This window comes from Flaviaestuariibacter terrae (assembly GCF_054777635.1).
This window is the reverse complement of the sequence record NZ_BAAHAL010000022.1, coordinates 1-57671: the sequence shown is the minus strand read 5'-3', so window position 1 is coordinate 57671 and position 57671 is coordinate 1. Positions and strand designations below refer to the sequence as shown.

51 protein-coding genes (1 of these 51 running past the window's edge) are annotated in these 57671 nt (G+C 59.7%); 23 read left to right on the top strand and 28 right to left on the bottom strand.

The window, feature by feature from the left end; genetic code table 11:
- The 6 genes from ACYU7Z_RS17215 to ACYU7Z_RS17190 form a co-directional block, all read left to right on the top strand.
- A protein-coding gene (locus ACYU7Z_RS17215) for a hypothetical protein (RefSeq protein WP_460572742.1) crosses the window boundary here: on the top strand, positions 1–41 show its end. 412 nt of this gene lie to the left of the window's left edge; 41 of the gene's 453 nt are visible here — the last part of the coding sequence; its start codon lies beyond the left edge, outside the window; it ends in the stop codon at positions 39–41.
- A 604-nt stretch (positions 42–645) separates the two neighbouring features.
- Positions 646–2466 (top strand): DNA polymerase III subunit gamma/tau, encoded by a 1821-nt coding sequence (locus ACYU7Z_RS17210; protein WP_460572740.1) that lies wholly within the window; start codon positions 646–648, stop codon positions 2464–2466.
- Between the two features lie 21 nt (positions 2467–2487).
- Complete coding sequence (locus ACYU7Z_RS17205; protein WP_460572738.1) at positions 2488–2844, top strand: hypothetical protein; 357 nt, start codon at positions 2488–2490, stop codon at positions 2842–2844.
- A gap of 50 nt (positions 2845–2894) precedes the next feature.
- On the top strand, positions 2895–3788 hold the full coding sequence (locus ACYU7Z_RS17200) for an alpha/beta fold hydrolase (protein WP_460572736.1): 894 nt from the start codon (positions 2895–2897) through the stop codon (positions 3786–3788).
- 107 nt (positions 3789–3895) lie between these two features.
- A complete protein-coding gene (locus ACYU7Z_RS17195; RefSeq protein WP_460572734.1) occupies positions 3896–7384 on the top strand; it encodes a polysaccharide deacetylase family protein in 3489 nt (1162 codons plus the stop codon).
- Between the two features lie 9 nt (positions 7385–7393).
- A complete protein-coding gene (locus tag ACYU7Z_RS17190; protein WP_460572732.1) occupies positions 7394–7768 on the top strand; it encodes a nuclease A inhibitor family protein in 375 nt (124 codons plus the stop codon).
- A 141-nt stretch (positions 7769–7909) separates the two neighbouring features.
- On the opposite strand, the gene ACYU7Z_RS17185 is transcribed toward ACYU7Z_RS17190, so the two are convergent.
- From ACYU7Z_RS17185 to ACYU7Z_RS17155, 7 genes are all read right to left on the bottom strand, one after another.
- Positions 7910–8827 carry a DNA/RNA non-specific endonuclease gene (locus ACYU7Z_RS17185; RefSeq protein ID WP_460572730.1) on the bottom strand — a complete coding sequence of 306 codons (918 nt, stop codon included), beginning with the start codon at positions 8825–8827 and terminating at the stop codon, positions 7910–7912.
- A 342-nt stretch (positions 8828–9169) separates the two neighbouring features.
- Positions 9170–11092, bottom strand: a complete 1923-nt coding sequence (locus ACYU7Z_RS17180) for a M1 family metallopeptidase (protein ID WP_460572728.1) — start codon at positions 11090–11092, stop codon at positions 9170–9172.
- 191 nt (positions 11093–11283) lie between these two features.
- The gene (locus ACYU7Z_RS17175; protein WP_460572726.1) at positions 11284–11739 is read right to left on the bottom strand and encodes a hypothetical protein; all 456 of its coding nucleotides are present in this window, start codon (positions 11737–11739) and stop codon (positions 11284–11286) included.
- A 32-nt stretch (positions 11740–11771) separates the two neighbouring features.
- On the bottom strand, positions 11772–12437 hold the full coding sequence (rsmI, locus tag ACYU7Z_RS17170) for a 16S rRNA (cytidine(1402)-2'-O)-methyltransferase (RefSeq protein ID WP_460572724.1): 666 nt from the start codon (positions 12435–12437) through the stop codon (positions 11772–11774).
- A 77-nt stretch (positions 12438–12514) separates the two neighbouring features.
- A complete protein-coding gene (gene purS, locus ACYU7Z_RS17165) occupies positions 12515–12754 on the bottom strand; it encodes a phosphoribosylformylglycinamidine synthase subunit PurS (protein WP_460572722.1) in 240 nt (79 codons plus the stop codon).
- A gap of 147 nt (positions 12755–12901) precedes the next feature.
- Positions 12902–13723, bottom strand: a complete 822-nt coding sequence (locus ACYU7Z_RS17160) for a CDP-alcohol phosphatidyltransferase family protein (RefSeq protein WP_460572720.1) — start codon at positions 13721–13723, stop codon at positions 12902–12904.
- Between the two features lie 272 nt (positions 13724–13995).
- Positions 13996–15285, bottom strand: a complete 1290-nt coding sequence (locus ACYU7Z_RS17155; RefSeq protein WP_460572718.1) for an aminopeptidase P family protein — start codon at positions 15283–15285, stop codon at positions 13996–13998.
- A gap of 277 nt (positions 15286–15562) precedes the next feature.
- Between ACYU7Z_RS17155 and pckA the strand changes: the two genes are divergently transcribed.
- Together pckA and ACYU7Z_RS17145 are read left to right on the top strand one after the other, a co-directional pair.
- Positions 15563–17167 carry a phosphoenolpyruvate carboxykinase (ATP) gene (gene pckA, locus ACYU7Z_RS17150; RefSeq protein WP_460572716.1) on the top strand — a complete coding sequence of 535 codons (1605 nt, stop codon included), beginning with the start codon at positions 15563–15565 and terminating at the stop codon, positions 17165–17167.
- 186 nt (positions 17168–17353) lie between these two features.
- On the top strand, positions 17354–18001 hold the full coding sequence (locus ACYU7Z_RS17145; RefSeq protein WP_460572714.1) for a DUF922 domain-containing protein: 648 nt from the start codon (positions 17354–17356) through the stop codon (positions 17999–18001).
- A 108-nt stretch (positions 18002–18109) separates the two neighbouring features.
- On the opposite strand, the gene ACYU7Z_RS17140 is transcribed toward ACYU7Z_RS17145, so the two are convergent.
- The 3 genes from ACYU7Z_RS17140 to trpS form a co-directional block, all read right to left on the bottom strand.
- The gene (locus tag ACYU7Z_RS17140; protein WP_460572712.1) at positions 18110–18565 is read right to left on the bottom strand and encodes an energy transducer TonB; all 456 of its coding nucleotides are present in this window, start codon (positions 18563–18565) and stop codon (positions 18110–18112) included.
- 291 nt (positions 18566–18856) lie between these two features.
- A complete protein-coding gene (locus tag ACYU7Z_RS17135; RefSeq protein WP_460572710.1) occupies positions 18857–19492 on the bottom strand; it encodes a deoxynucleoside kinase in 636 nt (211 codons plus the stop codon).
- Between the two features lie 63 nt (positions 19493–19555).
- A complete protein-coding gene (gene trpS, locus ACYU7Z_RS17130) occupies positions 19556–20557 on the bottom strand; it encodes a tryptophan--tRNA ligase (protein ID WP_460572708.1) in 1002 nt (333 codons plus the stop codon).
- 111 nt (positions 20558–20668) lie between these two features.
- On the opposite strand from trpS, the gene ACYU7Z_RS17125 reads away from it, so the two are divergent.
- From ACYU7Z_RS17125 to ACYU7Z_RS17115, 3 genes are all read left to right on the top strand, one after another.
- Positions 20669–22291, top strand: a complete 1623-nt coding sequence (locus ACYU7Z_RS17125) for an RHS repeat domain-containing protein (RefSeq protein WP_460572706.1) — start codon at positions 20669–20671, stop codon at positions 22289–22291.
- Positions 22292–22366: 75 nt separating this feature from the next.
- Complete coding sequence (locus tag ACYU7Z_RS17120; protein ID WP_460572704.1) at positions 22367–23089, top strand: ABC transporter ATP-binding protein; 723 nt, start codon at positions 22367–22369, stop codon at positions 23087–23089.
- A gap of 95 nt (positions 23090–23184) precedes the next feature.
- A complete protein-coding gene (locus ACYU7Z_RS17115) occupies positions 23185–23745 on the top strand; it encodes a cob(I)yrinic acid a,c-diamide adenosyltransferase (protein ID WP_460572703.1) in 561 nt (186 codons plus the stop codon).
- Positions 23746–23863: 118 nt separating this feature from the next.
- Here ACYU7Z_RS17115 and ACYU7Z_RS17110 read toward each other — a convergent pair whose 3' ends face one another.
- Positions 23864–24523 (bottom strand): ABC transporter ATP-binding protein, encoded by a 660-nt coding sequence (locus tag ACYU7Z_RS17110; protein WP_460572701.1) that lies wholly within the window; start codon positions 24521–24523, stop codon positions 23864–23866.
- Between the two features lie 257 nt (positions 24524–24780).
- Here ACYU7Z_RS17110 and ACYU7Z_RS17105 point away from each other — a divergent pair, with 257 nt between their 5' ends.
- Both ACYU7Z_RS17105 and ACYU7Z_RS17100 read left to right on the top strand, forming a co-directional pair.
- Positions 24781–25002, top strand: coding sequence for a DUF2795 domain-containing protein (locus ACYU7Z_RS17105; protein ID WP_073045655.1), 222 nt, complete (start codon positions 24781–24783; stop codon positions 25000–25002).
- 76 nt (positions 25003–25078) lie between these two features.
- Entirely contained in the window at positions 25079–25840 is a 762-nt protein-coding gene (locus tag ACYU7Z_RS17100) for a hypothetical protein (protein WP_460572698.1), read from the top strand.
- A 98-nt stretch (positions 25841–25938) separates the two neighbouring features.
- Here ACYU7Z_RS17100 and ACYU7Z_RS17095 read toward each other — a convergent pair whose 3' ends face one another.
- The 5 genes from ACYU7Z_RS17095 to ACYU7Z_RS17075 all read right to left on the bottom strand — a co-directional run bounded on the left by ACYU7Z_RS17095 (position 25939) and on the right by ACYU7Z_RS17075 (position 31492).
- On the bottom strand, positions 25939–26763 hold the full coding sequence (locus tag ACYU7Z_RS17095) for an enoyl-ACP reductase FabI (RefSeq protein WP_460572696.1): 825 nt from the start codon (positions 26761–26763) through the stop codon (positions 25939–25941).
- Between the two features lie 123 nt (positions 26764–26886).
- Entirely contained in the window at positions 26887–28548 is a 1662-nt protein-coding gene (gene recN / locus ACYU7Z_RS17090) for a DNA repair protein RecN (protein ID WP_460572694.1), read from the bottom strand.
- A 300-nt stretch (positions 28549–28848) separates the two neighbouring features.
- Complete coding sequence (locus tag ACYU7Z_RS17085) at positions 28849–29604, bottom strand: zinc ribbon domain-containing protein (RefSeq protein ID WP_460572692.1); 756 nt, start codon at positions 29602–29604, stop codon at positions 28849–28851.
- Between the two features lie 14 nt (positions 29605–29618).
- Positions 29619–30743: a Nif3-like dinuclear metal center hexameric protein gene (locus ACYU7Z_RS17080; RefSeq protein ID WP_460572690.1), complete on the bottom strand. Its 1125-nt coding sequence runs from the start codon at positions 30741–30743 to the stop codon at positions 29619–29621.
- A 14-nt stretch (positions 30744–30757) separates the two neighbouring features.
- Positions 30758–31492, bottom strand: coding sequence for a hypothetical protein (locus ACYU7Z_RS17075; RefSeq protein WP_460572688.1), 735 nt, complete (start codon positions 31490–31492; stop codon positions 30758–30760).
- A 70-nt stretch (positions 31493–31562) separates the two neighbouring features.
- Between ACYU7Z_RS17075 and ACYU7Z_RS17070 the strand changes: the two genes are divergently transcribed.
- Positions 31563–32540, top strand: a complete 978-nt coding sequence (locus tag ACYU7Z_RS17070) for a YitT family protein (RefSeq protein ID WP_460572686.1) — start codon at positions 31563–31565, stop codon at positions 32538–32540.
- Positions 32541–32670: 130 nt separating this feature from the next.
- On the opposite strand, the gene ACYU7Z_RS17065 is transcribed toward ACYU7Z_RS17070, so the two are convergent.
- The 3 genes from ACYU7Z_RS17065 to ACYU7Z_RS17055 form a co-directional block, all read right to left on the bottom strand.
- Positions 32671–33240: a Crp/Fnr family transcriptional regulator gene (locus ACYU7Z_RS17065; RefSeq protein ID WP_460572684.1), complete on the bottom strand. Its 570-nt coding sequence runs from the start codon at positions 33238–33240 to the stop codon at positions 32671–32673.
- A gap of 55 nt (positions 33241–33295) precedes the next feature.
- Positions 33296–33922: a hypothetical protein gene (locus tag ACYU7Z_RS17060; protein ID WP_460572682.1), complete on the bottom strand. Its 627-nt coding sequence runs from the start codon at positions 33920–33922 to the stop codon at positions 33296–33298.
- A gap of 146 nt (positions 33923–34068) precedes the next feature.
- Positions 34069–35472, bottom strand: coding sequence for a hypothetical protein (locus ACYU7Z_RS17055; RefSeq protein ID WP_460572680.1), 1404 nt, complete (start codon positions 35470–35472; stop codon positions 34069–34071).
- A gap of 748 nt (positions 35473–36220) precedes the next feature.
- Between ACYU7Z_RS17055 and ACYU7Z_RS17050 the strand changes: the two genes are divergently transcribed.
- From ACYU7Z_RS17050 to ACYU7Z_RS17025, 6 genes are all read left to right on the top strand, one after another.
- Positions 36221–37702, top strand: a complete 1482-nt coding sequence (locus ACYU7Z_RS17050; protein ID WP_460572678.1) for a carboxypeptidase M32 — start codon at positions 36221–36223, stop codon at positions 37700–37702.
- Between the two features lie 21 nt (positions 37703–37723).
- Entirely contained in the window at positions 37724–38140 is a 417-nt protein-coding gene (locus ACYU7Z_RS17045) for a hypothetical protein (RefSeq protein WP_460572676.1), read from the top strand.
- Between the two features lie 87 nt (positions 38141–38227).
- Complete coding sequence (locus ACYU7Z_RS17040; protein ID WP_460572674.1) at positions 38228–42571, top strand: PKD domain-containing protein; 4344 nt, start codon at positions 38228–38230, stop codon at positions 42569–42571.
- A 36-nt stretch (positions 42572–42607) separates the two neighbouring features.
- Positions 42608–43621: a PorP/SprF family type IX secretion system membrane protein gene (locus ACYU7Z_RS17035; protein ID WP_460572672.1), complete on the top strand. Its 1014-nt coding sequence runs from the start codon at positions 42608–42610 to the stop codon at positions 43619–43621.
- A 78-nt stretch (positions 43622–43699) separates the two neighbouring features.
- A complete protein-coding gene (locus ACYU7Z_RS17030) occupies positions 43700–44179 on the top strand; it encodes a peroxiredoxin (RefSeq protein WP_460572670.1) in 480 nt (159 codons plus the stop codon).
- Positions 44180–44260: 81 nt separating this feature from the next.
- Positions 44261–44599 carry a T9SS type A sorting domain-containing protein gene (locus ACYU7Z_RS17025; RefSeq protein WP_460572668.1) on the top strand — a complete coding sequence of 113 codons (339 nt, stop codon included), beginning with the start codon at positions 44261–44263 and terminating at the stop codon, positions 44597–44599.
- A 221-nt stretch (positions 44600–44820) separates the two neighbouring features.
- On the opposite strand, the gene ACYU7Z_RS17020 is transcribed toward ACYU7Z_RS17025, so the two are convergent.
- The gene (locus ACYU7Z_RS17020; protein WP_460572666.1) at positions 44821–45993 is read right to left on the bottom strand and encodes a class I SAM-dependent rRNA methyltransferase; all 1173 of its coding nucleotides are present in this window, start codon (positions 45991–45993) and stop codon (positions 44821–44823) included.
- 214 nt (positions 45994–46207) lie between these two features.
- Here ACYU7Z_RS17020 and ACYU7Z_RS17015 point away from each other — a divergent pair, with 214 nt between their 5' ends.
- Positions 46208–46780, top strand: coding sequence for a nucleotide exchange factor GrpE (locus tag ACYU7Z_RS17015; protein ID WP_460572664.1), 573 nt, complete (start codon positions 46208–46210; stop codon positions 46778–46780).
- Positions 46781–46823: 43 nt separating this feature from the next.
- Positions 46824–47996, top strand: a complete 1173-nt coding sequence (gene dnaJ / locus ACYU7Z_RS17010; RefSeq protein WP_460572662.1) for a molecular chaperone DnaJ — start codon at positions 46824–46826, stop codon at positions 47994–47996.
- 196 nt (positions 47997–48192) lie between these two features.
- On the opposite strand, the gene ACYU7Z_RS17005 is transcribed toward dnaJ, so the two are convergent.
- The 5 genes from ACYU7Z_RS17005 to ACYU7Z_RS16985 all read right to left on the bottom strand — a co-directional run bounded on the left by ACYU7Z_RS17005 (position 48193) and on the right by ACYU7Z_RS16985 (position 53971).
- Positions 48193–49932: a vWA domain-containing protein gene (locus tag ACYU7Z_RS17005; protein WP_460572660.1), complete on the bottom strand. Its 1740-nt coding sequence runs from the start codon at positions 49930–49932 to the stop codon at positions 48193–48195.
- Positions 49933–49982: 50 nt separating this feature from the next.
- Positions 49983–50525 (bottom strand): phosphoribosyltransferase, encoded by a 543-nt coding sequence (gene hpt, locus ACYU7Z_RS17000; RefSeq protein ID WP_460572658.1) that lies wholly within the window; start codon positions 50523–50525, stop codon positions 49983–49985.
- A gap of 2 nt (positions 50526–50527) precedes the next feature.
- The gene (locus ACYU7Z_RS16995) at positions 50528–51754 is read right to left on the bottom strand and encodes a glucosaminidase domain-containing protein (protein WP_460572656.1); all 1227 of its coding nucleotides are present in this window, start codon (positions 51752–51754) and stop codon (positions 50528–50530) included.
- A gap of 73 nt (positions 51755–51827) precedes the next feature.
- Entirely contained in the window at positions 51828–52475 is a 648-nt protein-coding gene (locus ACYU7Z_RS16990; protein WP_460572654.1) for an O-methyltransferase, read from the bottom strand.
- Positions 52472–53971, bottom strand: a complete 1500-nt coding sequence (locus ACYU7Z_RS16985; protein ID WP_460572652.1) for a sodium:solute symporter — start codon at positions 53969–53971, stop codon at positions 52472–52474. Before ACYU7Z_RS16985 ends, ACYU7Z_RS16990 begins: the two co-directional genes overlap by 4 nt.
- Positions 53972–54059: 88 nt before the next feature.
- Here ACYU7Z_RS16985 and ACYU7Z_RS16980 point away from each other — a divergent pair, with 88 nt between their 5' ends.
- A complete protein-coding gene (locus tag ACYU7Z_RS16980; RefSeq protein ID WP_460572650.1) occupies positions 54060–54596 on the top strand; it encodes an LOG family protein in 537 nt (178 codons plus the stop codon).
- A gap of 150 nt (positions 54597–54746) precedes the next feature.
- Here ACYU7Z_RS16980 and ACYU7Z_RS16975 read toward each other — a convergent pair whose 3' ends face one another.
- The 3 genes from ACYU7Z_RS16975 to ACYU7Z_RS16965 form a co-directional block, all read right to left on the bottom strand.
- The gene (locus ACYU7Z_RS16975) at positions 54747–55394 is read right to left on the bottom strand and encodes a hypothetical protein (protein WP_460572648.1); all 648 of its coding nucleotides are present in this window, start codon (positions 55392–55394) and stop codon (positions 54747–54749) included.
- A 1-nt stretch (position 55395) separates the two neighbouring features.
- Positions 55396–56808 carry an FAD-binding oxidoreductase gene (locus tag ACYU7Z_RS16970; RefSeq protein ID WP_460572646.1) on the bottom strand — a complete coding sequence of 471 codons (1413 nt, stop codon included), beginning with the start codon at positions 56806–56808 and terminating at the stop codon, positions 55396–55398.
- Positions 56809–56934: 126 nt separating this feature from the next.
- Positions 56935–57671, bottom strand: a 737-nt coding sequence (locus ACYU7Z_RS16965; RefSeq protein ID WP_460572644.1) for a PKD domain-containing protein, incomplete at its 5' end; no start/stop codon positions are given.

Genomic DNA, 57671 nt, shown 5'->3' with positions numbered 1-57671 from the left:
CAGGCGCACGGAGCTGGACTCACCAGGCCGCAGGCCGCTAAGATGAATTATGCAGGCACCTGATAACGGGGCGGCTGGTCCATAAACCTTCAGTAAGCCGCTCTGAAAGAGCGGTATGTCACTGGCCCCAGGCGCAAGCCCGGGGTAAACAGCTAGTAACGGGCCAGCGCGCCCCGACAGGGCGCCGTGATTCGCCCGAACGAGCCGACTGCCCCAGTTGCCGGCGCAGGAGCACGGCACCCCTTCGGGGTGCGAGTATATAAAACACTCTCTGTTACCCCGGGCTTGCGCCCGGGGCCATCAACACGGCAACGCTTCGCGGTGCATCGATGAAGCGTCAAAGGCCACAGACGCAGCAGCAAGTGATTCGCGGCGCGTCGGTTCAGCTTAATTTCTCACTTGTGGCTTCAGCGATTTGCGGTGCATCTTCTAGCGCCCGGGCCACAGACGTGCAACTGCGCGTGCTTCGCTACCCAAGGCTTCGCGAAAAATAGCCCGGGGCGCTCCCCAGCACTGCACCGCCCGCTCCGTCCGCCGAAGCTTGCCATCTTCGCATTGCTGCGACGACCGGAGAGCGACGGCGGGCCTGCCATTTCTTCACACTTCCCTGCCTCCCGAAATCACTATCTTGCAGGCTCGAACCGTATGGAAAAATTCATCGTCTCCGCCCGTAAGTACCGCCCCCAGACCTTCGACACGGTCGTGGGCCAGGAACACATTACCACCACGCTCCGCAACGCCATCAAAACCGGCCACCTGGCGCATGCCTTCCTGTTTTGCGGCCCCCGCGGCGTGGGCAAGACGACCTGCGCCCGCATCCTCGCCAAGACCATCAACTGCGAGAACCCGTCGGCCGACGGCGAAGCCTGCAACGAATGCCATTCCTGCGTTTCCTTTAACGAGGGCACCTCGCTCAATATCCACGAGCTCGATGCCGCCTCCAACAACTCGGTAGACGATATCCGCGCGCTGGTCGACCAGGTCCGCTTCGCCCCGCAGGCCGGCAAGTACAAGGTCTATATCGTGGATGAGGTGCACATGCTCTCCTCCTCGGCCTTCAACGCCTTCCTCAAAACCCTCGAGGAGCCGCCGCACCACGCCATCTTCATCCTCGCCACCACCGAGAAGCACAAGATCCTCCCGACGATCCTGAGCCGCTGCCAGATCTTCGACTTCAAGCGCATCACCCTGCAGGACACGGTAAATCACCTCGCCGGCATCGCCGCCAAGGAAGGCGTAACAGCCGAAGAGACAGGCCTGCAGCTGATCGCCCAGAAGAGCGAGGGCTGTATGCGCGACGCCCTGTCCATCCTCGACAAGATCGTATCGTTCACCAACGGCGAGCTCACTTATAATAACACGCTCGAGCACCTCAACATCCTCGACGCCGACTACTACTTCCGCCTCATGGACTCCATGCTCGACCAGGACCTGGCCGGCGCGCTGCTCCTCTTCGATGACATCAACAAGAAAGGCTTCGAGGGCGACTCGGTACTCAACGGCTTCGCCGAGTTCGGCCGCAACCTGCTGATCTGCAAAGACAGCCGCGTGGCGGGGCTCCTCGAAGTGGTGGAAAGCTTTCGCAAGCGCTACGCCGAGTACGCGCAGAAGGTCGATGCCGGCTACCTCGTGAGCCTCCTCAACGTGCTCAACGAGGCCGAAGCCGGCTTCCGCACGGCCCGCAACAAGCGCCTGCACGTGGAGCTTACGCTCATCAAGCTTTGCTACCTCAGGCAGGCCCTGCAGCTCACTGCCGAAGGCGGCGGCGTTTCTAAAAAAAAAGTAACGGATAACACGCGTGTGCTGGCCTTCCGGGCCATCCCGCCTTTTGTGCTCGAGCGGAATAGCGAACCCGCCGAAGCCTATACCCTGGCCGCCGAAGCCAAGCTGGTAATCGAGGAGCCAAAGCCGGCCCGGATCGCGCCCCCGCCCCCTGCCGCAACGGCCCAACCGGAAACCCGGAAACCGGAAACCGCACCCGTTCCGTCCGCAGTAGCTTTAGCGAAGACGGATGCACCCAAGGCGAAGTTCAACCTCGCCGCCATCCGCAACCAGGCTGCCGTACAGGCCGGCCAGGTGATGACGGACCACCCGCTGACGGACGAAAACCTGGCCACCGGCTGGAAGGCCTTCATCCAGGTGCTCAAAGACGAGAAGAACCCCGCCTGGAACCCCTTCGAGATGGCCAACGTGCAGATCCGCGGGGAGCACGTGTTTGAGGCGATCGTCAACGACAATATCGCCTACCGCTTCCTTGAAGCGGAGCGCGCCAAGGCCACTGAATTCCTGAAAGGACATATCCGCAACCGCCAGCTCCAGATGCTGCTGACGCTCGAGGAAAACGGCCAGGGACCGGATCTTTCCGACCTGCCCCTCAGCTCGCGCGAGCAGTTCCAGAAGCTTTCCGAGCAGTTCCCGCTCGTCAGGGAGCTCCGCGACCGCCTGCGGCTCGAGCTTGATTACTGATAAACAACCAAAACCAACGACATGCATATTGAGCAGGACCTGAGCGTTCCAACCCAACCCGCCTACCCCACCGATTACTGGACCGGCGAAGCCGCCCGGATGCTGATCCAGGACCAGCGCACCCAGGAAGATGTGATCGATCACCTAACCGCCGGCGGCGTTCCGCGCGAAGACGCCGAAGCCATCGTGGGGCAGCTCGCCATGGCCATCCGCGACGCGAAGATCAGCCGTGCAAAAAAAGACATGCTGTACGGCGCACTCTGGTGCGGCGGCGGCACCATCCTCACGCTGGCCCACATCAGCTTTATTTTCTGGGGCGCGATCGTATTCGGTGCCATCCAGTTCTTCAAGGGTGTGAGCCGGATGAACGGCGACTAAGCCGCCGCCGGGAGCGCTGCCACCCAACACTATTAACGTAACTTGACCGTATGCTATCCCGACTGCCTTTGCTGCTCGCCTGCCTCCTGCTGTCTGCCGCCGCGTGGTCGCAACCAGATATCCCCATGATCTTCCACGCCCGTAGCATTCCCTTCAATGGCGGAAGCATCTCCTATATCGAGACCGGACGGGGCCGCCCCCTGCTGTTGCTCCATGGCGGCTTCCAGGACCGCAGCATGTGGCGCGACCAGGTGCTGCATTTCAACAACGAGTTCCGCGTCATCGCCGTCGATATGCCGGGGCATGGCGCCACTGTCGACGGGCCGCAGCGCCCGGATGCAGCCGCGGTTGTACGGACCCTGCTCGACAGCCTGCACATCGACAAAGTATCGATCGTGGGCCTTTCATTCGGCAGCGCCGTCGCCCTCGAGTTTGCCAGCCGCTACCCGGCCCGCGTGGAGAAGCTGGTGATGGCCTCGCCCGGGATCGCCGGCTGGGACGAAGACCACGCGATCCTTCCCGAAACGCTGAAAGCCTTCGGCGACATGAACGCGGCACTCGAGCGCAGGGACACCGCCGGGGCCGCGCGGCAGTTCGTGGAAGCCTGGTACGTGGGCCCGGCGCGGCGCGAGCTGCACCTGCTGCCTTCCCTGTATAAATACGGCATCAGCACGACCCTCCGCAACATGCAGGAGCACCATGCCTCCGGCTGGCCCGACTTCGCCAAGCCAAGCACCATACACCGTGTAAAAGACGTGACCATGCCGGTGCTGATCATGACCGGCACCGCTGATATGCCCGAAGTAGCGCGTGTGGCCACCTGGCTGCAGGCCAACCTGCCGGCGGCGCGCAGCGTGCGGCTCCTCGATGCGGCCCACATGATCAACCTCGAGCTCCCCACCCGCTTTAACCGCGAGCTGCTCCGCTTCCTGCGCGAGCGCTGAGAAGTCAACGGCACGATGCGCTGTCCTGTCGCCGTTAACAAGCGATTCACGGGGATAAACAAGTCCATAACACAGGGCCGGTCTAACTTGCCCCTTTTTGAGAGTATATGCAGCAGCACCAACAGGTCTTCCAGACGCAATCCCCGTCCCGCTGGCACCGCTTCCAGTGGAGCACGCGGCTCCTGCTGTTGCTGCTCGTTCTCGGTATCGTGGCGGTGATCGTGACCCTTCTGACGGCCCACAACCCCGACATGCCGCAGCTCCGCGAGTTTCGCCAGGCGCTAACCGACAGCAGCACGCAGCCGGGAAAAAGCCCGCTCGCGCGCCGCTATAAAAGCTTCCGCCAATACATCAGCCAGCACGAGCTGAGCAACAAGGCGCCCTACCGCCCCCGCAACGGCGGGCCGGCCGCCAGTGAGCTCCGCGCCGGCTTCTACGTAAACTGGGACCCGGAGTCGTTTGCCTCGCTGCAGCGCAACGTGAACCAGATGAACCTCGTCATCCCCGAATGGTTCTTTCTCCGCCAGCCCGATACGACCATTACCCCGCAGGGCGGAATGCAGGTCCGCTATTACGACAGCATTATCACGCAAATCGACCCGAAGGCCCTTGCCATCCTCCGCGCCGCGCGCGTGCCGGTGATGCCCAGCCTCACCAATGCCTGGCGGCAGGTCTTCCACGGCGAGCTCGTGCACCGCATCCTGGGCGACCCCGCGCGGAAAGAACGGTTCATCAGCCAGCTGATCCGGCTGCTCCAGGCCAATGGCTTCGCCGGTGTCAACATCGACTTCGAGGAGCTGCAGGAAAGCAGCAGCGAGCCGCTGGTGGCCTTCGAGCGCGAGCTCTATACGCGGCTCCATGCCGCAGGGCTCCTCCTGAGCCAGGACGTGTCGCCCTTCAACAACGACTACGACTACGCTGCCCTCGGGGCGTATAACGATTACGTGTTCGTGATGGCCTACGACCAGTACAGCCAGGATACGAAGGCGGGCCCGGTGGCCCACCAGAAGTGGATCGAAGCGGCGGTGGAAGAGGCCCTGCGACATCTCCCCGCGCGCAAGGTGGTGCTTTGCCTCGCGGCCTATGGCTACGACTGGCCACGCGAGCAGAATGCGCCCGAAGACGTCGACGTGCTGTCGTACCGCAAGGCGATCTCGCTTGCCAAGGAAGCGCAGGCGAAGATTGAATTCGACAACGACTCCTACAACCTGTATTTCTCCTATTACGACGACAGCGACGTGCCGCACGATGTGTACTTCACCGACGCGGCCACGACCTTCAACGCGCTGCGCTTTGCGAGCGAGGCCCATCTCGCAGGCACCGCCCTCTGGCGCCTCGGCTCGGAAGACCAGCGGATCTGGAAATTCTACCGCGGCCCGCTCACGCGCGACGCCGCGCGCGGCCTCGACTTCAGCAGCATCGCCCAGGTGCTCAGCTCCGAGAACGTATCGTACAGCGGTTACGGCGAGGTGCTCGACGTACTCGCAACACCGGAGAAAGGAAACATCAACTTCGAGATCGACAGCACCGACATGCTCATCGCCGAAGAGACCTACACCAACCTCCCCACCTCGTTCATGGCGCGGAAGTACGGCTGGAACGGCGCCGACACCGCGCGCAACCGCAAAAAGATCGTCCTCACCTTCGACGACGGCCCCGACCCCACCTGGACGCCGCGTATCCTCGACATCCTCTCCGAAAAAGGGGTGCCGGCCACCTTCTTTGTCGTTGGCCTCAACTGCGAAGAGAACATACCGCTTGTAAAACGGATCTACCGCGAGGGCCATGAGCTCGGCAACCATACGTTCACGCATCCCAACATCGCCGATGTGAGCCACAAGCGCGCCGTGATTGAAATGGAGTCGACACGGCTCCTGCTCGAATGCATCACGGGCCACAGCACCGTACTGTTCCGTGCTCCCTATAACGCCGACTTCACACCGGAGAAGATCGAGGAACTGATGCCGGTGGCCATTGCCCGCACCCACAACTACCTCGACGTGGGCGAATCGATCGACCCGGAAGACTGGGAGCCCGGTGCCACGGCCGACACGATCTTCGGGCGCGTTGTGCGGCTCAAAGAAAAGATCGAGCGCGAAGGCCGCGACCTTACGGGCGGTAACATCATCCTCCTCCACGATGCGGGCGGCGACTCGCGCGAAGAAACGCTCAAGGCACTTCCGCGGATCATCGACTACTACCGCAGCCGCGGGTATACCTTCACAACCGTTGCCGATTACCTCGGTAAGAAGAAAGAAGACGTGATGCCAGCGGTACCCAGGGGCAGCGGCTACTGGCTTATTCAAACCAACTACGTGCTGGCGATGTCCGGCTATTGGCTCGGCAAGGTGCTTTTTACGCTGTTTGTCCTGTTCATCATATTCTCGGTAGCGCGTCTCCTGCTGATGGCCGTCCTGGCGCTGCTTGGCCAACGACGCGAAAAGGCACGTGCGCTCCTCCTGCCCACAGCGGCCAGTTGCCCGCGCGTGTCGATCATCGTGCCGGCGTACAACGAAGAAGTGAATGCCGTGTCCGCGCTCCGCAACCTGCTCAACACGACCTACCCCAACTTCGACGTTGTGTTTGTCGACGACGGCAGCAAGGACAGCACCTACGAGCGCGTAGCGGAAGCCTTTGCCGGCGACCCGCGCCTGCAGGTGCTCCGCAAGCCCAACGGCGGCAAGGCCTCTGCCCTCAACTACGGCATTGCGCGCACCGACGCGGAGTACGTTCTCTGTATCGATGCCGACACGAAGCTGCATCCCGATGCCCTCTCGCACCTGATGAAGCATTTCCTCGCCGCCCCCGGCCCGGATGAACTGCCCGTGGGCGCGGTGGCCGGCAATGTGAAAGTGGGCAACGAGGTGAACCTGCTTACACGCTGGCAGGCGATCGAATACATCACGGCACAGAACTTCGACCGCCGCGCGCTGGGCTATGTCAACGCCATCACGGTGGTGCCGGGCGCCATCGGTGCCTTCCGCCGCGAAGCGATCATCGAGGCGGGCGGCTTTACTACCGATACGCTGGCCGAAGACTGCGACCTGACCATCCGCATCCTGCGTGCCGGCTATGCGGTGCGCAACGAGAACGCCGCGCTGGCCTTCACCGAGGCACCGGAGCGCACGCGGCCCTTTATGAAGCAGCGCTTTCGCTGGAGCTTCGGTATCCTGCAAACATTCTGGAAGCACAAAGACCTGCTGTTCAACGGCCGCTACGGCTGGCTGGGCTGGCTGGCGATGCCCAACATTCTCCTGTTCCAGTACATCATCCCGGCCTTCATCCCCCTTGCCGACTTTTTCATGGTATTGGGTCTTGCCACGGGCAATGCGCACAAGATTCTCCCCTACTACCTGGCCTTTATGCTTGTCGATGCGGCCATATCGCTGCTGGCCTTCCGGATGGAGCGCGCCTCGGCGCTCCGGCTCATCTGGCTCTTCCCGCAGCGCCTTATTTACCGCTGGCTGATGTGGCTTGTGCTGTTCCGCTCGGTGCGCCGCGCGCTCAAGGGCGAGCTGCAGCAATGGGGCGTGCTGAAGCGGACGGGCAATGTCGGCGAAGTGGTCACAGTTGGTGCCCCTGTGCGAAAAGCCTAGCTTTAGTACATGCACCCACAACTACAATCCCTGCAGCAGGAGGCCGCGGGCCTGCTCGTGATCAGCGAATCGGAAGCCGCCCTCGAAGCCTTTGAGCTCGCTCCGGGCGAAGCTCCTGAAAACGGACTGCTCCGGCTCGCCGCGCTGCCCGCCGGAACACCCGTAGAAATACAGGATGCCGCACCCTTCTTCGAGAAACAGGAACGCATGTACAGCGACCAGCCGGAGGGCGCCCGCTTCCGCTCGCTCGGCGAGCACCTGTCAGCGCAGCTGACGGAGCTGCGTCTTTACCGCGCCGGCAATATCCGCATCGAAGCTTTCCTGCTCGGCACCCTCCCCGACGGCACGCGCGGCGGGCTCCGCACCCAGCTCATCGAAACGTAGCAATGGAGTAATGAGCAATGAGTAATCAGTAACGAGTTATGCATAATAAAGCGGCCCCATCTTTCGATGAGGCCGCCTTTCGTTAATTCAGCTATTCGAGATCCTCGATCCTCGATCCGAGATCTGAGATCTGACATCTTCTTATTGCGTCGGTCCGCTGTCCACGCGGCTTTCGATCGTGCTCTGGATGGTCGACGACACGTTCGACAGCAGGTTGTAACCCGTAGCCGCTTCGATGGCATCCACCGACGTGCGGTAGTAGCCCCAGCTTTGGGAGTTTACGGTTTGCGTGTTCGGCGTGTTGACGGCGATCACGCGCGTGCTGGTGGTGATACGCGACAGGTCGCTGGTTCCCTGCGGGAGCACCACGAGCACTTTCCAGATCCGGTTGGGTACGGTGATGCGGCCGGCATCGATGGTATTGGCCGTGCCCGCGCTCCCGGTACCGCCCGTGCCATAGGAGCCCATGATGATGTATACTTCATTGCCCTGGTTGACAAGCGTGCGCTCGTAGTTCTCCAGGTTGGCCCAAGTCTGCTGGTTGTTGTTCGGCGCCTGCGGGATCATGTTGGTCATCAGGAAGGTGGCGCTGTTGTCGGCCACGCTGTAGGTGCGGTCGGCAGAGGGGCAGTTGTGGCCGCGGTCGAAGCCGGAGCCGCTGTACGAGGTGGAGCCTACATGGTACCAGGTGCTCGGCAGGGTAGCGTCGGAGCTGAAGTTGTCCTGGCGCGCCGTGCTTCCCAGCCAGCTCGGATCGAGGTGCCAGCTTACCCAGTTGGGTGTGGCGCGATCGCGGTTGTAGCTGAGGGCGTACTGCATCTTGCTCATAAGATAGTTCGTGTAGTACGCTACGTCGGCTACGGCACCGCTTGGGTTGCCAAGGGCCATATTGTCGGATTGGGTTCGGAGCATGCTGCCCGACATGTCGGGGGCTGTCTGCCGGTCGTGCCAGGCTACGTTTTGCTCGCCGGCGGGCGCTGCGCCGGGATCCTTCTTACAACTGCTGAATACCAGTGTCAGGGCCAGTACGGCCGACAGGGTGCGAACGGTTTGCGTCATGTGTGTGCGGTTTGGGTTTGAGGTTATAAAAATCCGGTTCTTCCGCGTACGCGGGTATGCGAAGACGTTACGTTTTTATGAATTCAAATCGGGGGGTGTTTGACCAGGCAGGACGCGATCGGTCGGGGCGGCACAGGGCGGGTACACAGCAATCGGAATAAGAAAAGTAAGCAAAGGCTCAGATATCCTTCAACAGAATTTGTCCACATAAAGGGGAACACTTAGCAGCCGACCGATGATACCGCGGGAGACATGCCCGAGCAAGGCGCAACAACCAGCATTCCGTTTGGAGCATAAAAAAGCCCCCGCCGTCGGCGGGGGGCTTTCCGTATTTCTACAATTCTACCAGTTGATCTCGAGGCGGTTGTTCTTCCGCACAACATCGGCCATGCGGCGCGTCGGGTCGATCTCCACCGACTGGATATCCGTCAGCGGGTGGCCCGATACGATCTCGTAGGTGGGATGCGTCCACTTCCAGGCCTCGTACACCTTGCGGCCTTCCTGGCCGGGCTCGGCGGGCTTCTCGCCAAACTGCAGGTACTGCGGAATGTAGTGCCACTCGCTGCTGCCGTCGCGGAAGGTCACCTTCACATCGACTGGCATCGGCACCATGCCGTCGTTGCGCAGGCGGATGCGGCTTCCGGAGCCGTCGGTCCACAGGCTGTCGACAGCGTAGTCGATGGTCTTGGTGCTGTTGACCCAGTAGCCGCGGTACCAGTCAAGCTGCAGTCCGCTCACCTTTTCGGCAACGCGGATAAAGTCGTTGGGATTCGGATGCTTGAAGCGCCACAGGCGGTAGTACTCCTGCAGGATGCGGTCGCGCACGGCGGCGCCGGTAATGTACCCGAGCTGCTCGATGAACACCCCGCCCTTGCTGTAGGCCGCATTGCTGTAGGCAAAGTTGGTATTGAACTGGTCGGCATGTGTCGTCAGCGGCTCCTCGCGCCCGCTGCGCACCAGCGAGAAATACCCGGCGTAGATATCGTCGAACATATGGTTGCGGCTCGCCGTATCGGCGCTGGCGCGCTCGGCAACGGGAAGCTTGCTGCGGCGCACGACCGAGTCGTAATAGTTGTTCACGCGCTCGGCAGCCCATTCCGTGAAGCCTTCGTCCATCCAGGCCTGCTCGCTTTCATTGCTGGCGAGCATCCCCTGGTACCAGGTGTGCATCCACTCATGAAAGGCCGTGCCGATGGAGGCGCTCGAGATCATGGTGCAGTTGGGATATTCCATACCGCCATCGCCGCCATGTATAAAGGAATATTGCTTGTAGGGATAAGGGCCGAAGGTCTTCGCGATGAAGGGATAGACGATCACGGCGGCATCGGCTACCAGGTTCCACCTGCGGTCCTCATCGGCGCTTTCCTTCGGATTCTTGTACAGTACGTTGATGGTGGGTCCGTTGGGCACGGTGCGCACGAGATGCTTGAAGCCGGGATCGGCAGCCCAGGCAAAATCGTGCACGTTGGGTGCGGCGAATTTCCAGGTGCGCTTGCCGGCGGGGTCGAGCGGGTGGGCGCCCTTGGGCGCGTAGCCGAAGCCGACTTCTCCGGCATTGGTAATGGTGCCGGAGCCGCCGAGCAGGTAGCTTTTGTCGATGCGGATCGTTACGTCGTAATCGCCCCACACACCGTAGAACTCACGCGCGATGTACGGCGTCGGGTGCCAGCCTTCGTAATCATACTCGGCCAGCTTCGGGTACCACTGCGTCATCGTGTAGCGTGTTGTGGTTTGCGGGTTGTCGCGGCCGCTGCGGCGCACCTGCAAGGGCACCTGCGCGGTCCAGGCCATATCGAAGGTGACTTTCGACTTCGGGAGGATGGGCCGGTCGAGCTGCACTTCGAGAATGGTCTCGTGGAGCTTCGTTTTTTGCGGACGTCCGTCCATGCGCACGGAGTTGACGTTCTCGTAGCCGATCTCATCGGGCTTCAGGTTCGCGATCCGGTCCTTGACACGCGGATCCCAATCCGCTATCTCAACGCCGTTGCGCTTGCCCAGCACGATACCGCCCTGGCGGCGGCTCCGGACATCCATCATGCTGTTGGGCTGAAATGCATTCCAGTACAAATGAAAAAATACGCGGCGCAGCGTGTCGGGCGAGTTGTTCCAGTAATCAACTTTTTGCTTGCCGGTAAACTGGTTCTTCTGCACATCGACGTCGATGTCCATCGTGTACTTCACGCGTTGCTGCCAGCGATCGGGCTGGGCGATGGCGGACAAGGCAAGCAGGCTAAGGAGGGTGAAAACAGTAAGGCGTTGTTTCATCAGTGTTCGGAGTAAAATTTAATCTTCGTTTCTGTTTGGCTAAAGCGCTCAAGTTAAGAAAAAATGGTCCTGCTGGAACCGCGGGCACACGTCCCGGCATTCAATCTTTTCGTTTCAAGTGGAATTTTATGTGAACGGTACGAAAAAGCCCGGATCCTTTGTCGATCCGGGCTTCGGGTACTGCTATATCGTTAGAAGGCGAGCTTGTCCTTGACGAGCTTGCCCATGCGGTTGAAGTACAGGTAGCGGCGCTTCAGGTCGCCCTTGCTCACCTTGATGCGGAACTGCTCGCCACCACCCTCGGCCGCCGTGAGGTACAATTGCGAGACCTCGCGCACCTGCCAGTCGGAGAACTTGCTTTTCATAAAGCCATCCTTCACATCGGCGGAAAGATGTTCGAAGGAGCTGGCTTTTTCCGAGCCCTGCCACGCGCCCTTCCTGTTGTAATGCGCGATCATACGCGCGGTGTCGGAGAGGAAGCGCACACTGTAGTCGCCGAGATTATCGCCGTAAACCACCTGCTTTGCCTGCGGGTATTGACGCGCGAAAGAATCAGTGACGGCGGCGGGAATCTTGCCCAGCTGGGCGGATGCGGAGAAGGAGAACAGGACGGCACAAAGACAGGCCAGCACGAAAGAACGGAACATGGTGGATGTGGTTTTTTTAAGGAAAAGGAAAATTAGGGCTTTCCGCCGATAACCACCACGATTTCTCCCTTGACGCCCTTTTGCACAAAGTAGTCATGCACTTCCTGCAGGGAGCCGCGTACATGCTCTTCGAAAAGTTTGCTGACCTCGCGGCTGACGGAGCAGGGACGGTCGGCGCCGAAGTAGGTGATGAATTCGGCGAGCGACTTCACAAGACGCATCGGCGATTCGTACAGGATGATGGTGCGCTCGTCGCCGGCGAGTTGCGTGAGCAGCGTGTGCCGCCCTTTTTTCGGGGGAAGAAATCCTTCGAAGCAAAAGCGGTTCGTGGGAAGACCGCTGCTCACCAGCGCCGGCACAAATGCCGTGGCACCAGGGAGGCTTTCGATCTTAATGCCGCTGCGCACACACTCACGTACGAGGAGGAAGGCCGGGTCGGAAATGCCGGGCGTGCCGGCGTCGGTGACCACCGCCATCTTCTTGCCCGCGAGCAGCTGGTCCACGAGATGCTGCAGCACCTTGTGCTCGTTGTGCTGATGATACGGTGCCATCGGCTTCTGGATCCCGTAGTGCTGCAGGAGGCGTCCCGTCGTCCGCGTGTCCTCGGCGAGGATCACATCCACTTCCTTCAGCACCTCGAGGGCGCGAAGCGTGATGTCTTTCAGGTTGCCGATGGGCGTTGGAACGAGGTAGAGCATAAGATCTTTTTATCGCGGATCTCAGGATCTCGGATTTTACGAGACGCATAGATCCGAGATCATCAAATCCGAGATCATCAGATGATCTCGTAGTATTCCATTACGGGATTGGCGAGCAGCTTCCTGCTGGCTTCGTCGGCGATGGCGCGGGCCGCTTCTTCGGAGTCGGCATCGATCTGCAGCGTGATGCGCTTCCCGATACGCACGTCGCCGACGCCTTTGAGGCCCAGGTTCGACAGGCCGTTGAGTACGGCTTTGCCCTGCGGGTCGAGAAGGTCTTTCAGCGGCATTACGTTTACCTGTATCGTATAGGTCATCGAAAAAGGTTTAGAAAGGTTTTGAAAGGTTCAGCGGGTTTTGAAAGGTTTTGGAAGGCTCTGAAGGGTTGAGGTTTCAGCGCCGCTGCAAAGTAAACTCATATCTACCGGATAGGATCACTTCCGACTTCCTACTTCCCACTTGTATCAAACGGTGATGTCTTTTTCCTCGCGCGCCGGCAAGGTACCAGGATTCGCTACAGTGGGCTCAGGCGAAAAGAACGAGAGGACAACATAGAACACGAAGATGAGGGGCACCGCGAGCCAGCCGAGCCATACGGCCAGGCCGATGGAAACCACGAGCAGGATATACTTAAGCAGGTTGCTACGGAGCGAGAAGTCGCGGAACTTGAGGGCCATCATGGAGTGGCGGCTCACCATCAGGTAGGCAACCACGGCGATGATCGCGTAGAGCAGCCAGGGCTTCAGCAGCGCCGGGCCAACACCGAGGTCGTCGCCATACCAGATGGCCAGCGGCAGCGAGGCCACCAGCAACCCGCCGGCCGGCGAGGGCACTCCTTCGAAGCTGTATTTCTGGGTCGTGCTGATGTTGAACTTGGCAAGACGCCAGGCCACGGCACCCGTGAAGATGAAGGCCGGGAACAGGTAGCCCCAGTTGATGTCGAGACCAGCCTCGTCGCGGGCATAGGCCATGCGGAGCAGCTGGTACAGGATCATCCCCGGCGCCACACCGAACGACACCATATCGCTGAGCGAGTCGAGCTGCTCACCCATCCCGCTTTGCGCCTTGAGCAGCCGCGCGAGAAAGCCATCAAGGAAATCCACCGCTGCGGCGGCGAAAAGAAACAGCGAGCCCCAGCAGATCTTCTCCGGCAGGTTCACCGAGGTGCCGGTCAGGGAGTTCTCGTCGACGCCGACGATGATCTCACCGGTTTGCAGCACGCACACGATCGCCAGGCAACCGAAAATGAGGTTCAGGAGTGTAAAGAAGTTGGGGATCTGTTTCATGCACGCGGGGTTGATGCAGGCAAATATAGGTACGCGTTGCGGGAAAGGTTTTGAAGGTTCTGATGGTTCTGCAGGTTCTGAAAGTTAGTTCCTACCCGAAGCTCCCTTTGGTCCGTCATTGCGGGAATGACGGCGTAATGCGCCGGCCGACGAAGCAATCCGATCCGGGCTCTCACTGAGACCGGCTGCAGTGAAGGCCCCGCCCGATTGCTTCGCTTCGCTCGCAATGACGTTCTTTCGATTCGATCCGCGTTACCCGCGTTATCCCCCTGCTATCTTTTCATTGCGGCTTCGATCTCCTCCACCGTGATCGGTATTCCTTCAAACAGGTCGATGTTGCCGTCCTTCGTGATCCAGATATTGTTCTCGATGCGGATGCCCATCTGTTCTTCTTCGATGTAGATGCCGGGCTCCACCGTAAAGAGCATGCCCTCGCGGATCGGCTCGGTGCGGGTGCCGAGGTCGTGCACGTCGAGACCGAGATGGTGCGAGATGCCGTGGTAGAGATACTTGCGGTAGGCGCGGTTGTCGGCGTCCTCGTTCTTTACGTCGCCCTCGCTGAGCAGCCCGATCTTCAGGAACTGGCGTGTCGCCTCCTCGCCCACCTTGTCGGTATACTGGAGAATGGAGATCCCGGGCTTCAGCAGGCTTTTCGCATAGTCGTGCAGGTGAAGGCAGGCATTGTATACTTCGGCCTGCCGCGCCGTGAACTTCCCGTTGACGGGAATCGTGCGCGACAGGTCGGCGTTGTAGCCGCCGTACGCCGCACCGAAATCGAGCAGCAGCAGCTCGCCGTCCTTGCATTCCTGGTTGTTGCTTACATAATGCAGCGTGCGCGCGCGGTCGCCCGAGGCGATGATGGAGCCATAGGCCTCACCCGAGGCGCGCTGCGACAGGAAGCTGTGAATGATCTCGGCCTCCACTTCGTATTCCATGACACCCGGCTTCACGAACCGGCACACGCGGCGGAACGTGTTGGCCGTGATCTCGATGGCCTTTTTCGTCACCTCGATCTCGAAGGGTGTTTTGATCGCGCGCAGCTCGCCCATGATCTTTGCGGCGCGCTCGTAGCGGTGCAGCGGGTAGCGGCGCTGCATCTCCGCGATATAGCGGTAGTCGCGCGTTTCGGTATGGCCGCCGCGGCGGTCGTTCTCGTTGCTGTCGAGGTAAATGTTATCGGCCAGGTGGATCCAGGGCTGCAGCAGCCCTTCCAGCGTATCGAGCCACACGATGCTGGTCATGCCGGAGATGGCCGTGGCTTCCTGGCGGCGGAGCCGCTTGCCGTCCCACTTTTCCTTCAGTTCGTTGGGCCGTACCAGCACCAGCACCTCGCGGTATTTCGGATCGGGGTTGTCGGGAAACAGGATGACCATTGTGTCTTCCTGCTCAATCCCGCAAAGCCAGTACAGGTCGCTGTTTTGCCGGAAGGGGTGCAGGGCGTCGCCGTTGCTCTGCACCTCGTCGTTGGAGACGAAGATGGCGATCGAGCCGGGCTTCATCTTTTCCATAAAGCGCTTGCGGTTCGTGGTGAAGAGCTCGGCGTTGAGGGGCAAGTGTTTCATGGCGGCAATGTACTCGGGTATCGTGAATCGGCAATCGGCAATCGTGAATGCGTTTCGCAAATATTCATCTGAGGCCGGCCTGACTCCCTCCCTTAGGAAGGGTCGGGGATGGGTCATCTCCCCTTCCCTTGGGGAAGGGGCCGGGGGATGGGTCTCTCGCGGCTTTCCGCGCGGGAAGCTCATCCACAACAGTTTTTTAATGTGTATCGCTTACACGCCCCTCAAAATGCTATGGCACAAACTTTTACCTTTGCAGCCTAAACAAACGATTGCTTTTATGTCAGTACCTACAATTTACTTCCCGCAGGGGAAGCTGGTGAAGATTGGCCTAACCAAAACAGAGAGCATTCATTATCAATCAACACCTGAGGAGCTCGTACAGGACACCCTTCGCATGGGCGAAGGCACCCTGACCGACTCCGGCGCCCTCGCCATCAACACCGGTGAGTTTACCGGCCGCTCGCCGCTCGACAAGTTTACCGTAAAAGACGAGGTCACCGAGAACACCGTACACTGGAACAACTTCAACATCCCGATCGAAGAAAAATACTTCTTCAGCATCCGTGAGCAGATCCTCGCCTACCTCAACAGCCAGCCCGAACTTTGGGTGCGCGACTGCTACGCCTGCGCCGACCCGCGTTACCGGCTCAACATCCGCGTGGTGACGGAAAAGCCCTGGACCAACCTCTTTGCCTACAACATGTTCCTCCGCCCCGACGAGGAGGAGCTCGAAGACTTTGAAGCCGAATGGACCGTCCTGTCGGCACCCGGCCTCCACCTCGACCCGGCCGTCAGCGGCACCCGCCAGCACAACGCCGCCGTGGTATCGTTCAAGCACAAGACCATCCTCATCGCCGGCACCGGGTACACCGGCGAAACCAAGAAAGGCATTTTCACCATCCTCAACTACATCCTTCCGCAGGAAAAGAACGTACTGAGCATGCACTGCTCAGCCAATATGGACGACAGCGGCGACACGGCCGTTTTCTTCGGTCTTTCCGGAACGGGCAAAACGACACTCTCCGCCGACCCGAAGCGCAAGCTGATCGGCGACGACGAGCACGGCTGGACCGCCGACGGTGTCTTTAACTTCGAAGGCGGCTGCTACGCCAAGCTGATCAACCTGTCGGAGGAGAAAGAACCCGAGATCTTCCACGCCATCCGCCCCGGTGCCATCGTCGAAAACGTACAGTTCTACCCGGGCACCAACAAGATCAACTTCGACGACGCGTCGATCACCGAGAACACGCGCGTTTCCTACCCGCTCGATTTCATTTCCAACGCCGCCGAGCCCTCCATCGGCAACGTGCCCCGCAATATCTTCTTCCTTACCTGCGACGCCTACGGCGTGCTGCCCCCGATCTCGAAGCTCACCAAGGGCCAGGCGATGTACCAGTTCATCTCGGGCTATACGGCTAAGGTAGCCGGCACCGAGGCGGGCGTTACCGAGCCCAAGCCGACCTTCTCGGCCTGCTTCGGCGCTCCCTTTCTCCCGCTGCACCCCGGCAAATACGCCGAGATGCTCGGCCGCAAGATGGAAGAGAACCAGGTGAACGTGTGGCTCGTCAACACCGGCTGGACCGGCGGACCCTACGGCGTCGGCAGCCGCATGAAGCTGGGCTTTACCCGCGCCATGATCAGCGCAGCCCTCGATGGCGCGCTCGACAACGTTGAAACCGTTACCGACCCCGTATTCGGCGTAGCCATCCCGAAGGAAGTGCCCGGCGTGCCCACCGAGCTGCTGACGCCCCGCTCCACTTGGATCGACAAGGCAGCCTACGACGAGAAGGCAAAGTACCTGGCCGGCCTGTTTATCAAGAATTTTGAAAAGTATGCCTCGGGCGTGAGCGAGGAGATCCGCAACGCCGCCCCGAAGGCCTGATGATTTTTCGCTTGCTGTATGATGACGAGAGCCCCCGGAAACGGGGGCTTTTCTTTACGGGCAATGCCGCCAAAAAGAGCTTTTTCACCTCCAAAAAGGAGGCGTTTGCCGTAACTGTCAGCCGCTTACCCCTGGGCCTGAGTAACTTGAATACGAAATCCAAATGGCTCATCGTTAACCGTGAATATGAACCTGACCGCCTTCAGCCTCCCCGTACTTCTCATCGCCTTCGCAGGCATGCGCCTCGCTCCTTCCGCCAAAACGATCATCGCACCCGACGCGGCCTCCTCCCGCCTCGTAACGGCCGAAAAGCCGTCCGTCACCGCCGTCCGTGCCACCGCGGCGACGATGCGCGAGGAAAGCGCGGAGCTCATTCCCTGGTCGGCCCGCCGCATCGTGGGCTGGGAAGATTTCCAGAGCGCGCCGGTTCACGGCACCGAGGCCGTCGCCTCCACCAGCACCTCGCTGGGCCTCTCCTACCAACTGAAGGACGGCGAGCTTAGCTACAACATCACCTGCAACTTCCAGAAGACGAAGTCCTGGGGTCTCATGAAAACGGAATACATCCTCGCCCACGAGCAAGGTCATTTCGACATCACGGAGCTCATGGCCCGCAAGCTGTACCAGGCCCTGTCGACCTATCCCTTCGACCGCCGCAACTTCAAGCAGGACCTCACGCGCATCTACAACGACATCGTCGCCGAAAAAGAATCGCTGCAGAATACCTACGACCGCGAAACCGACCACAGCCGCAATCGCCGCGTGCAGTCCGAATGGCTTGCCCGCATTAACGAGCAGCTCGAGGCAACGCAGGCCTACGCCACGTACCCGTAAGAATGTCGGATGTCGGATGGCTGATGTCTGATTTAATGTACAGATACTAAAATGGATCGCGTTGCGATCCATTTTGCATATCTGACGTCTTGGGTCAGGCATCAGGCATTATTCGAATACGTGAAAGCGGATGTTGAGCTGGAGCCAGCTTTTGGCGTCACGGCCCTCGATATTGGCGGGGGTCCACTTTCCGCTGTTCTTCACAAGTGTAAGGGCGGCGTCCTCCAGGCCATAGCCGAGCTGGCGGCCAATCGTGCGGGTTTCGCCCACAGTGCCGTCGGCATTGATGGCAAAGCGTACGGTAACCACGTAAAAGCCCGGCTGCAGGCCCTGCTTGGCCGCTTCAAGACCGGCATTGAGCACGAGCGCCGACGAATTCACGTAGCGGCTCCACTTGTCGTTACCGCCCGGGAAAAACGGGGGCGTATCCACATAGGGATAAACATAATCGCTATTGGCTAAGTAAGACCGGACGTCCTGGAGATTCTGACGCTCGGCAGCTGTCTGGGCAAAGGCACTGCTGCCGAAAAGGGCCAGCAGGCAAAAGAGTAGGCTGTGTTTCATGTCGATTAGGAGGTTAGCAACAGCCTAAGCTGTTCAAATTGCGTGCAGGATTTTCCTAATATGAAATTCGCCTACGGCTGGGGTGTTTCTTGCCCGGTTTGTAGACCCCGGGGATTGAAGGAGGTGGAGTTGAAAGGTTTTTCACCGCGAAGAGAATAAGAAAAGAAGCCGCTACGCTAAGGTTACTGCAATAAAAAACGTCCCGCCTGGGCGGGACGTTTACTATCTCTTAGCGAGTACCTTAGTTCACTTCTTTTCTTAGCGGTAAAAACCTTCGCTTACTTCGGCGCCTTAAAACAACCCGAACAGCTCGGCGTCGATCAGGTTGATGATCTTTCCGAAGTCCTCGTTGCGCTCACCGAACTTGTTCTGGTCGCCGTTGATGATCAGCAGCGGACCTTCCTTGTAGCCGTCGATCCACTTGTTGTAGTAATCGTTGAGGCGCTTCAGGTAATCGAGGCGGATGTTCTCCTCGTAGTCGCGGCCACGCTTCTGGATCTGGCCCACGAGCGTCGGTACGGAGCACTGCAGGTAAATGAGCAGGTCGGGCGGCTGCACCATGTTTTTCAGCGTGGAGAAGAACGTAAAGTAGTTATCGTAATCCCGCTTCGTCATCAGCCCCATCTCGTGGAGGTTGGGCGCGAAGATGTGCGCATCCTCGTAGATCGTGCGGTCCTGGATGACGGTTTCGGTGCCGTGCTGGATGTCGATCAGCTGGCGCAGGCGGCCATTCAGGAAGTAGATCTGCAGCGGGAAGCTCCAGCGCGGCATGTCTTCATAAAAATCGTTCAGGTAGGGATTATCGTCCACGTCCTCGAACTGCGGGATCCAGCGGTAGTGCTTGCTGAGCATTTCGGTGAGCGTGGTCTTGCCGGCGCCGATGTTACCGGCGACGGCGATATGTTTTGGCTTTTTATTTTTCGGCATAAACGGGAGCGGTGGGATGGGGCTGGGCCAAATTAGCGCTTAGGGTTGACTTAAAGTAATTTTTTATTGTAGGTAATTGAGCCCCATAAGGCGGCGTACATCGGCCATGGTTTGTTGTGCGCTTTCGCGTGCCGCCTCGGCGCCGCGGGTCATAATGCGCTTCAGGTAAGCAGTGTCCTTGCGTATCTCGGTGGCACGGCTCCGGATCGGCGCGATAAAGGCAACCATGTCTTCCGCCAGCTGCTTCTTAAGGTCGCCGTAGCGGATGTTGGCGCCATTGAAATCGGCGCGGTATTTCGCCACAACGTCGGGCGCGCTTACGAGCTCCATGATCTGGAAGATGTTCTGGATATAATCGGGCATTTCCGAGTTGGGCTCCGTGGGCCCGCTGTCGGTCTTGGCCTTCATTACCTTCTTGCGGATAACGTCGTCGTCGTCGGCGAGGTAAAGCGTTGCATTCTGGTTTTCGCTCTTGCTCATTTTACCGGCCCCATCAAGCGAAGGCACCTTCACCAGGTCGGCGCCGAAGTTGAAGGCCGACGGTTCGGGGAACAGCTCGCCGTAGCGGTGGTTGAAGCGGTGCGCGAAGTTGCGGGCCATCTCGAGGTGCTGCTCCTGGTCTTTGCCCACGGGCACAAACAGCGCGCGGTGAATGAGGATATCGGCCGTCATCAGCACGGGGTAGGTAAGCAGGCCGGCGTTGACGTTCTCGGGCTGTGCGCGCACCTTGTCTTTGAAGGTAGTGGTCTTCTCCAGCTCCCCTTTATAGGCAAGCATGTTGAGCAGCAGGTACAGCTCCGCGATCTCGGGCACGGCGCTCTGGCAATACAGCGTCACCTTTTCGGGATCGAGACCGGCAGCGATGTTTTCCGACAGCACATTGAGCACGCTGTCCTGCATCTGGCTCGTATCGGGGTGCGTGGTGAGCGCGTGCCAGTCGGCCACGAAGAAATAGCAGTTGTATTCTTCCTGCATCCGCACATAATTGCGCATCGCCCCGAAATAGTTGCCCAGGTGCAGCTGCCCCGTCGACCGGATGCCGCTGACCACGATTTGCTTGCTCATAAAACCTCGATTGGAGCGCGAAGATAAATCCAAGTTTGTAGTTTGGAGTTTGTAGTTTGGAGTTCAGGAGCCCCGGGCCTTTCGGCACATTTGGCCGGCTCCTATTCACCTATGCGTTTCCTGCTTTCTGCTGCTTTTTCCTTCGCCATTTCAGTTGCCGCCGCCCAGCATTCGTGGGACCCGGCTTCGTTCTATACCGATGCGCCGCGGGCAACGCTCCTGGAGACCAAGGGGCCCGTTCGCGCGTTGGCGGCGGCTTCCTGGCCCGAATGGTACCAGCGCAGCTACGACAGCATCGTGCGGACCTGGTATCCGTCCGGCAACCTGCAGACGGAGGAACACTTCACACGTCCCTGGGGGCAATTCAGCATGTCGTGGACCTACCGCGATAACGACCGGCGCGAGCCCCTGCGGGTAGACAAGGCCGGGCCGGGTGGCAAGGCGGAACCGTACCAGGAGATCCGCTACGACTCCACCGGCATGGCGGAAGTGACCTGGCTGGAGAACGGCATCCCGCAGCGCCGCAGCTTCAGGCGCGTACTCGATCCGAAGGGACGCGTGCTGGACGAAACACGCTTCCTGGGCAGGCAGGAGGAATACCACTACCAGTTTGACTACGACGCGAGCGGACGCAAGCAGGAGGAGCGCCATCTCGACCCCAACGGAATTCTTGCCGACGCATACAGCTTCCGCTACGACCTGCACGGGTGGCTTATCCAGGAGATCCACAAGCGGCCCGGCGATAAGATCGAAGACATGCAGCTGCACGACTACGATACGAAAGGACGGCGCATCCGCACGTCCTTTTTCGAGGCGGGTTACTACCTCGACCGCTATGCGACCTACGCCTACGACAGCGCGGGCCGTAAGACAGAAGAGAGCTCGTACTACGCGAACGGAACCCTGAGCGGCCACAGCATCTACCGCTACGATGCCGCCGGCGACCTCCTGGAAAGCAGCTGGGGCAACGCTCCCGAGGTAGACCGGCGGGTAACGTTTGATGCGAACGGACATACGCTGCAGGATTTTCAATGGTCCGGCGAAACCCGGTCGGCGTACGTGGCGGGCCTGCGGCTGCGCGACAGCTTATTCATCCAGGGCCAATTCCGGCAGATCCGCAGCTATCGCTACGACGCGCAGGGACGGCTGGAAGAAGAGAAAACCGATGGAACGACCATACAATACGCCTATGGCCGCTGCCCCGGCCCCGATACGGTCACGACCACGTCGGGCGAAGGGCCTCGCTACCGCCGGTCGCAACGCAGCATCATCCGCTACAACAGTCACTGCCAGCCGGTGGACGTGCTTGTGCTACCCGCCCCGCCGCCACCCGATGTGGAGAGACACAGCCCGCAGCCGTCCGGACCGCTGCGGTATCGCTTCGAGTACGACCGGAAAGGCCGGCCCAAAAAAGAGTCGCTGTTCGACCGGAACGACACGCCCCTGTACAGCATTCAATGGACCTACGAGGCGAACGGCGCGCGGACGGTCGTGCTGCAGCAATTCGGGCCGGCAGGACCGGTTGGCAGCACGGAAAGCCGCTTCGATAAGGAGGGCCTTCTCCGGAGCTTCAGCCAACGCTCGGGCGGCCGCGAGCTGAGGCACAGCTACAGCTATGAGTTCGACAGCCGCGGCAACTGGATCCGCCGCGAGGGCCGCGTGACCGGGGAGAGCGCTTCCGCCAGGTATGAGCTGGCACTCCGAACGATCCGCTACGACGGGGACGAGCCCTGAGCAGCGCGGCGAAGACCGCGGCCTCCTTCCCGAACTACAAACCCCAAACTGCAAACTCCAAACTATCTTTACGCCATGCACGGCATCATCCACCTCGAAGGCATCCGCAAGAACTATTTCCTCGGCAAGCAGGTTATCGAAGTGCTCAAGGGCATTTCGCTCGACATCTTCCGCAACGAGTACGTGGCGCTGATGGGCCCCTCGGGCTCGGGCAAAAGCACGCTGATGAACATCCTCGGCTGCCTCGATACGCCCACCGGTGGCCGCTATGTGCTGAATGATAAAGATGTGAGCCGCATGACCGACAACGACCTCGCCGATGTGCGCAACAAGGAGATCGGCTTCGTGTTCCAGCAGTTCAACCTCCTCCCCCGCCTCACCGCGCTGGAGAACGTTGCCCTCCCGCTGGTATATGCCGGGATGTCGAAAAAAGAGCGGCTTCAGAAAGCCGAGCACGTGCTCGAGATGGTGAGCCTCGCCGACCGCGCCCACCACAAGCCCAACGAGATGAGCGGCGGACAGAACCAGCGCGTGGCCATCGCCCGTGCCCTTGTCAACGACCCGTCGATGATCCTGGCCGACGAGCCCACGGGCAACCTCGATACCAAGACGTCGCACGAGATCATGGATATCTTTGGAAAGATCCACTCCTCGGGCAACACCGTGGTGCTGGTGACCCACGAAGAAGACATCGCCAACCATGCCCGCCGCATCATCCGCCTCCGCGACGGCGTGATCGAAAGCGACCGGCGCAACGAGCACCCCGTGCTGACGCACAGCGCACCGGCTGCGAGCTGACCCATTGATAAGTGGATCGGTGTTCGGTCGGAGCTTTTATACTTTTGCCGTTTACCAGGCAACGTATCAACCAGTCACTAATCAACTTCTTCCTGATGGCACTGAAGATCTATACCAAGACCGGCGACAAGGGCACTACAGCCCTCATCGGCGGCACCCGCGTTCCGAAAAGCCACCTGCGCATCGAAAGCTACGGCACCGTCGACGAGCTCAACTCCTGGATCGGCGTGGCGATGGATCATTTTACGGATGCGCATTCGCGTCAGACGCTCCGCGAGATCCAGGACCGTCTCTTCACCCTGGGCTCCGCGCTGGCCTGCGACCCCGAGAAAGAGCCGAAGCTCCGCATCCCCGACCTGCATGCCGAGGATGTTACCCTGCTGGAAAAAGAGATCGACCGGATGAATGAGGAGCTGGAGCCGATGCGCTCGTTTATCCTTCCCGGCGGCGCGCCGCTCGTGTCGTTTCTCCACGTGGCCCGCTGCGTGTGCCGCCGCGCCGAGCGCCTCTGCGTGGCCCTCCAGGAGGTCGACACGGACCTCGAATCCCTCATCCTGCAATACCTCAACCGCCTCAGTGACTACCTGTTCGTGCTGGCCCGCTATGCGGCGCACCTGCTCGGAGCGGAGGAGATCAAGTGGAAACCCAGAGTGTAGTCTGCTAATGTGTTAGTCTGCAGGTCTGCTAATGCAAGGACCTGCCGATCTAATGGGCGAACGCACAACCATCGGTTGGTAACTTATTGGCAAATTAGCAGACCAGCAGATTAGCAGACTAGCCAATCACCTTCCCGTCGCGCATCGTTACTACCCGGTCACTGAGCTGGGCGAGTTCTTCGTTGTGCGTTACGATGAGGAAGGTTTGCCCGAGCTCCTTGCGGAGGCGGAAGAATAGATCGTGGAGCTCGCGCGCATTGGCCGAGTCGAGGTTACCGGTGGGCTCGTCGGCGAACACGATATCCGGGTTATTGATAAGGGCGCGTGCAACAGCCACGCGTTGCTGCTCGCCGCCGGAGAGTTCGCCGGGCTTGTGGTCGAGGCGGTGACCCAGGCCGAGAAGGCCCAGCAGGCGCTCCGCTTCGGGGCGTACGGCGCCGCGGCGGCGACCACCGATCCAGGCCGGGATGGATACGTTCTCTATGGCTGAAAATTCAGGAAGCAGGTGGTGAAACTGGAACACAAAGCCGATGCGGCGGTTGCGGAGCTCGGCGAGCCGCTGGCCGGAAAGCTTCGTCAGCTCGGTGTTGCCCAGCGTCACGCGCCCGCGGTCGGGCCGGTCGAGCGTGCCGAGAATGTGCAGCAGCGTCGACTTTCCCGATCCCGACGGACCGACGATGGATACGATCTCGCCTTTGGCGAGCGAAAGGTCAACGCCCTTGAGCACCTCGAGCTGCCCGAACTGCTTGTGAATACCGGTGGCCTGTAGAAGAGACATCGGCGCAAATATAGTTTGGGGTTTGGAGTTTAGGGTTTGGAGTTTATCAGCCAGGTTCGTTGCCGGAGACGACAGCAACTGTAAACCCCAAACGCCAAACTGTAAACCGGCCCTGCCGAACCCTGATTTGGAAAATTCCGGATTCCCCCTACTTTTGCCGAAATTTCCGGGGCGGCCCGGAGGTTTTTCCCGTTGATTGGCATAGAAATTAGTCCGGTTAAACGGAAATATTTAGCTACCGATAAAACACGATACCCATGTTCTGGACACTGGAATTGGCCTCATACCTCGAAGACGCTCCCTGGCCGGCAACCAAAGACGAGCTGATCGACTACTCCATCCGCTCGGGCGCGCCCATCGAAGTGGTGGAGAACCTGCAGGAACTCGAAGACGAGGGCGAAGTGTATGAAAGCATCGAAGACATCTGGCCCGACTACCCGTCGCAGGAAGACTTCCTCTTCAACGAAGACGAGTACTAAGCCCCAAAAACGCTATCGAAAAAGCTGCCCCGATGGGCAGCTTTTTTTATCTTGCCTTCCTCAAAAATCAACTGCCATGATCCGACAACTGCTTACACTGCTTGCCTTTTTCCCCGTACTTATCGCAAATGCCCAGGATGTCGACGTCGACAAAAAGACCGGCATTGTCAAAGTCGACGGAAAAGATGCTTTCCTGATCGAAACAATCGGCAAGAGCGGCACCAAAACCTACTCCGTACAGAACCTGGCGAAAAAAGAATTCCTGCTCGTGAAGAACGAGGTGGTTGGTCAGTCGTACAACACGACATCGCACAAGATGGAGGACGATACAAAGCTGCGCTTCACCTTCACCGGCACCGGCAATACCTGCCTCGTGAGCTCCCCGATCTTCTCGTTCAGCTGGTATAAGATCATCGCAACCATCGTAGCCCGGGGCCGTCTCTTTGAAAGCGAGGCCATCAGCATAGAATCGGAGCGTCGCTTTGTCGTTTCCAATGGCGGTCAGTACAGGGCACCGGAGCAGCCGATGATCGTGCAGGTATCGGCGCCCGTTCCGGCGGCCAGCGCCAGCATCCAGCTCAAAGGCTCCCGCATCTACAACAACGACGAGGCTATCGGCACCTTCAAGCAAAGCACCGACGCTGGCACGGAAACCATACAGGTTTATAATGCCAACGACCAGAAGGTAGCCGTAGCGCGCCACCCCCAGGGCAAGCCCGACGAAGACTGGACGATCGTGCTCAGCGCGGATAACCGCACGGTGTCGGTGCTGTACAACAGTGCCACGCCGCTCGAGCGTCTCTTCCAATACCTCACCGAGAAGGGGCTGATGAAATGAGTAATGAGTAATCAACAATGAATAATGTGAAACTGATTCACGACCAAAAAGAAAGCCCCGCGATGCGGGGCTTTTCTATACTCATTACTGATTACTCATTATTCATTGCCCGAAGGATACATGCTGTCGACAATGGCCTGGCTGACGCCGGTGAAGGAGAAGCCACCATCGTGGAACAGGTTCTGCATCGTGATGTAGCGCGCCATGTCGGAGAACAGGAAGGCGCAGTAGTTGGCGCAATCCTCGGCCGACGCATTGCCCAGCGGGCTCATCTTCTCGGCATAATCCACGAAGGCATCGAAGCCTTTGACGCCGGAGCCCGCCGTTGTACGCGTGGGCGACTGCGACACGGTGTTGACGCGAACCTTGTTGCGCACGCCGTAGTGATAGCCGAAGGAGCGGGCGATGCTTTCGAGCAGCGCCTTGGCATCGGCCATTTCGTTATAATCGGGGAACACACGCTGGGCGGCGATGTAGCTGAGAGCCACCACGGAACCCCACTCATTGAGGGCGTCCAGGTCCCAGGCGGTGCGGAGCACGCGGTGCAGGCTCGTAGCCGAGATGTCGAGGGTCTTCTGGTTCCACTCGTAATTCATCTCCGTGTAGTGCTTGCCTTTGCGTACGTTGATGCCCATGCCGATGGAATGCAGCACGAAGTCGATCTTGCCGCCGAAGTGCGCCATCGATTCCTCGAAGAGCTTCTTGAGATCGTCCATGTTGGTCACGTCGGCGCCGATGACCGGGGCACCGATCATCTCGGCGAGCTTGTTGATCTCGCCCATGCGCAGGGCTACGGGTGCATTGGAGAGCACGATCTGCGCGCCCTGGGCGTGGCAGGCTACGGCCGTCTTCCAGGCGATCGACTTTTCGTCGAGCGCGCCGAAGATGATGCCTTTCTTTCCTGCCAGAAGGTTATTTGCCATAAGTGTTGGAGGTTTTGTACCGGCTACCGGTGCACAAATATAATGTGCAAGTCTGCTAATCTGCCAGTCCGCTACTACTTCTTCTCTACTAATAGCAGATTAGCATACTGCCTCATTAGCAGACTAATTCATCACCATCTCGCGCGCATTCTCCAGCGCCGCAGCCGTTGGCTTCTCGCCGCTCAGCATTTTTGCGATGGCAACGATCCGCTCGTCGGTGCTGAGGGTGCGGATGCCGGTCTTCACGGCATCGCCCTGCGCGGTCTTGTACACGAAAAAGTGGCGGTCGCCCTTGCCCGCGATCTGCGGCTGGTGGGTGATGCAGATCACCTGGCGGGCATCGGCAAGCTCCTTCATGATGATGCCCACCTGCTTGGCGGCCTCCCCCGAGATACCGGTGTCGATCTCGTCGAAGATGAGGGTTGGCAGGTTCATCGAGGTAGCGACGAGCGATTTGATGCACAGCATGAGGCGGCTCAGCTCACCACCCGAGGCCACTTTGCGTAGGGGCGAAAAATGGTTGCTCTTGTTGGCGTCAAAAAGAAACTCGATAGCATCGAGGCCGAAGGGCAGCAGGCTGTCGCCGGGAACCACCTGCACCTTGAGGCGCGCGTTGGGCATCCCCACCTGCGCCAGCATCTGGTTCACGCGCTTCTCGAGCGGAGCCACCTGGGCGAGGCGCGCGGAGGAGAGTTGCTTCGCCAGCTTCAGCGCTTCGCCTTCCCGTAGTTCTACGGTACGCGCCGCTGTGGCGATGTCGCTGTCGATATTGAGCACGGCCTGGAGCTTTTCACCCAGGTCGGCCTTGATGGCAAGGAGTTCGGCAGTGCTTTGCACACCGTGCTTCTTCAGTAATTTATACCCAAGCGAAAGACGCTCATTAAGCTGCTCGATCGTGGCGGGGTCGGAGCTGACGTGACTGTTGATGCGATCGAGCTCGTCGGCGATATCCTGCAGCTCGAGGTAGGCCGAATCGAGTCGCTGCGCGAGGGCCGGGAGGTCGGGATGCAGGTCGCGGAAGGGCTGCAGCGCCGAGCCGATGCCGCGGAGGCTGCGGAGCATAGGCGTTTCACCTTCGCCCAGTTCGTAGCAGGCCTTGCTGAGGGCGTTCTTGATGCCTTCGGCGTTGGACTGCACCTTCAGCTCGCGGTCAAGATCCTCCAGCTCGTTTTCCTTGAAGGCTGCTTCTTCGAGCTCGCCGTATTGAAACTGGTGGTAGTCGAATTCGCGGGCGGCCTGCGCCTTGGTTTCCTCGAGGCGCGCCAGTGTGCGGCGCGCTTCCGTCAATTGCGTGTACACGGCCCCGTAAGCCTTCAGCGTGGCGCGGTTGCCGCCGAGGGCGTCGAGCACCTGCCGCTGGAAATCGCTTTCGCCGAGCTCTAGGGTGTCGAACTGCTGGTGCAGGTCGACGAGCAGGGAGCTCAGTTGATTGAGCTGCGCAAGGTTGACCGGCGTATCGTTGACAAAGGCGCGGCTCTTGCCGCTGGGGGCGATCTCGCGGCGCACAACAAGATCATCCTGCACATCGAGCTCCTGCTCCTGCAGAAACTGGAGCACGGCCTCGTCGAGCGCCTCGTGGCGGAAGAGGCCTTCCACCACGCATTTTTTCTCGCGGTTCAGCAGCGCGCCCGCATCGGCGCGGCGGCCCAGGATGAGGCCCAGCGCACCCAGCAGGATCGACTTGCCGGCCCCGGTCTCACCGGTGATGATATTGAGGTGCTCGGAAAAATCGACCTCCAGTTGGTCGATGATGGCGTAGTTCTGTATAGCGAGTCGGGATAGCATACGGGTCAACAAAATAAAGGAAAAGGCGGCGCTTCGCAACGGCCGGCCGGCCAAAAAATGACAAATTTTTTAGCAAGATTCCGTGTTGGGAAAAACAACAAGATTTTAAGGGGAAAGAAGGTTCGGAACCGCGAAGAGAATAAGAAAAGAAGGTGGTACGCGAAGAGACACACAGTGTGCGTCTCTTCGCTTTGATCAATAAAAACGTCCCGCCGATGGCGGGACGTTTTCGTATCTCTTCGCGAATGCCTTTTTCTCTACTTTTCTTCGTGGTTCCGAAGCTTATTAAGCTTCTAACCCTTATTTCACCTCGATAGAGTCGCTCAGTTCGGTGTCGACGAGGATACGGCCGCAGTTTTCGCAGACCATTACCTTCTTGCGCTGCTTGATCTCGCTTTGCTTCTGGGGCGGGATGGCGTAGAAGCAGCCACCGCAGGCATCACGCTCAACGGGCACCACGGCGAGGCCGTTGCGGTAGGAGGAGCGGATCTTCTCGTAGGAAGCGAGCAGGCGGGGATCAACAGCGGCACGGGCCTTCTCGGCGTCCTGCTGGTATTGCTTCTCCTCCGTTTCGGTGGTGGAAATGATCTTCTCGAGCTCGCCTTTCTTGGCGTTGAGCACGGCTTCCTTGTTGCCGAGGGCCTTCTTGGCCTTATCGAGCGAAACCGCTTTTTCGGAGATCTCCTCCTTCGCGTCCTTGATATGCTTTTCGCAGAGCTTCACTTCGAGCTGCTGCATTTCGATCTCTTTGTTGATGGCTTCGAACTCGCGGTTGTTCTTCACGTTCTCCGAGTCCTTCTCGTACTTCTTGATCAGGCCCTCGGCGGTCTTGATGGCCTCCTGCTTCTGGGCGATGAACTCGGTGATGCCGTTGATCTCTTCCTCGATGCGCAGCTGGCGGGCATGCAGGCCCTGGATCTCGTCTTCGAGGTCGGCTACTTCCATCGGCAGCTCGCCCTTCAGGATGCGGATCTCGTCAAGCTTGGAATCGATCTTCTGGAGGTTTACAAGGGCGGTCAGCTTTTCTTCGACCGAGTATTCTTTTACGTTTGCCATGAGGGATATGACGTTTAAGGTTTGATCCGCCCGTTTTCCTGACCCAGGAAATACCGCAGCGGGTTCGTCGGCACCGACGATTTAAGGACGGCAAAGGTAGGGAATTTTCCGGCGATAAGCTCCTGCAGGAGGTCTACGGTGAACTGCTCGCTCTCCCAGTGTCCGATGTCGGCCAGCAGCATCCGCTCCTCGGCGTCGAAAAACTCGTGGTATTTAACATCTGCTGTTACGTAGGCGTCCGCCCCGGCGGCCAGGGCGGCCCGGATCAGGAAGGCGCCGGAGCCCCCGCAAAGGGCCACCCGGCGTACCGGCCGGTCGGGCGGCGCCGTATGGCGCACAACGCTGAGCCCGAAGGCGTCCTTAAGGAGCTGGAGGAAGGCCCCGGGGGCCAGCGGCGCCGGGAGCTCGCCGATCAACCCCGCCCCGATCCCGAAGTGCGCGTTTTCCATCGTAAAGATGTCGTAGGCGACCTCCTCGTAGGGATGCGCCTTCACCAGGGCCCGCACGACCTGGTCTTCGAGGTAAAACGGGAAGACGATCTCGAGCTTCGTTTCCCGCTCCGTGTGGCGCTCGCCCAATTTCCCTACATATGGATCGGCCCCTTCCTCTGCCTTGAAGGTGCCCTCGCCCACCGTGTTGAAGCTGCACTCCGAATACTTGCCGATATGGCCGGCGCCGGCGGCAAAAACCGCGTCGCGGACTTCGGCGGCCTTGTCTACGGGAGCGAAGGTGATGAGGCGGCGGAGCTGCCGCGATTTCGGGAGTAGCACCTGCCCCTCGCCGATCCCGAGCCGGTCGGCCATGCGGCGGCTGACGCCGGCCACCACGTTGTCGAGGTTGGTGTGGCAGGCGTAGATGGCGATATCATTCTTGATGGCGGTAATGAGGGCGCGCTCGATATAGGTCTTGCCGTTGATCCGCTTCAGCCCCTTGAACACAATCGGGTGATGCGCCACAACGAGGTTACAGCCCCGGGCGACCGCTTCTTCGATCACCTCGGGCGTCGCATCGAGGGTACACAGCACGCCGCGGCACTCCCAGGAACGGTCCCCGGTAAGGAGGCCCGCGTTGTCGTAGTCTTCCTGCAGCTCGGGCGCCGCAAAGCGCTCCAGCTCCAGCAGAATGTCGTGGATCTTCATGGGCGAAAGATAGCTCAGTTCAACTTCCAGCTGATACCGAAGCGGAGCCCGCGCAGGTAGGCGGGCTTGCCGGCAGGGGAACCATTCGCCTGGCTCCAGTTCGTGACACCCGCTGAGTAACCGACCTGCAGGCCAAAGCGGCCGGTGCGGAGCATCAGGTTCGAGCGGCCGCGGAAGTCGATACCGGGCTGCTCGGTGCTGTAGAAAACCGAAACCGCCTGGTTGCGGCCACTGGCGTCCGTGTAGGTTACCTTACCCACCTGTTTGCTGCTTGTTTCGAAGGCTATTTCGGGCCCTACAGTCAGGTCGAGCTTGACGCGCCTGTCGATAAGACGGCCGCCGATAAAGAGGTGCAGCGTAAAAAAGCCGCTGTTCAGTTCGGTGAACGAAGATTGGTCGGCCGCTGTCTTCCATTGGCTTCCGTTGTATGGGGCCGTTTGCACCGTATCGATCCGGCTGCGGCTGCGGAGCCGCTCGTAGGCCAGGGAGATGCCGCCGATAAAGCGTTTGACGCCCACGGTCTGCACCTCAACGGCAACCCCGGAGGCAGGTGCCATCCGTTTGCCATACTGGCTGGCCACCCTGCCGGAGCCACCGGTATAAACCTGGTATTGGGTTGCGGAGGTCGCGCCCGGGCCCCCGAAATGGAACAACCCGGAATTAAGGGCAATGCGGAATTCGGTCTTTTGCGCGGAAGAGGCGCCGGCGCTGAGCAGCAGGGCGGCGAGCAGGAGGTTTCGTGGCATCATGCGTGGAATAGGTTACTGCAAAATAAAGGGCACTGTTGCATTTGGCCATGGCCTATTTTACACATACATCATGTCAGGACCGCAGCTTTTTACCATATTCAACACGATGATGCAGGGCGAGGGTGGCCGGAGTATTGAATCGGTGCGGCGCCTGCGGGCCGCGCGGCGACGCAGGCTTCGCTGGCGCCACGGCGTGCTCGATGTGTTCCAGGTGCTGCTCGGTGTGCTCTCCGCCGGCTTCGGCCTCAAAGGATTCCTGTTGCACAACGGCTTTATCGATGGCGGCGTCACCGGCATTTCGCTCCTCACGCAACGTGTGAGCGGCTGGTCGCTGGAGTTGCTGATCGTAGTCCTCAACATTCCCTTTATCATCCTCGGCTGGCAACAGATCGGCCGCGGCTTCAGCATCCGCAGTATCTCGGCTATCGGGCTGCTGGCCCTCGCGCTTTACCTGGTGCCCTACCCCACCGTCACCAACGACAAGATCCTCGTATCGGTATTCGGCGGGTTTTTCCTGGGCGCCGGCATCGGCATGAGCATCCGCGGCGGCGCGGTGCTCGACGGCACCGAGGTGCTGGCCATTTACCTCAATCGCAACAGCAACCTGTCGGTCGGCGATTTTATCCTGGCCTTCAACATCTGCATCTTCGGCGTCGCGGCCTGGCTGCTGTCGGTAGAGACCGCGCTGTATTCCATCCTCACCTACCTCGCAGCGTCCAAAACCATCGACTTCATCCTGGAAGGAATCGACGAGTTCACGGGTGTCACAATCATTTCGGTAAAGAGCCGGCAGATCAGCGATATGATCACCGTGAACCTGGGCCGCGGCCTCACCATCTACCAGGGCAAGCGCGGAGTGGGCAAGAGCGGCGAAAAAACCAACACCAGCGATATCATCTTTACCGTGGTGAGCCGCCTCGAGCTGAACCGCCTCAAGGCCGAAGTGGCAGCCATCGACCGCAACGCCTTCCTCGTGATGCACCCGGTGAAAGAAACCCGTGGAGGACTGGTGAAGCGCAAGCCGCTGAAGAAGATAAAGGGAGGGTGAACGAGAGAATGGAGGATCGCGGATCCAGGATCACAGATCGCGGATCGCGGATCTAGGATCTAGGATCTAGGATCTAGGATCTAAGATCTCAGATCTAAGATCTCGGATCTAGGATCTGGGGTCTATCCATTCAGCGTTTGGCGCGGATGCGGCTCAGGGTTTCGGCGCTGATGCCGAGCCAGGAGGCAAGGTAACCGAGCGGCACGCGCTGCAGCAGCTGCGGCTGTTGTTCCAGGAGATCCTTGTAGCGCTCCGCCGCCGTGCGGAACTGCGCGTTGACGTAGCGCTCCTCGAGGCGGATATAGTAGCGCTCGTACGCAATCCGGAGGGCCCGCTCGAGCTCGGGGTGCGTGTCGAGCAGCGCGCTGAGCGTCTCTTTCGAAATCGCCCACAGCACCGAGTCTTCGAGCAGCTCGATCGTCTCAACGGAGGCGGTACCGGTGCTGAAGCTGTGAAAGGAGGTTACGAATTCCTCAGCCAGCGCAAACCAGTGCGTTACCTCCCGGCCATCGAGCAGGTAGTAGCCGCGAAGGGCGCCACTTTCAAGAAAATAAAGATGGCGGCAAACCTGCCCGGCGCGCACAAGCTCCTCGTCGCGCGCCAGCGTCTGCGCTTCAAAAGCGCTGCCGATCGCCTCGCGCGCAGCGGCACTGAGCGGGTGAAAGCGGCCGATATTTCCAAGGAGACGGTCCTGGTTCATGCGGTTCCATTGTTGATCGATGCGGTGCGGAAAGTATCGTTGTGGCTTGCGCTCATCACCTGCGCTTGCCCAGCCAGAAACCGATGCTGAACTGGCCCACGCTGGTGTAGCCGTTAACATTCTGGGTGCTCTTGACCACGTCGCCGTTCTGGTTGTATTCGTAGCGGATATTTTTCGAGAAGTAGTAGCCCAGCCCCAGGGAAAGCTCGAGGCTGAAGCGCTTCGGGTAATTGCGCTGGATGCCCCACACGGCGCCGAGTGAATGAACGGCCCGCGCTTCGGGCTCGGCGAGGGAAACGTCGTTGAGGCGCCGCCTGGACCAATACACCCGGTACAGCGGCCCTACGAAATTGAGGTTGTTGTTGGCCGTGCGTCGCCCGGCAGCCTCACGTGCCCGCTGGTTGTAATAAAACCGGTATTGCAGCATCAGCGCCGGGTCGATATGGGCATCCGAGCGGGTGCCCAGCGCGCTTGACGACGCCAGCGAAAAGGAAAGCGTGCCAAAGGCTTCCGCGAGCACCGACTGGAAACGGCCGACGCGCTTTTCATAGGTGACACCGGGGCTCAGGAAGGTTACCCGCAACAGGTCGCGGATCCCTGCCGACGTATCGGCCGCTTCCTGCGCGGAGGCAGCAAGCGCAACAAGCAGGCAGGCAAGAAAAAGGGGCAGGCGTCGGTTCATTGGTTTTGGTTTGCCGTAAAAATACGGCTGCCGTTCCTTTCAGGAACACAGTCCTTGCCGGCCGGCACCGCAAAGCATTGTTTCGATGGAGAAAAAAAATGCCGCTCCTGGAAAGGAGCGGCTTCCTTGGAAACGCTGCTAAACGATCAATCCTGCTGCAAAAGCCGACCGTTCACGGTCTTACTGCCGACGGTCAGGCAGTACAAAACCAAAGCGTTGACATTTCCTTTCAGCGAAAGGGTCACCGTGCGTACCGTTCCGGCTTCTGCATAGCCGTAATTCGTAGCAGCTACCCGGCGCCCGGCCACATCATACACCTCGAGCAACACCCGACCGGAAACGGGCGTGCGGAAGTTGAAGCTGACCGTATTGCGGAAGGGATTGGGATAAGCCTGCACCTTCAGCTCATTGCCACCGGTTTCCTTCGGACGAATGGTTCGCATATTCTTGCTGGGCGCCTTTTGTGTGCTCACAGCATTGTTCAGTCGCGCGTTGCTGCTGCACGTGGTTGCGTCACTGCAGAACGCCGTATCCGAAACGCAACCGTTCGCTCTTATAAGGATGTAGGGACTGGAGCCTGCCGCAAGGCTGTCGAATTGCGGACTCGAGCGCCAGGATGTGCCTCCGTTGATACTGTACTCATACCTTCCGCCCGTCGGGCTCAGCACCTTAATGGACCCTGTTGCAGGCCCGCACAGCGAGGGTTGTACCGCGCAGATCGTCGGCGTCGCGGGGCTCTCGGTAACCGTGAGGGTAACTTTGGCGCGGCTGTAAATGGATGAATTGGAGCTGTTGGCCACCTTGGCGTAGATCGTAGTGTCGTCGGTGCTGTACGAGGTGGAATCGGTGATCAGCGTGCTGAGCGTGGAGTCGCTGTACCAGGTCACGACGACGTTTGTCTGGCCGCCGGATACATCGTCCACAAGCGTGCGCAGGTCGAAGGTTCCCGTTGTGCCGCCGGGGTCGGCGCACGCAGTTGCGGAGGCCGATGTGGAAGTCGGAACCTGGATCGGGATATACTGGCCCGGGGGCAGCTGGTAGCACTTGGACGGAGTTCCGGGGCAGCGGAACGCCGCGCTACCCTGGCAATAATCGGTATTGCCGGTGCCCCAGGCCAGGAATACATCCGTGAGCACGATGGACGCGCCGCAGGTCCAGGAAAACGTGCTCTGAAAAACAACGCGGTTTGTCGGCTGGTTCAGCGCGACGCTGAAGCATTGCTTGGTGTTGGTGAGCAGGCTGCCTACAACACCGTTTGAAAAGTTTTTGATGTTGGCGTACACTTCGACGCCGACGCGCGGTGTCTTCGTGGTCAGCTCCAGCCCCAGCTTCACCGTTGCCGTGCCGTTGCAGGCAAAGGAAGACGTCAGCTCGAGGTTGGTGCTGGGGTCTACGAGGAAAGCACGGATGATCTGCACGTCGTTGGAGGTGCATCCCACTTTACAATCGGCCGGTGTCTGTGGCTGTGCCGCAGCCGGGAGGCCTGTCAGGAGGCCGGTGCCGAGCAGGCAGAAGGCCACTGCAGTTCGAGGTAAAATTGACAGTTTCATGTAGGGTCAGTTGAAAGGTTATTGATTGATCGTTGAGGCTGCATTGGTGTATAACGGCAATGCACAACCGCCACAAGCTTGACGCAGGATGCCCGTTGCCCGCAGGTGCTGTTGTACAGTCGTAAATGAAACGGTTAGGGAGCTCTGGCAGCCCGGTGGAGAGGCGTCCGTTCCGGTAAACCGTCGGACGGGGGCATACCGTACAAACACAGGGATGAGCCTGCAGCAGTACTGCATAGTAGGCGCTTTTTAGGTTAGCAATTGCCGGTTCGGTCCGGTTCATCACCTCAAACACAAGTGCAGCCCGGCATGCGGCGCAAGCGACCCCGAAAACCCGGGTGCCGGCGCGAGCGATACCAATGCTGCAATAGTGTACGAGCGTGTTGGAAATAAGCTTCGCATGTACGAAGCAGGACGATCCTGGTGACGCGCGCAGCAAGCTGCGGCGCGTCCGCGATTCCGTGAAACTAATCACAAACTTCAGGCCCGGAATCAGTAGAAATACGTATTTGCGTGGCCGCCAGGAAAAGCCCGCGGCTAACCGCTTGACGATAAATCATTTGTTCCGTTCCCTATTCCAAATCCGCAGGCGAAAATTCCGTTGCCGGCTCTGCTGCTGACGCGGTAACCGGTCATTCATCACCGTTGCCGCAGCGTTCCCGGTTTATTTTGTTTCCTGAAAACCCCAATCGCGACAGCCCGGCTTACCGTGCACGATGACTACGCGATACAGGAGTACATTTGTCGCATGGCCGCTTACTCCGATTATGTCAGCCAGATGCAGCGGATCGCCGACATCCGCTACGCATCGGCCGTTTTGCAATGGGACCAGGAAACCTACCTGCCGCCGAAGGGCGCACACTTCCGCGGGCAGCAACTGAGCACGCTCTCGGAGATGGCCCACGACCTGTTCAGCAGCGAGCGCCTCGGCGCCCTGCTCGACGAACTGCTCGCCTCCACCGGCCTTGACGAGCGGCAGCGACGCAACGTGGAGCTGAGCCGGGAAGACTACCAGAAGAACAAGAAATACAGCGCCTCGCTCGTGCGCCGGCTTTCGGATGCCGGCAACAAGGCCTTTCACAGCTGGATCGAGGCGCGGCGGCAAAACGACTTCGCGGTGTTCGCGCCGGCCCTCAGCGAGATGCTGGAGCTGAAAAAAGAAGAAGCCGAAGCCCTTGGCTACAGCGTTCATCCCTACGATGCCCTGCTCGACGAGTATGAAAAGGGAGCGAGCAGCACGCAGCTCGATGCGGTGTTCGGCGACCTCCTGCCCCAGCTCAAAGGCCTGCTCGACGAGCTGCTTGCGCAGCCGCCCGCCGACGACTCCTTTCTGAAGCAGCCGTACGCGCCCGACACCCAGTGGCAGTGGGGCCTCGACCTGATCCGCCAGCTTGGCTTCGACGAGGCCGCGGGCCGCCAGGACCGCAGCGAGCATCCCTTTACCACCAGCTTCTCGGCGCAGGACGTGCGCATCACCACCCGCATCGACGCCAACGACTTCAGCAACATGACCTGGAGCAGCATCCACGAGGTCGGGCATGCCCTGTACGAGCAGGGGCTGCCGCCCGATCAATACGGGCTCCCCCTTGGTGAGGCCGCATCGCTGTCGATACACGAATCGCAATCGCGGCTCTGGGAAAACAACGTCGGCCGGAGCTATGCCTTCTGGGAGCACTGGCTGCCGCAGCTGGAGCACTATTTTCCCGCGCAGCTCCGCGGCGTGGACCCACAGCGCTTTTTCCGCGGCATCAACAAAGTGCAGCCTTCGCTGATCCGCACCGAGGCCGACGAGGTCACCTATCATTTTCACGTGTATATCCGCTACAGCCTCGAAAAGGCCCTCATCGAAGGCAGCCTTGCCGTGGCCGACATCCCGGCCTACTGGGCGGAAAACTACCGGAAGTGGCTCGGGGTAACGCCGCCCGACGACCGCCAGGGCGCGCTGCAGGATGTGCACTGGAGCCACGGCTCTTTCGGCTACTTCCCGACCTACAGCCTTGGAAGCCTTTATGCCGCGCAGTTCTACGCCGCCGCGGCCGATGCCCTCCCCGGCCTCGAAGAGGAGATCCGGGCCGGCCGCACGGGCGGCCTGCTCGCCTGGCTGCGGGCGCAGATCCACGTTCATGGCCGCCATTACAGCAGCGATGCGCTTTGCCGGCGAATTACGGCACAATCGTTGAGCAGTGCGTACTTCATCAGGTACGTCCGGCAGAAATACCGCCTCGGCTGATAAAACCCATCTGATCCCCTTATGAACCGTCTTACCACCGTACTCCTCCTCTCCACCCCGCTGCTCCTGGGCAGCTGCAAGAAACTGATCGAGCAAAAACAAGAGCAGGCCGCCATCCAGGTCATCACCAACGGTCGCTGGAAGATCAATGCCTTCAGTACCGGGAGCACCGACCAGGCCGCCGCCTTCAGCAGCTATCTTTTCCAGTTCAATACCAACCAGACCGTGGATGCCTATTACAACGGGACCATGCAGCTCAGTGGCGGCTGGAACTACGACCTTCCGAACCGCACCGTTACGGGTAATTTCCCCACAACCGCGGAACCTCTTTCCCTCATCAACGGCACCTGGACCATCACCAATTCAAGCGAGACGTCGGTAGATGCAGAGCGGCTCGTAAACGGCGAAACCCGCCGGATGCACATGGATAAACTCTAGGATTCGCGAAGCGGCGTTGTTTTTGCACACGCAAGGGAACGGGCCTCTATTTCCACAGCTCCGGGGCCCTACCTAAACACCGACCGAGTGAACCATCGAATCCTCCTACTGCTGCTATTATTGGCCGGAACCCTCAGCGTTCAGGGCCAGCTAACCGCTGATTTCACCTCCGATATCCGGCAGGGATGCTCTCCTATTGTCGTCAATTTCCAGGACCGCTCCAGCGGCGGGCCGACGAGCTGGCACTGGGATTTCGGCAACGGCGCCAGCTCCACCCTGCAGAATCCTTCCGCTACCTACTTCAATACCGGCACCTACTCGGTTACGCTCACCGTCACGACCAACAACGGCGCCGTCACAAACTCCGTAACGAAGACCGCCTATATCACGGTACTGGAAGAGCCGACCGTCAACTTCACGGCCGACCGTACCACGGGCTGCTCGCCGGCCGTCGTGCAGTTCCAGGACCAGTCGACCTCACCGGGCGGCGCGACCATCACCAACTGGGAATGGGACTTCGGTGATGCACAGACCGCTACGGGCCCCAACCCCACCCACGTGTTCCGCGGCGCGGGCTCCTATACCGTTACACTGACCATCACGAACAGCGCGGGCTGCCGCAAGCTGTTCTCGATGCCCAACTTCGTAAACGTCAATCCCGGCGTTACGCCCCGCTTTACCTGGAGCGATCCCGGCGTGTGCCGCGCCCCGGCCACCGTCAACTTTACCAATAACTCAACGGGCCCCGGCACGATCTCGTACAGCTGGAATTTCGGTGACGGCGGAACCACAGGCACCGGGTCTCCCTCGCATACCTTCCAGACCAACGGAACCTACCATGTGCTGCTGCTGGCAACAAGCTCGCTGGGCTGCTCCGACTCGGCCGCTTCCGATATCGTGGTGGGCCGCGTCAACACCGACCTCGAAGTCCCGGCGCATATCTGCCCGCGGCAAACGGTGACCTTTATGAACAGCAGCCTGCCGCGCCCGATCGCATCGCAGTGGACCTTCTCCAACGGTGCCCGCGACACGCTGGCCAATGCGAGCGTATCCTTTGCGACGCCCGGCACCTACAGCGTGCACCTCGTGAACACCTACGCCACCTGCGTGGATTCGGTGGACAAGACCTTTACGGTAAGCACCGTGCCGCAGACCTCCTTTACGGTGTCGGACAGCGGCCGCTGCCAGCCGCCGCTTGCCGTGCAATTCACCAACACGTCGTCGCTGAGCAGCAGCTACCAGTGGCTTTTCGGCGACAACGGGACCGCTTCGGACCAGAACCCGTCGCATACCTACAACAGCATGGGCTCCTTCTCGGTAACGCTTATCGCCACCGATACGAGCGGCTGCAGCGACACGCTCACCCGCAATAACCTGATCAACATCCGCAAGCCGATCATCAGCTATGTGGGACTGCCCGCGGAAGGTTGTATCCCTGATACTGTGGGCATGAAAGCCAATGTGCAAACATTCGGCAGCGTTACTTCCTGGTCCTGGAACTTCGGCGACGGCAGCGCGCCGTCGACACAGGACTCGACCGGCCACATCTACCCCAACGTCGGCACCTACGACATCACCCTCACGATAACCACGAGCGATGGCTGCACCGTGCGCGATACGCTGCGCGAAGGCGTGAAAGTGGGCACGCACCCGGTACCGCTTTTCGTAGGCACACCCACCACCGCCTGCGCCGACCCGGGCGTGACCTTTACCAACCAGAGCACCAATGCCACCGACTACCAATGGGAGTTCGGCGACGGCACCAGCTCCACCGAAGTGAACCCCATTCATGTCTTTGCCGATACAGGCCACTTCAACATCACGCTGACGGCGATCAACAACGGCTGCCGCGAGCGGCTGCTGAAGCCACGCTACATCACTGTGCTTCCATCGGTGTCGAAATTTACCTGGCGCCCCGATTGTGCCGACCAGCTTTCCTACACCTTCATCGACCGCTCCGTGGGCGCAACGGGATGGACCTGGGACTTCGGCGACGGCAGCACCTACTCCGGACAGAACCCGCCCGCACACCAGTTCCCGGCCTTCGGCTCCTACACGATCAAGCTGACGACCACAAACGGTAGTTGCAGCTATACCTTATCGAAGACCCTTGTGGTGACCGACCGGAAGCCCCGCATCAATGGCATCGACAGCGTGGGTTGCAAGCCCTTTACAGCCCGCCTCCGCGTGGAAGCGGCTGACCTCGGCATCTTCCGTAAGTACCAGTGGAACTTCGGCGACGGCTCCCGTATCGACACGACGCAGGGCGACAATGCCGTGCACAACTACCCGAATCCCGGCATCTACAACGTAACGCTCACCGCCATCGACTCCTTTGGCTGCCGTTTTACCCGAACCGATTCCGGCCAGGTACGTGTGAACGGCCCGATTGCCAACTTCGGCGCGCTGAACCCGCGTGGCTGCCGCGGCATGACGGTGACCTTCACCGACTCGTCGCGCACGGATGGCCGCAACGGGATCCGCAGCTGGGTGTGGGATTTCGGCGACTCCCTCCGCACGCCCTTTACGGCACCGCCCTTCACGCACACGTTCGATACCACGGGCGACTTCGACATCCGCCTCATCGTAACCGATTCTTCGGGCTGCTCCGACAGCATCCTGAAGCGCCAGTTCGTGCGCACCTCGCGTATCCATGCCGACTTTACGGCGATCCGTGAATATTGCCCGGGCAGCAACCTTTATTTCACCAACCTGACTCAGGCCGACCTGCCCTTCGCACAGACCTGGCAATTCAGTGATGGCGGTACGTCCAGCGATTACAACGCCATGCACCCCTTTGCCGACACCGGCTACTATGGAGTGACGCTGCTGGTGGAAGATTTCCTCGGCTGCCGCGACAGCCTGCACCGCGACACCTTCATCCACGTCAAGGTTCCGCATGCCTCCTTTACCGCGAACAACCTCGTTACCTATTGCACGCCCTTCCAGGCGATGTTCCAGAATACCTCGGATTTCTATTACATGAGCACCTGGAGCTTCGGCCCGGGGCTCGGCACCTCCAATCAAACGAACCCGTATGCATTCTACACTCGCCCGGGCACCTACCCGGTGAAGCTCGTGATCACGGCCTACGGCGGATGCAAGGATTCCACAACGCAGAACATGGTGGTGCACGACCAGGCCGACGCGCGGCTCGACTACTCACCGCTTAACGGCTGTACGCCGCTCAATGTCGACTTCAGCGCCTTTGCACCCATGAATGCCCGCTTCGTGTGGGACTTCGGCGACGGTAATGTTGTCGACACCAGCATCAACGCGATCCTGCATCGCTATACCGACTTCGGCGACTTCGTTCCGCGGATCATCATGCGCGAGTTGTCGGGGCAATGCACCATCGCGCTTGTCGGAACGCGCACCATCAGCCTGCTGGGAACGCATGCGCGCTTTGAGCTCGACTCGATGCTATTCTGCGACCGCGGTACGCTGCAGGCCAACTCCGACTCCACTACGTCCAACGACCCGATCGTGAACTACCAGTGGACCTTCGGCGACGGCGGTACGGCCTCGGCGCCCAACCCGAGCCATACCTACACCGCACCGGGCCAGTACGACGTAACACTCGTGGTCAACACACAGGCCGGCTGCACCGATACGATGATGAAAGGCCCCGTGAAAGTGGTGGCCACACCGCAGGTAGCGATCGTTGCCGACAGCATCGTGTGCCGCCGCGACCGTGTGCCCTACGCAGGACAGTTCCTGGTGCCGGACACATCGGTAGTGCAATGGCAGTGGGTCTTCCCGAACGGCAACAGCTCCACGCTGCAGAACCCGGGCGTGCAGGTGTATGATACGACCGGTGTGTTCGATGTGATGGCCGTGGTGGTCAACAGCAGTGGCTGCCGCGACACGCTGCACCAGCAGCTCCTCGTTAACGGGCTCCCGCTGGTAACGCTCCCGGCGCAGATCACGAAGTTCGCAGGCGTACCGGCCGTGCTCAGCGGCCAGTATTCGTCGGGCGTGCAGAGTTACTTCTGGAGCCCCGCGCAGGGACTCAGCTGCACCGATTGCCCGGAACCCGTTGCCACCCCGAGCTTCAATACACTGTACACCGTGACGGCCATCGACAGCAACGGCTGCAAGAACAAGGCATCCGTGCAGGTGCTCGTGCTCTGCCAGGGCGCCCGCGTGTTTGTTCCCAATACCTTTTCGCCCAACGGCGACGGGCATAACGACCGCTTCTTCGTGGAAGGCAATGGCCTCTCGCGGCTTAAATCGCTGCGCGTGTTCAACCGCTGGGGCGAGGTGGTGTTCGAGGCGCGCGACTTCCCCGTCAACAATCCGTCCTACGGCTGGGACGGCATGTACAAGGGGCAAAAAGCGGCACCAGATGTGTATGTATACCAGGTTGAGGTCTTCTGCGAAAACAGCGAGGTCCTCAAGTTTGAAGGCAACGTGGCCCTGATCCGATAAGGTGGGCAAATAGCTTAACCTAAACACCGACCGACGATGAACACCTTCCGCAAGCTGTGTGCCCTGAGCACTCTCTGCTTCCTGGGCGGCACGCTGCAGGCACAAGACCTGCACTTCTCCCAGTTTTTCCAGGCCCCGCTGCTGCGCAACCCCGCGCTGGCAGGCATCTTCACCGGCGATATCCGCGTGCAGGCGCTGTACCGCAACCAGTGGAACAGCGTGACCAACGCGTACCGCAGCACCTCGCTGAGCGGCGAGTACAAAATGCCCATCGGCAAGGCCGACGACTTCCTGACCGTGGCCGCCCAGGTGCTCTACGACCAAGCCGGTACCGTGTCGTGGAAAACAACGCATGTACTGCCTGCAGTCAACTACCATAAATCGCTCAGCACCGAGGTAAACCGCTACCTCTCGGTCGGCTTCATGGGCGGCTTTGTGCAAACGCGCATCGACCGCAGCAAGATGCAGACGAGCGACTGGTACAACAACGGCTCCGACGGCGAAAACATCAGCGGCCCGAGGGCAAGCTACCTCGATATGGCCACCGGCATTTCGTTCAACACGCAGTGGCGCGAGAAATCGGACGACAACCTGTTCCTGGCCGTAGCCTACCATCACTTCAACCGGCCAAAGCGCTCGTTTTACCAGGACGCCTCCACCGAGCTCACCCCCAAGCTTGTCTTCTCCGGCGGCATCCGCTTCAGCGTTACCGAGGCAAGCTACCTGAACCTGCAGGGCGACTTTTCAAAACAGGGACAGTACCAGGAAAGCATCCTGGGCGTGCTCTACGGACTCAAGATGGGTCCCGAGCTCGATAACCCGGTGTATACGGTTCACGGCGGTGCCTTCCTTCGCTGGAACGATGCCTTTGTACCGGTGATCAAGCTTGATTACCACCCGTTTTCCTTTTCGTTCAGCTACGACGTCAATATCTCCAAGCTCAAAACCTCGACGCAGGGCCGCGGCGGCTTCGAGCTCGGGGTGACCTATATCGGCACCAACAAGCACCGCGAGGAAATGAAGGGCGTTATCTTCTGCCCGAAATATTAGGCGGCAAGGCGGATGCGTGGCCGGGTTTGACGCCGGGCAACTTTTTCGATCCCCTTCTTGTTACCCCTAAAAACAACTATGCTCCAGATTGGCGACGCCGCCCCCGATTTCACGCTCCCGGATTCCGACCGCAAGATGGTCAGCCTGTCGCAGCTGCGCGGCAAGCCCGTTTTGCTGCTTTTCTTCCCCGCCGCCTTCACGTCGGTTTGCACGGCCGAGCTCTGCTCGGTGCGCGACGAGCTTTCGCGCTACGAAGAATTGGGCGCCCAACCGATTGGAATATCGGTGGATCTGCCCTTTACGCTGGCGCGCTACAAGGAAGACCAGGGACTCAACTTCCCGCTCCTCAGTGACTTTAACAAAGAAGTGTCGAAAGCATACAACGCCTTGTATGAAGAGTTCATCTTAGGTTTAAAGGGCGTGTCCAAGCGGGCTGCCTTTGTGCTGGACGGAGAGGGAAAGATCCGGTATGCCGAGGTGCTCGACAATGCCGGCGAACAGCCTGATTTTGCCGCTATTAAGGCCGCGCTGGCCGGAATCGGGGCCAAAACTTGGTGATCCTTTACCAATTTCCGGCAAAAGTTTTGTTTTTTAACCCAGTGATGGTAACTTGCTCACACTAAAAAAAGGAGAAAAGCGTTGAAGCGACTTGTACTTTTTACTTTACTGACCCTCTCACTTGCAGCCGGAGCCGGCGCGCAGACCCGCGCGTCTTTCAGCGGCGAGCCGACGAGCGTGCTCCGCTTCTACCCGAACCCGGCTACGACGCAGATCACGTTCGACTTCAGCCGTAGCTTCGACCGCGGCTATACCCTCCAGGTCTACAATTTCCTCGGCCGCAAGGTGTTTGACGCCAGCAACGTGGCCCAGCGCACCTCGCTCAACCTCACCGATTACCTCCGCGGCGTATACATTTACCAGCTGTGGGATAAGAACGGCAAGATGATCGAATCCGGAAAATTCCAGGTCTCCAAGTAATCTTGAAAATAATATTGAAAAGCCCCGCGATGCGGGGCTTTTTGTTGTTTGTAGTGTGAAGAGGCGGAGCCTACCGTCATTGCGAGGCGCCCGGAGGGCAACGAAGCTATCGGCGCCGGGTTGAACATCCTGATTGCTCCCCTGCCACACCCGAATCCGATTGCTTCGTCGCTGCGCCCGATCAGGACGCCCCTCCCCGCAATGACGCCCTGGAAGGGGTATCATCCCACTTCCACGATCAAAAACTTCAGGTATTGTGTGTTCTCCATCCCCCACACGATCGGGTGGTCCTGGCTCTGCGTCTGGAAGGTAACCTGGCGAATGGGGCGGCGGGCATCGCGGGCCGCCATTTCGATGATCTGCAAAAAGAGGTCGGGGGGCACCAGGTTGGTGCAGCTGGACGTGACCAGGAAGCCACCCGGCTTGAGCAGCTTCATACCCCGCAGGTTGATCTCCTTGTAGCCGGTGATGGCTTTCTGGATGTTGGCGCGGCTCTTCGTAAAGGCCGGCGGGTCGAGCATCACCACATCCCAGCGCTTGTCTTCCTTGCCCCAGGCCTTCAGCACATCGAAGGCATTGGCCTGCTCGAACTTCACGATCTGCTCCAGCCCGTTGAGCGCGGCATTGCGGTTCGCCTGGTCAACGGCGCCCTGCGAGATGTCGAGACCCAGCACCGACTTGGCGCCGTAGTGCGCGGCATGGATCTCGAAGGTGCCCGTGTAGGTGAAGGCGCCGAGTACGTCCTGCCCTTTTACGATATGCTCGATGGCGCGGCGGTTGTCCTGCTGGTCGAGGAAGTAGCCGGTCTTCTGGCCGTTTTCGATGTCGACGTGAAACTTCAGGCCGTTCTCGTTGATGATGATCCCCGTGTCGAAGGGCGCGCTCAGGAAACCCTTTTGCTGCGGAAGGCCTTCGAGCTCGCGCACCGGCACGTCGTTGCGCTCGAAGATGCCCTTCGGCTGGAAGATCTCCTCGAGGGCTTTCACCAGCGCGGGCTTCCAGCGGTCGATGCCGAGCGCCAGGGTCTGGATCACGAAGTAGTCGTTGAACTTATCGATGATGCACTGCGGCAGGCCGTCGGCCTCGCCAAACACAAGGCGGCAGTTTTCGGTATAGCCGATCGCCTGGCGGTACTTCCAGCACTGCTCGATCTTCTTTTTGAAAAAAGCTTCGTCCACGGTCTCCTTCGCGTTGCGGGTCAGGAGGCGCACCATGATCTGGGAGGCGGCGTTGTAGTAGCCTTTGCCCGCAAACTTGCCGTCGGCATAAAAGACGTCGACCACGGCGCCCGGCTCGGGGCTGCCCTCTACTTTCTCGACTTCATTGGCAAAGATCCAGGGATGGCCGTTGGCGACGCGGGGCGCGATCTTCCGGCGGAGATGAACTTGGGACATAGCCGGCAAAGGTAGGCAAGGATTGGCGCAAGCGCGAGGAGAGAAAGAACGCAGACCATTAAGATTGGTTAAGTCTGAAGTGTTTATCTGCGCGAATCATAAAGATCATAACAAATCCGCGTTCCTTCTCTCCGGCCGGTGGCCGTCAATTTGTCGTAAAATCCCCACTGGCGCAACTCTTGCCCCTTACCTTTGCAGCCAATTTTGTTGCGCTATGATCGATATGAACGAAAACCTGAACGGACAAAATGACCCGCAGGACGCGGACCAAACTGTCAACATCAACGTAGATGACAATACGCCCGGCGACCAGCACCTCAACGAGCCGGTAGCCGAGGAAAGCGAGCTGGAGGCCCTGAAGGCGCAGCTCGACGCCAAGAACGACCAGTACCTGCGCCTCGCGGCCGAGTTCGACAACTTCAAGCGCCGGACGGCCAAGGAGCGCATCGAGCTTATTCAAACGGCCGGCAAGGACGTTATCGTGAGCCTCCTGGACGTGCTCGATGATTCGGAGCGCGCGGAGCAGCAGCTCGGAAAGACGGAAGACATCGCACAGATCAAGGAGGGCATCCGGCTCGTCTTCAACAAGCTCCGCAGCACCCTGCAGTCGCGCGGCCTCAAGGCCATGGACACTAAGGGCCAGGAGTTCAATGCCGACTTCCACGAGGCCATCACCGAGATCCCCGCCGGCGATGACCAGAAGGGCAAGGTGGTCGACGAGGTGATGAAGGGCTACACGCTCAACGACAAGATCATCCGCTTCGCAAAAGTGGTCGTGGGAAAATAGTCGCCGGCATTTGCCAGCTGACCCAAAAAAGAGTAAACCATTCATGTCTACGAAAAGAGATTATTACGAAGTGCTGGGCGTGGCCAAAGGAGCCGCGGCGGACGAGATCAAAAAGGCCTACCGCAAGGTGGCGATGCAATACCACCCCGACCGCAACCCCGGCGATAAAGCCGCCGAGGAGAAATTCAAGGAAGCGGCCGAGGCCTACGAGGTACTCAGCGACCAGGACAAGCGCCAGCAGTACGACCGCTTTGGCCATGCCGGTGTAGCCGGCGCGGGCCGCGGCGGCTACGGCGGCGGCAGCCCGAACATGGAGGACATCTTCAGCCAGTTCGGCGACATCTTCGGCGACGATATTTTCGGCTCCTTCTTCGGGGGCCAGGGCGGTCAGCGTGGCGGTGGCGGCCAGCGCCGTGCCCGCGGCACACGCGGGTCCAACCTCCGCATCAAGCTGAAGCTCACCTACGAGGAAATCGCCAAGGGCGTTACCAAGAATATCAAGGTCAAGAAATACGTTCCGTGCACCGTATGCAGCGGCTCGGGCGCCAAAGACAAAGGCTCCGTGCAAACCTGTGGTACCTGCGGCGGCTCCGGCCAGGTGCGCAAGGTCACCAGTACCTTCCTCGGCCAGATGCAGACCGTCACCACCTGCCCCACCTGTAACGGCGAGGGCTCGGTTGTAACGGCCAAGTGCAGCAACTGCAAAGGCGAAGGCCGCACCTACGGCGAGGAAACCGTCACCATCGATATTCCGGCCGGTGTGCAGGAAGGCATGCAGCTCAACATCAGCGGACGCGGCAACGCGGGCGAGCGCGGCGGTCCTGCCGGCGACCTCGTGATCCTCATCGAGGAAGAGCCGCATAAGGAGCTCGTGCGCGAAGGCCTCAACGTAGCCTACGAGCTGCACCTCTCCTTCCCCGACGCCGTCTTCGGCACCTCGGTGGAAGTGCCGACCATCGACGGCCGCGCCAAGATCAAGATCCCGCCGGGCACGCAAAGCGGGAAGGTATTCCGCCTCAAAGGCAAGGGTTTCCCCGCCGTCAACTCCTACGAGAAGGGCGACCAGCTCGTGCAGGTCAATATCTGGACGCCGCAGCACGTCAGCAGCGACGAGAAGGCGATGCTCGAAAAGCTCCAGGGCTCCGGCAACTTCAAGCCGCAACCCGAGAAAGGCTCCAAGTCGTTCTTCGACAAAATGCGGGAAATGTTCTCGTAAGTAATAGAAGCCTCCTCACGGAGGCTTTTTTGTGTGCTGCAATGGCGGATGCATACCTTCTACCCGTCATTGCGAGCACAGCGAAGCAATCGCTTTCGGGTTGAGTCTGTTTTCCGATGAAACGGCAGCGCCAGCTTGCGAGAGATGGCTTCGGTATCCCTCGCTTCGCGGAGATACCTCGCCATGACGGACATGATTAGGAGGTTGTCTTCTTCCGCTTCCGCGACGCATAGATGGCCTTGGCCTTTTCCACGAGCTGCACGAATTCTTTCTGAAGGGCATCGTTGGGATCGGCGCTGCCCTGCGCAAGCGGGAGGATCTCACTCCAGAGCTTTTCCTTTACATGCCGCGACTCCTTGAGCAGCGAGCCGAAGAGGATCACCGCCGACGCAAAGCGGTAGGGTTTCGCGAGCTGCGCGAAGGGCTGCAGCTGCAGGCCCGGCGTAACGTTATCCGTGCAGGGCAGTACCGCACCCGGCTCCCGGTATTGCAGCGAAAAGCGCATCGAATGATCGGGCGCGACATCGGGCCGCACGGGCTCGATCTCGTAGGCCACCAGCAGCGAGGAGCCTGAGCCCACCTCTCCGCCCTCAAGGGCCGAGCTGCTGTCTTTCATCGCACCCATTTTATTATCAAAGCCGATAAGGCGGTAGCTCTTCACCACCGAAGGATCGAAGCGCACATGAAAGGAGGCATCGTCGCCTACGGAGTACAGCGTGCCGGTGAATTCCTTCACCAGTACTTTCTGCGCCTCGTTGTAGTTGTCGATATAGGCGAAGTTGCCGTTGCCCTTCTGGGCCAGCGCCTGGATCTTGGAGTCTTTGTAATTGCCCATCCCGACGCCGAGACAGGTAAGGTATACGCCCGACTTGCGCTCCTCCGTAATCAGGTCCTCGAGGTCGGTTTCGGAGCGAAGCCCCACGTTGAAGTCGCCGTCGGTGGCGAGGATCACGCGGTTGTTGCCCTTGGCGAGGAAGTGCTCGCGGGCGAGGTCGTAGGCGAGCTTTACGCCCGAAGCGCCCGGTGTGCTGCCGCCCGGCTCGAGGGCATCGATGGCGCGGATGATGTCGGCCTTCCGATCGCCTCCGGTGGGCCGCAGGTACACTTCCACCGATCCGCCATACACCACGATCGATACGGTATCGACGTCGCGGAGATTCTGCACGAGTCCCTTGAAGCCGGCCTTGAGCAGCGGGAGGCGGTTGGGCGCATCCATCGATGCCGACACATCCACCAGGAACACCAGGTTGCTTGGCGGCAGGTGCTGCAGCGGTAGCTTGCGCGAGCGGACCTGTGCCAGCAGGAGCCAGTTCCCTTCATTCCAGGGGCAGGTGGTGAGCACGGGCTCGATGGCGAAATTCTCGCCGCGGGCGGGTTCGCGGTAATCGAAGTTGAAATAGTTGAGCAGCTCCTCGATACGCACCGCTTCGGGCGGCACGAGCGACTTGCTGTTGAGGAGGCGACGCACGTTGCTGTACGAGGCCCGGTCGATATTGAGGGTAAGCCCCGTGCTCGGGTACGAGCTGGCCGCCACGAAGCCGTTTTCCACGGTGCTGGCATAGGTCTCATCGCCATTGAACCATTGCTGCTGCTGCTCGAAGCGGAGGTTGGGCGTGCGCGAGGACAGCTGGTGCACTTGCGTGCGGGGCGCCTTGCGCAGCGTCACCCTGAGATAGCTGGCCGCATCGGCGAGCAGCGCCTTCTTCTCGTAACCGTCGAGGGAAAAAACAAAGGAATCTTTCTGCTCCCGGGAAAGGATACCGAAGGTGCCATCAGGACCGGAATAGGCGAAATAGCCGGTAGCGGCCTGCAGGATGCTTACATTCTGCAGGATCGTGCCTTGCTCGTCGCGCACCTCGCCCTTGAAGTAATTGTTCTGGGCAGTGGCAACGTCATATAGCAGCAGGAGCAATGCTATGAAAAGCGCTTTTCTCAAAAATAGTTCCCGTGGGTACCGGCAGAAGATACGAACAATTACCGGAAAGCTCAGGCGTTTCCGGACAACTGGTAAATTTCCCGCAGGTTGCGGCCGATACCGTCGTAATCGAGGCCGTAGCCGACGACGAACTTGTTGGGAATAGCAAAGCCGACATAGTCGAGCGTCAGGTCGAACTGGGTGGCTTCGGGCTTGTGGAGCAGTGTGGCAATGCGCAGCGAAGCCGGCTGGTTGTGCCGGAATTGCGGGAGGAACTCGGCCAGCGTTTTACCGGTATCTACGATATCCTCGACCACGATCACGTCGCGGCCGATGAGGTCCTGGTCGAGACCGATGGCGGTGATGACGCGACCGGTGCTTTTGGTGCCGCTGTACGAAGCGAGCTTGATGAAGGAGATCTCTGCCTCGACGGTCAGGTTCTTGAAGAGGTCGGCGGCAAACATGAAGGCGCCGTTGAGGATGCCGATGAAGAGGGGGCGCTTGCCGGCGTAATCGCGGTCGATCTGGGCGGCAAGCTCGCGGATGCGGGACTGGATGGTTTCTTCGGAAAGATAGCTATCGAAAGTCTTGTCGTGCAGCTTGATTGGTGTCATTACTATTTTTTGATGCGAACCTCCTGTCCCACCCGAAGGCCGGAGCTGGGCAAGTTATTCCATTGCTGGATATCTTCCACGCGCACGTTGTATTTTTTTGCCAGCGAGAAGAGCGTTTCCTTCGGCTGCACGGTGTGTACGAAGAACGTTCCCGATGCGGCGGGCACGGCTGCGGGAGCTGCGGACGTGGACTTTGCAGGCGTCGTGAACTCGGGGCGGGAGGCCTTGCCCGACAGGGCGATCAGCTCACCGGCCACGAAGGAGCGGTTATAGCCGAGACCGTTGTAATCGAGCAGCGCGCTCACCTGCACGCCTTCCGACTGGGCCACTTCCCAAAGCGTTTCGCCTTCCTGCGCTACGTGCAGGTCCGATGCACCCGCGCGCTTCTTGCGCTGAAGGAACATCAGCAGGTCGCGGTCGGCGACATCCTGCGGCTTCATATCATTGAAGTCGAATAATGTCGTTAGCGCAATGCCCTGCTGCTGGGCAAAGGCCACGAAAGAAGTTCCCTTCGGCACATGGATCACCGGTGTTTCGTTGATGCGGAAGATACCGGCGGGGTAGCGGTCTGCTTTGGCCGGGGCCACCGTCGGCTCGGACGTTACCTGGGCCGCATACTGGGCGTCGCCATTGTTGCTGCGCACGGCCATGTCAGCATCGGGCTTCGGCTTGCGGCCAAGAGCCATCAGCGTATAATCCTGGAGGTTGTAGTCGCGGATCAGCTTGATGAGGATCTGCGGGTATTTCGGGTTGGTGGCGTAGCCGGCACGCTTCAGCCCGTAAGCCCAGCCTTCGAAATCGGTCGGGTCGAGACGGAAGAGCGCGGCATACGGCGAGCGGTTCTTGAGGAAGTCGGAGTGATCGCGGTACGACTGCTCGGGCGCATCGTAGCTGCGGAAGCACTCGCCGCGGGCATCGTCGTCGTGGTACACACGGGCACCGGTCCATTCGGTTTTGCACTTGATCCCGAAGTGGTTGTTGGAGCGTGTTACGAGGTCGCTCTTGCCGGCCGAGGATTCGTGGATGCCCTGCGCGAGCGTAATGGCGGCGGGCACGCCTGTGCGGAGCTCCTCGGCGATGGCTATATCACGGAAGCGCTCGATGTATTGACGAACAGCGAGGGAATTCTGACCAAAGGCCGAAGCGCTGACCAGCAGGACCAGCAGCGATAAGCTCAGCTTTACGGCGCGGGCGCGCAGTTGTGCAAAAGGCAGGCTTCTCTGTTTCATCGGACGATTTGTTTTTTCTCCTGGCGTACCAGGATGGGTTTGACAATGGTTAGGTTCTCCTGATGCGCTCACATCAGCAATCCTTCTTGCGAAGGAGGAAGAGGCCGTCGCGCAAGGGCAACAGTACCCGTTCCACATCGGGACAGTCGCGCACAAAGTCGTTGAAATCCTGAATGGCCCTGGCGTTTTTGCCCCTGATCTCATCGGCCAGCACCTGGCCGTGGAAAAGAACGTTGTCAGCAAAAATAACCCCTCCGGGCCGCAATCGGGGCAGAACGGCGTTAAAATACGCGCTGTACGAAACCTTGTCGGCATCGATAAAAACGAGATCCCAGATTTCGTCCAGCCGGCCGATAATTTCCAATGCTTCGCCGATGTGCAGCTGTATATTTTTTTTCGATTTTTTTTCAAAGAAGGACTGCGCTACGGCCGCATCATCGGCACGAAGCTCCACCGTATGCAGTGTTCCGTCGTCCGAAAGTCCTTCGGCAAGGCACAGCGCGCTGTAGCCGGTGAAGGTGCCGATCTCCAGTATGCGGCGCGGGCGCATCATCTTGCTCAGCATCGCCAAAAAGCGTCCCTGCAAATGACCGCTGAGCATATGGGCCTTCGGGTGATGGGCTTCGGTATAGGCCGCTACTTCCTGCAGCAGCGCGTCTTCGGGGGAGCTGTACCGCTCGGCATAGTCGTGCGCCTTCGCGTAATCGATATCGTCTTTCATATACGTGCGTGTTCGCCTTCCGCCCGCAGCTCGGGCTGCACATTGGCCGGCTTCGAAATCAGCAGCAGCCCGATGAATACCAGCAGCCCGTTGAGGATGAGCAGCTCCGACCCGATCTGGAAAGCGCCAAGCAATTCTGCCTGGAACTTATCGACCACGAAGCAGAGCAGCGGCGCCACGATGCAGACCACGGGCACCAGGTCGTCGCGCACAGCGCGCTTCGTAACAAGGCCGAAGGTGAAAAGACCGAGCAGCGGTCCGTACGTGTAGGCCGCCACCTTGAGGATCACCCCGATCATCGAGCCCGAATTGATCCATTTGAAGACCATTACGAAAAGCAGGAACACCGCAGCGAACGTAAGATGCACCATCTGGCGTACGCGCTTCTGCTGTGCTTCGTCCCAGTCCTTGCGGCGGCGAAGACCCAGGATGTCGATGCAGAACGACGAGGTAAGCGCCGTGATGGCACCGTCGGCACTCGGAAAGAGCGCGGAGATGAGGGCGATGATAAAGATGATGGAGATAAAGGGCGGCATGTGGTTGAGCGCTACTGCCGGGAAGAGCTTATCGCCCGTGGCAGCAACACCCTGGCTGGCGGCAAAGAGGTGCAGCAGTCCGCCCAGGAACAGGAACAGCAGCAGCACTACCGTAAGCACCAGCGAAAAAGTGATCATGTTCTTCTGCGAGTCGCGGAGGGTGCGCACGGAAATGTTCTTCTGCATCATCTCCTGGTCCATGCCGGTCATGGTAATGGTGATGAAGGCGCCGGCGAGGATCTGCTTCACAAAAAAGAGCTTGCTGTTGGGATCGCCCCAGAACATTTTGGTGAGCCCTGCTCCTTTCATGGCCGTGATGCCGGAGCCCAGGCTGAGGCCGAGCGTGTTCAGGATGTAGAACGTGCAGATGACGAGACCCGCCAGCATGCAGGTTGTTTGCAGCGTGTCGGTCCACACGATCGTTTTGACGCCGCCTTCAAACGTATACAGCAGGATCATTAGCAGGATCACGAGCGTGGTGAGCCAGAACGGAACCTGGAAGGCATCGCCGAAGGCATTCTGCAACAGGTCCTGCAGGATGTTGACCACGAGGTAGAGACGCGCCGTAGCGCCGAGCGTACGGGAGAGGATAAAGAAGGAAGCGCCGGTTTTGTAGGAGGTGATGCCGAGGCGTTGCTTCAGGTAGTTGTAGATGGACGTGACGTTGAGCCGGTAGTAAAGCGGCAGCAGCACGTACGCGATCGTGAGGTAGCCGATGATATAGCCGATGGCGATCTGGAAATACGCGAAGCCTTCCTTGCCTACGGCGCCGGGAACGCTCACGAAGGTGACGCCCGACAGCGAGGTGCCGATCATGCCGAAGGCCACCAGCATCCAGTTGGAGTTGCGGTTGCCGATAAAGAACGATTCGTTGTTCGACTTACGTCCCGTGATCCAGGCCACCACGAGCAGCAACACGAAATACCCGATCACGAGCGAGAAGAGCAAGCTGGCCGACATGATTATCTTTTTGTGTTCGCGTGCAAGATTACAACCCGATTTTTTGAAGTTAGCGAAATTTGCCTTCCTTTTGCCAAAAGCACCCCTCATGAAGATCAACGCCCTTGCTATATTCTGTGGCTCCAAATACGGCAACAACCCGGCCTTCCGCTCCGACGCCGAAGCCCTCGGCCGGCTGCTTGCCGACCGCGGCGTGACGCTCATTTACGGAGGCGGCCGCAACGGCCTCATGGGTGCTTCCGCCGACTCGGTGATGGGCGCCGGCGGCACCGTGCGTGGCGTCATCCCGCAGGTGCTCACGCAGTGGGAACACCAGCACACCGACATCTCCGAGCTCGTGGTGGTGGAAGACATGCACGTGCGCAAACGCACGCTTTACGAAATGTGCGACGCGGCCATCATTCTCCCCGGCGGCTTCGGTACGCTCGACGAGCTTTTTGAGATCCTCACCTGGAACCAGCTCGCCATCCACGACAAGCGCGTGTTTCTCCTGAACACATCCGGCTTCTACGACCACCTCATCGTGCACCTCCAGAAAATGCAGGAAGAAGGATTCCTGTACACCAAGGTGGAAGAGCAGGTGATCGTTCTGAATAAACCGGAGGAAATAGAAAGGTATCTCTGATGTAGGATGTAGGATGTAGGATGTAGGATCTCGGATTTCAGATTTCAGATTTCGGATTTGAGGCTGGTATATAGGACAGCTAACAAAAAACGGATCGCCCTGCGATCCGTTTTTTCATTACATCAGACATCCGAGTTCCTACATCAGACATCAGTCTCTATGCAGCGGTCCGCCTCTGTCGAAGCTGGCGTTGCGCTTGCCGCGGAACAGCGGGATATTGATACCGGCACGCACCTGCGCCTGCATGTGGCCGTAGTTGTCGACATAGGGCGAGTTGGGATCCTTCAGCACGTCGAAGAGCACGGCGAGGTAGCCGTAAGGGCCACCCGAGCCGCGGCCCGACGTGTAGCCCGCGCCGAGGAGCAGGCTCGTAGCCTGGCGATCGTCCTTTTGCACCGTGCCGCCATTCGGCGGGTAGTATTTGAAATTGATAAAGTTGTGCTCCAGCTGCCCCTGGGCGAAGAGGAAGTTGACAGGAAAGAGGCGCGTGAAAATACCGCCGCCGTATACACTCTGACGGGCCTTGTCATCCACGGCGCGCCCGTAAACATCAGTGGCCAGGTAGCGCTGCTGCGTGTAGGTATAATTGATGGCGATGCCGGCGTCGAGCCACTTGGCCACCTCGTAACCGAGGACGGGGTTGATGCCGCCAAGGAAGTAGCCGGAGCCAAAGCCCAGCGAAACGGTGCCGCCGGTAAAGAGGCGGTCTTTCTGAAATCCATGACGGGCAGAATCGGATTGGGCAAAGGTGCTGCCGATAAGGGCGAGACACAGCAAGGTCAGGAGGGTTTTCTTCATATTATTCGGTCTCAAAGATTTTTCCGGCGTTGAGGATGCCGTTGGGGTCAAATAATTTTTTGATGCCGCGCATCAGCGACAGCTGCACGTCGTCGAACACGATGGGCATGTATTCTTTCTGCACCAGGCCGATGCCATGCTCGCCGGAGATCGTCCCGCCCAGTTCTTTCACCAGGGTGAAAATTTCGCGGATGCCATCCTTGAGCGAGCCGTTCCAGGCCTCGTCGCTCAGGTCGCCCTTGATGATGTTGACGTGCAGGTTGCCGTCGCCGGCATGCCCGTAGCAAACGGAATGAAAGCCGTATTTATTGCCGATGGCCTTGACACCCGCCAGCAGGCGCGGGAGCTCGGCGCGCGGAACCACGGTATCTTCTTCCTTGTAGATGGAGTTGGACTTCACGGCCTCTCCCACACGGCGGCGAAGCTTCCAGAGTTCCGCCTTCTGCTGCGCGTCGTCGGCAAAGAGGATGTCGCCGCAATCGTAGTCCTGCACGAGTGCCGCAATGCCTTCCATGTCTTTCATCAGGAGGTCGCTATCGTTGCCGTCCACTTCAATCAGCAGGTGCGCCACGATATCGTCTTCGATGGGCACGATGCTGTTGTCGACAAAGCGCATCACCCATTCAAGGGCGTCGCGCTCCATGAACTCCATGGCACTCGGCGTGTAGCCGGCGCGGAAGATGGCGCTGACGGCGGCACAGGCCTTTTCGGCCGAGCGGAACGGCACCAGCATCAGCAGGTCCTGCTGCGGGTGCGGGATAAGGCGCAATACGATTTTCGTCACGATACCCAGCGTTCCCTCGGAGCCAACAAGGAGCTGCGTGAGGTTATAGCCGGTTGCATTCTTCAGCACGTTGGCGCCCGTCCAGATGACTTCGCCGGAGGCCAGCACCACTTCTAGGTTGAGCACGTAGTCTTTCACCACGCCATACTTCACGGCCTTCGGGCCACCGGAATTCTCGGCGATGTTGCCGCCGATCATGCAGGAGCCGCGGCTGCTCGGGTCGGGCGGATAAAAAAGGCCTTTCTCCCGAACGGCATTCTGCAGCACTTCGGTGATAACCCCGGGCTCGGTGGTTACCTGCAGGTTGCGCTCGTCGATGTCGAGGATGCTGTTCATCCGCTCCAGCGACAGCAGCACGCCACCCAGCTGCGGGAGTGCGCCGCCACTAAGGCCGGTGCCCGCGCCGCGCGGCGTTACGGGGATCCGCTGCTCGTTGCAGCTGCGGAGAATGGCGCTGACCTCCGCGGTCGTGCGGGGCTTCAGCACCACATCGGGCAGGAAGTGCAGGTCCTCGGTTTCATCGGAGGCATAGGCGTCGAGCACCTCGGGGTCTACAAACACATGGTCCTCCCCTACGATGCCGCGGAACACATCGAGCAGCTGGAGAACAGGAGCAGTCACATTCAACATACACGGCTTGCTGGTGGGCGGTAAAGTTCGGTAGAATTAGGGTTCGATGTCTTGAGATCCTTGTTCGCGTCAACCCGCACGTTACCCGGCAGGGCACGCGCGATGGAATGGCCTGCAAATACACTTCTACCGGATCAGGGTAATATCACCTTTTTTGCTGGCCTTCTTCCCGTCGATGAAGGTCACCTCCAGGGTATAGGCATACACGTCCATGGGCTGCAGCTTGCCCCCGTAGGTGCCGTCCCAGCCAATGCGGCGGTCATTGGTCTCGAACACCTTCTGGCCCCAGCGGTTCCAGATGGTAAAGTGCAGCGTGGCCACGCCAAAGCCGCGGGCATACACCACCGCGTTGGTGCCCCCACTCAGCGGCAAAAAGGCGTTGGGCACGTCGATGGCCGGCTCCACCAGCGTCCGCACCCAGTGGCGCGCCGTATCGGGGCAGCCCGCCGGGTTGTAGGCCACCAGCAGCACCTCGAAAGAATCGGCCGTATTGTACTCGTGTCGTACCGGCAAGCGGTCGCGCGTCAGCAGCGAGTCGCCGTCGCCGAAGAGCCACTTGAACTGGATGGCATCGCTGGACGATGTGTTCTCGAAGCTCAGCGCCGTATTGGGCACCGGCGGCTGCGGCGCCACCGTGCCGATACCGGCCGTGGGCTTGTCGTACAGGGTAATGCGTACGCTGGTGGTATCGGTGATGTTGCAGGTGCCCGAGTCCACCACCGACAGGGTAATGGTATAGGTACCGGGGGCGGCGTAGAAGTGCGGCGGCGGCGTGGAGGCCGTGGAGGTCGTGTTGTCGCCGAAGTTCCAGAGGAAGGTCTGCCCGCCCTGGGAGGCATTGGTCAGCGCGATGTAGGAAGGCG

Bases quoted from the DNA above. Each gene is read 5' to 3' on its own strand.
- ACYU7Z_RS17020 (WP_460572666.1), bottom strand. From the start codon at position 45,993: ATGTCCCAAGTTCATCTCCGCCGGAAGATCGCGCCCCGCGTCGCCAAC.
- ACYU7Z_RS17060 (WP_460572682.1), bottom strand. From the start codon at position 33,922: ATGAACCGACGCCTGCCCCTTTTTCTTGCCTGCCTGCTTGTTGCGCTT.
- ACYU7Z_RS17110 (WP_460572701.1), bottom strand. From the start codon at position 24,523: ATGTCTCTTCTACAGGCCACCGGTATTCACAAGCAGTTCGGGCAGCTC.
- ACYU7Z_RS16990 (WP_460572654.1), bottom strand. From the start codon at position 52,475: ATGAAAGACGATATCGATTACGCGAAGGCGCACGACTATGCCGAGCGG.
- ACYU7Z_RS17030 (WP_460572670.1), top strand. From the start codon at position 43,700: ATGCTCCAGATTGGCGACGCCGCCCCCGATTTCACGCTCCCGGATTCC.
- ACYU7Z_RS17200 (WP_460572736.1), top strand. From the start codon at position 2,895: ATGCTATCCCGACTGCCTTTGCTGCTCGCCTGCCTCCTGCTGTCTGCC.
- ACYU7Z_RS17205 (WP_460572738.1), top strand. From the start codon at position 2,488: ATGCATATTGAGCAGGACCTGAGCGTTCCAACCCAACCCGCCTACCCC.
- recN (WP_460572694.1), bottom strand. From the start codon at position 28,548: ATGCTATCCCGACTCGCTATACAGAACTACGCCATCATCGACCAACTG.
- rsmI (WP_460572724.1), bottom strand. From the start codon at position 12,437: ATGCTCTACCTCGTTCCAACGCCCATCGGCAACCTGAAAGACATCACG.
- ACYU7Z_RS17115 (WP_460572703.1), top strand. From the start codon at position 23,185: ATGGCACTGAAGATCTATACCAAGACCGGCGACAAGGGCACTACAGCC.
- ACYU7Z_RS17140 (WP_460572712.1), bottom strand. From the start codon at position 18,565: ATGAAACACAGCCTACTCTTTTGCCTGCTGGCCCTTTTCGGCAGCAGT.
- ACYU7Z_RS17145 (WP_460572714.1), top strand. From the start codon at position 17,354: ATGAACCTGACCGCCTTCAGCCTCCCCGTACTTCTCATCGCCTTCGCA.
- ACYU7Z_RS17210 (WP_460572740.1), top strand. From the start codon at position 646: ATGGAAAAATTCATCGTCTCCGCCCGTAAGTACCGCCCCCAGACCTTC.
- ACYU7Z_RS17035 (WP_460572672.1), top strand. From the start codon at position 42,608: ATGAACACCTTCCGCAAGCTGTGTGCCCTGAGCACTCTCTGCTTCCTG.
- ACYU7Z_RS17075 (WP_460572688.1), bottom strand. From the start codon at position 31,492: ATGATGCCACGAAACCTCCTGCTCGCCGCCCTGCTGCTCAGCGCCGGC.
- dnaJ (WP_460572662.1), top strand. From the start codon at position 46,824: ATGTCTACGAAAAGAGATTATTACGAAGTGCTGGGCGTGGCCAAAGGA.
- ACYU7Z_RS16975 (WP_460572648.1), bottom strand. From the start codon at position 55,394: ATGAAGAAAACCCTCCTGACCTTGCTGTGTCTCGCCCTTATCGGCAGC.
- ACYU7Z_RS17095 (WP_460572696.1), bottom strand. From the start codon at position 26,763: ATGGCAAATAACCTTCTGGCAGGAAAGAAAGGCATCATCTTCGGCGCG.
- ACYU7Z_RS17045 (WP_460572676.1), top strand. From the start codon at position 37,724: ATGAACCGTCTTACCACCGTACTCCTCCTCTCCACCCCGCTGCTCCTG.
- ACYU7Z_RS16995 (WP_460572656.1), bottom strand. From the start codon at position 51,754: ATGAAACAGAGAAGCCTGCCTTTTGCACAACTGCGCGCCCGCGCCGTA.
- ACYU7Z_RS17155 (WP_460572718.1), bottom strand. From the start codon at position 15,285: ATGAAACACTTGCCCCTCAACGCCGAGCTCTTCACCACGAACCGCAAG.
- purS (WP_460572722.1), bottom strand. From the start codon at position 12,754: ATGACCTATACGATACAGGTAAACGTAATGCCGCTGAAAGACCTTCTC.
- ACYU7Z_RS17185 (WP_460572730.1), bottom strand. From the start codon at position 8,827: ATGACGCAAACCGTTCGCACCCTGTCGGCCGTACTGGCCCTGACACTG.
- ACYU7Z_RS17180 (WP_460572728.1), bottom strand. From the start codon at position 11,092: ATGAAACAACGCCTTACTGTTTTCACCCTCCTTAGCCTGCTTGCCTTG.
- ACYU7Z_RS17065 (WP_460572684.1), bottom strand. From the start codon at position 33,240: ATGAACCAGGACCGTCTCCTTGGAAATATCGGCCGCTTTCACCCGCTC.
- ACYU7Z_RS17120 (WP_460572704.1), top strand. From the start codon at position 22,367: ATGCACGGCATCATCCACCTCGAAGGCATCCGCAAGAACTATTTCCTC.
- ACYU7Z_RS17080 (WP_460572690.1), bottom strand. From the start codon at position 30,743: ATGAAGATCCACGACATTCTGCTGGAGCTGGAGCGCTTTGCGGCGCCC.
- hpt (WP_460572658.1), bottom strand. From the start codon at position 50,525: ATGACACCAATCAAGCTGCACGACAAGACTTTCGATAGCTATCTTTCC.
- ACYU7Z_RS17175 (WP_460572726.1), bottom strand. From the start codon at position 11,739: ATGTTCCGTTCTTTCGTGCTGGCCTGTCTTTGTGCCGTCCTGTTCTCC.
- ACYU7Z_RS17195 (WP_460572734.1), top strand. From the start codon at position 3,896: ATGCAGCAGCACCAACAGGTCTTCCAGACGCAATCCCCGTCCCGCTGG.
- ACYU7Z_RS17050 (WP_460572678.1), top strand. From the start codon at position 36,221: ATGGCCGCTTACTCCGATTATGTCAGCCAGATGCAGCGGATCGCCGAC.
- ACYU7Z_RS17125 (WP_460572706.1), top strand. From the start codon at position 20,669: ATGCGTTTCCTGCTTTCTGCTGCTTTTTCCTTCGCCATTTCAGTTGCC.
- ACYU7Z_RS16985 (WP_460572652.1), bottom strand. From the start codon at position 53,971: ATGTCGGCCAGCTTGCTCTTCTCGCTCGTGATCGGGTATTTCGTGTTG.
- ACYU7Z_RS17055 (WP_460572680.1), bottom strand. From the start codon at position 35,472: ATGAAACTGTCAATTTTACCTCGAACTGCAGTGGCCTTCTGCCTGCTC.
- ACYU7Z_RS17070 (WP_460572686.1), top strand. From the start codon at position 31,563: ATGTCAGGACCGCAGCTTTTTACCATATTCAACACGATGATGCAGGGC.
- ACYU7Z_RS17015 (WP_460572664.1), top strand. From the start codon at position 46,208: ATGATCGATATGAACGAAAACCTGAACGGACAAAATGACCCGCAGGAC.
- ACYU7Z_RS17100 (WP_460572698.1), top strand. From the start codon at position 25,079: ATGATCCGACAACTGCTTACACTGCTTGCCTTTTTCCCCGTACTTATC.
- trpS (WP_460572708.1), bottom strand. From the start codon at position 20,557: ATGAGCAAGCAAATCGTGGTCAGCGGCATCCGGTCGACGGGGCAGCTG.
- ACYU7Z_RS17135 (WP_460572710.1), bottom strand. From the start codon at position 19,492: ATGCCGAAAAATAAAAAGCCAAAACATATCGCCGTCGCCGGTAACATC.
- pckA (WP_460572716.1), top strand. From the start codon at position 15,563: ATGTCAGTACCTACAATTTACTTCCCGCAGGGGAAGCTGGTGAAGATT.
- ACYU7Z_RS16970 (WP_460572646.1), bottom strand. From the start codon at position 56,808: ATGTTGAATGTGACTGCTCCTGTTCTCCAGCTGCTCGATGTGTTCCGC.
- ACYU7Z_RS17160 (WP_460572720.1), bottom strand. From the start codon at position 13,723: ATGAAACAGATCCCCAACTTCTTTACACTCCTGAACCTCATTTTCGGT.
- ACYU7Z_RS17085 (WP_460572692.1), bottom strand. From the start codon at position 29,604: ATGGCAAACGTAAAAGAATACTCGGTCGAAGAAAAGCTGACCGCCCTT.
- ACYU7Z_RS17190 (WP_460572732.1), top strand. From the start codon at position 7,394: ATGCACCCACAACTACAATCCCTGCAGCAGGAGGCCGCGGGCCTGCTC.
- ACYU7Z_RS16980 (WP_460572650.1), top strand. From the start codon at position 54,060: ATGAAGATCAACGCCCTTGCTATATTCTGTGGCTCCAAATACGGCAAC.
- ACYU7Z_RS17105 (WP_073045655.1), top strand. From the start codon at position 24,781: ATGTTCTGGACACTGGAATTGGCCTCATACCTCGAAGACGCTCCCTGG.